At 37.5% G+C, this 46,774-nt stretch carries 38 protein-coding genes and 1 tRNA gene; 14 read left to right on the plus strand and 25 right to left on the minus strand.

Annotated features, from left to right (window positions below):
* Positions 1-238: 238 nt before the first annotated feature.
* From PN471_RS21865 to PN471_RS21895, 7 genes are all read right to left on the minus strand, one after another.
* Positions 239-2,050: a tetratricopeptide repeat protein gene (locus tag PN471_RS21865; RefSeq protein WP_271778625.1), complete on the minus strand. Its 1,812-nt coding sequence runs from the start codon at positions 2,048-2,050 to the stop codon at positions 239-241.
* Positions 2,022-3,107, minus strand: coding sequence for an AAA family ATPase (locus PN471_RS21870; protein ID WP_271778626.1), 1,086 nt, complete (start codon positions 3,105-3,107; stop codon positions 2,022-2,024). The genes PN471_RS21865 and PN471_RS21870 overlap by 29 nt, the downstream gene beginning before the upstream one ends.
* 231 nt (positions 3,108-3,338) lie before the next feature.
* Positions 3,339-5,021 (minus strand): NAD+ synthase, encoded by a 1,683-nt coding sequence (locus PN471_RS21875; RefSeq protein ID WP_271778627.1) that lies wholly within the window; start codon positions 5,019-5,021, stop codon positions 3,339-3,341.
* 121 nt (positions 5,022-5,142) lie between these two features.
* Positions 5,143-5,505, minus strand: a complete 363-nt coding sequence (locus PN471_RS21880) for a four helix bundle protein (RefSeq protein WP_271778628.1) — start codon at positions 5,503-5,505, stop codon at positions 5,143-5,145.
* Between the two features lie 114 nt (positions 5,506-5,619).
* Positions 5,620-6,366, minus strand: coding sequence for an NUDIX hydrolase (locus PN471_RS21885; protein ID WP_053539997.1), 747 nt, complete (start codon positions 6,364-6,366; stop codon positions 5,620-5,622).
* Entirely contained in the window at positions 6,336-6,926 is a 591-nt protein-coding gene (locus PN471_RS21890) for a nicotinate-nucleotide adenylyltransferase (RefSeq protein WP_271778629.1), read from the minus strand. Before PN471_RS21890 ends, PN471_RS21885 begins: the two co-directional genes overlap by 31 nt.
* An 83-nt stretch (positions 6,927-7,009) precedes the next feature.
* Positions 7,010-8,419, minus strand: a complete 1,410-nt coding sequence (locus PN471_RS21895; protein ID WP_271778630.1) for an aspartate ammonia-lyase — start codon at positions 8,417-8,419, stop codon at positions 7,010-7,012.
* Between the two features lie 251 nt (positions 8,420-8,670).
* On the opposite strand from PN471_RS21895, the gene PN471_RS21900 reads away from it, so the two are divergent.
* Together PN471_RS21900 and PN471_RS21905 are read left to right on the plus strand one after the other, a co-directional pair.
* Entirely contained in the window at positions 8,671-10,056 is a 1,386-nt protein-coding gene (locus PN471_RS21900; protein WP_271778631.1) for a GAF domain-containing sensor histidine kinase, read from the plus strand.
* A 69-nt stretch (positions 10,057-10,125) separates the two neighbouring features.
* Positions 10,126-10,197: transfer RNA gene (locus PN471_RS21905), tRNA-Lys, on the plus strand.
* 115 nt (positions 10,198-10,312) lie between these two features.
* On the opposite strand, the gene mfd is transcribed toward PN471_RS21905, so the two are convergent.
* Positions 10,313-13,801, minus strand: a complete 3,489-nt coding sequence (gene mfd / locus PN471_RS21910; protein ID WP_271778632.1) for a transcription-repair coupling factor — start codon at positions 13,799-13,801, stop codon at positions 10,313-10,315.
* Positions 13,802-14,092: 291 nt separating this feature from the next.
* Between mfd and PN471_RS21915 the strand changes: the two genes are divergently transcribed.
* On the plus strand, positions 14,093-14,338 hold the full coding sequence (locus PN471_RS21915; protein ID WP_271778633.1) for a helix-turn-helix domain-containing protein: 246 nt from the start codon (positions 14,093-14,095) through the stop codon (positions 14,336-14,338).
* A 3-nt stretch (positions 14,339-14,341) separates the two neighbouring features.
* On the plus strand, positions 14,342-15,127 hold the full coding sequence (locus tag PN471_RS21920; protein WP_271778634.1) for a TdeIII family type II restriction endonuclease: 786 nt from the start codon (positions 14,342-14,344) through the stop codon (positions 15,125-15,127).
* 1 nt (position 15,128) lies between these two features.
* On the opposite strand, the gene PN471_RS21925 is transcribed toward PN471_RS21920, so the two are convergent.
* Positions 15,129-16,496 (minus strand): DNA cytosine methyltransferase, encoded by a 1,368-nt coding sequence (locus PN471_RS21925; RefSeq protein ID WP_271778635.1) that lies wholly within the window; start codon positions 16,494-16,496, stop codon positions 15,129-15,131.
* Positions 16,497-17,026: 530 nt separating this feature from the next.
* On the opposite strand from PN471_RS21925, the gene PN471_RS21930 reads away from it, so the two are divergent.
* Positions 17,027-18,337, plus strand: coding sequence for a hemolysin family protein (locus PN471_RS21930; protein ID WP_271778636.1), 1,311 nt, complete (start codon positions 17,027-17,029; stop codon positions 18,335-18,337).
* 512 nt (positions 18,338-18,849) lie between these two features.
* Here the strand turns inward: PN471_RS21930 and cruF are convergent.
* A complete protein-coding gene (cruF, locus tag PN471_RS21935) occupies positions 18,850-19,758 on the minus strand; it encodes a gamma-carotene 1'-hydroxylase CruF (protein ID WP_193895041.1) in 909 nt (302 codons plus the stop codon).
* Between the two features lie 344 nt (positions 19,759-20,102).
* On the opposite strand from cruF, the gene PN471_RS21940 reads away from it, so the two are divergent.
* On the plus strand, positions 20,103-20,528 hold the full coding sequence (locus tag PN471_RS21940; RefSeq protein ID WP_271778637.1) for a hypothetical protein: 426 nt from the start codon (positions 20,103-20,105) through the stop codon (positions 20,526-20,528).
* A 145-nt stretch (positions 20,529-20,673) separates the two neighbouring features.
* Here PN471_RS21940 and rpmA read toward each other — a convergent pair whose 3' ends face one another.
* Positions 20,674-20,958 (minus strand): 50S ribosomal protein L27, encoded by a 285-nt coding sequence (gene rpmA / locus PN471_RS21945; RefSeq protein ID WP_193895045.1) that lies wholly within the window; start codon positions 20,956-20,958, stop codon positions 20,674-20,676.
* Positions 20,959-21,095: 137 nt separating this feature from the next.
* Entirely contained in the window at positions 21,096-21,503 is a 408-nt protein-coding gene (gene rplU, locus PN471_RS21950) for a 50S ribosomal protein L21 (RefSeq protein ID WP_271778638.1), read from the minus strand.
* A 598-nt stretch (positions 21,504-22,101) separates the two neighbouring features.
* Here rplU and PN471_RS21955 point away from each other — a divergent pair.
* Entirely contained in the window at positions 22,102-23,190 is a 1,089-nt protein-coding gene (locus PN471_RS21955; protein WP_271778639.1) for a nucleotidyltransferase domain-containing protein, read from the plus strand.
* A gap of 438 nt (positions 23,191-23,628) precedes the next feature.
* Here PN471_RS21955 and PN471_RS21960 read toward each other — a convergent pair whose 3' ends face one another.
* Both PN471_RS21960 and PN471_RS21965 read right to left on the minus strand, forming a co-directional pair.
* The gene (locus tag PN471_RS21960) at positions 23,629-24,090 is read right to left on the minus strand and encodes an anti-sigma factor family protein (RefSeq protein ID WP_271778640.1); all 462 of its coding nucleotides are present in this window, start codon (positions 24,088-24,090) and stop codon (positions 23,629-23,631) included.
* A 116-nt stretch (positions 24,091-24,206) separates the two neighbouring features.
* The gene (locus tag PN471_RS21965) at positions 24,207-24,863 is read right to left on the minus strand and encodes a sigma-70 family RNA polymerase sigma factor (RefSeq protein ID WP_271778641.1); all 657 of its coding nucleotides are present in this window, start codon (positions 24,861-24,863) and stop codon (positions 24,207-24,209) included.
* Between the two features lie 304 nt (positions 24,864-25,167).
* On the opposite strand from PN471_RS21965, the gene PN471_RS21970 reads away from it, so the two are divergent.
* Together PN471_RS21970 and polA are read left to right on the plus strand one after the other, a co-directional pair.
* A complete protein-coding gene (locus tag PN471_RS21970; protein WP_271778642.1) occupies positions 25,168-25,851 on the plus strand; it encodes a L,D-transpeptidase in 684 nt (227 codons plus the stop codon).
* Between the two features lie 200 nt (positions 25,852-26,051).
* Positions 26,052-28,955: a DNA polymerase I gene (polA, locus tag PN471_RS21975; RefSeq protein ID WP_271778643.1), complete on the plus strand. Its 2,904-nt coding sequence runs from the start codon at positions 26,052-26,054 to the stop codon at positions 28,953-28,955.
* Positions 28,956-29,102: 147 nt separating this feature from the next.
* Here the strand turns inward: polA and psaB are convergent, their stop codons facing one another.
* Together psaB and psaA are read right to left on the minus strand one after the other, a co-directional pair.
* Positions 29,103-31,334 carry a photosystem I core protein PsaB gene (gene psaB / locus PN471_RS21980; protein ID WP_271778644.1) on the minus strand — a complete coding sequence of 744 codons (2,232 nt, stop codon included), beginning with the start codon at positions 31,332-31,334 and terminating at the stop codon, positions 29,103-29,105.
* A gap of 120 nt (positions 31,335-31,454) precedes the next feature.
* Complete coding sequence (psaA, locus tag PN471_RS21985) at positions 31,455-33,713, minus strand: photosystem I core protein PsaA (protein WP_271778645.1); 2,259 nt, start codon at positions 33,711-33,713, stop codon at positions 31,455-31,457.
* A 677-nt stretch (positions 33,714-34,390) separates the two neighbouring features.
* Between psaA and PN471_RS21990 the strand changes: the two genes are divergently transcribed.
* Positions 34,391-35,494 (plus strand): hypothetical protein, encoded by a 1,104-nt coding sequence (locus PN471_RS21990; RefSeq protein WP_442867176.1) that lies wholly within the window; start codon positions 34,391-34,393, stop codon positions 35,492-35,494.
* Here PN471_RS21990 and PN471_RS21995 read toward each other — a convergent pair whose 3' ends face one another.
* Complete coding sequence (locus PN471_RS21995; protein ID WP_271778647.1) at positions 35,495-36,430, minus strand: glutaminase; 936 nt, start codon at positions 36,428-36,430, stop codon at positions 35,495-35,497. It lies immediately after the preceding gene.
* Positions 36,431-36,698: 268 nt separating this feature from the next.
* On the opposite strand from PN471_RS21995, the gene PN471_RS22000 reads away from it, so the two are divergent.
* Positions 36,699-37,064, plus strand: a complete 366-nt coding sequence (locus PN471_RS22000; RefSeq protein WP_271778648.1) for a hypothetical protein — start codon at positions 36,699-36,701, stop codon at positions 37,062-37,064.
* Positions 37,065-37,158: 94 nt separating this feature from the next.
* On the opposite strand, the gene aroB is transcribed toward PN471_RS22000, so the two are convergent.
* Positions 37,159-38,244 carry a 3-dehydroquinate synthase gene (gene aroB, locus PN471_RS22005; protein WP_271778649.1) on the minus strand — a complete coding sequence of 362 codons (1,086 nt, stop codon included), beginning with the start codon at positions 38,242-38,244 and terminating at the stop codon, positions 37,159-37,161.
* A 130-nt stretch (positions 38,245-38,374) separates the two neighbouring features.
* On the opposite strand from aroB, the gene petL reads away from it, so the two are divergent.
* Complete coding sequence (gene petL / locus PN471_RS22010; RefSeq protein ID WP_035081422.1) at positions 38,375-38,467, plus strand: cytochrome b6-f complex subunit PetL; 93 nt, start codon at positions 38,375-38,377, stop codon at positions 38,465-38,467.
* A gap of 162 nt (positions 38,468-38,629) precedes the next feature.
* On the opposite strand, the gene PN471_RS22015 is transcribed toward petL, so the two are convergent.
* The 7 genes from PN471_RS22015 to bioB form a co-directional block, all read right to left on the minus strand.
* Entirely contained in the window at positions 38,630-39,049 is a 420-nt protein-coding gene (locus PN471_RS22015) for a type II toxin-antitoxin system VapC family toxin (protein ID WP_271778650.1), read from the minus strand.
* Positions 39,046-39,315, minus strand: coding sequence for a DUF2281 domain-containing protein (locus tag PN471_RS22020; RefSeq protein ID WP_028084968.1), 270 nt, complete (start codon positions 39,313-39,315; stop codon positions 39,046-39,048). Before PN471_RS22020 ends, PN471_RS22015 begins: the two co-directional genes overlap by 4 nt.
* 16 nt (positions 39,316-39,331) lie before the next feature.
* Positions 39,332-41,680, minus strand: a complete 2,349-nt coding sequence (locus PN471_RS22025; protein WP_271778651.1) for a hypothetical protein — start codon at positions 41,678-41,680, stop codon at positions 39,332-39,334.
* Between the two features lie 50 nt (positions 41,681-41,730).
* Positions 41,731-42,978, minus strand: coding sequence for a restriction endonuclease (locus PN471_RS22030; protein WP_271778652.1), 1,248 nt, complete (start codon positions 42,976-42,978; stop codon positions 41,731-41,733).
* Between the two features lie 217 nt (positions 42,979-43,195).
* Positions 43,196-43,567 (minus strand): aspartyl protease, encoded by a 372-nt coding sequence (locus PN471_RS22035; protein WP_271778653.1) that lies wholly within the window; start codon positions 43,565-43,567, stop codon positions 43,196-43,198.
* Positions 43,564-43,881 carry a hypothetical protein gene (locus PN471_RS22040; RefSeq protein WP_271778654.1) on the minus strand — a complete coding sequence of 106 codons (318 nt, stop codon included), beginning with the start codon at positions 43,879-43,881 and terminating at the stop codon, positions 43,564-43,566. Before PN471_RS22040 ends, PN471_RS22035 begins: the two co-directional genes overlap by 4 nt.
* A gap of 81 nt (positions 43,882-43,962) precedes the next feature.
* Complete coding sequence (gene bioB, locus PN471_RS22045) at positions 43,963-44,964, minus strand: biotin synthase BioB (protein WP_271778655.1); 1,002 nt, start codon at positions 44,962-44,964, stop codon at positions 43,963-43,965.
* A gap of 180 nt (positions 44,965-45,144) precedes the next feature.
* On the opposite strand from bioB, the gene PN471_RS22050 reads away from it, so the two are divergent.
* Complete coding sequence (locus tag PN471_RS22050; RefSeq protein ID WP_271778656.1) at positions 45,145-45,717, plus strand: GNAT family N-acetyltransferase; 573 nt, start codon at positions 45,145-45,147, stop codon at positions 45,715-45,717.
* 61 nt (positions 45,718-45,778) lie between these two features.
* Positions 45,779-46,630 carry a DUF6671 family protein gene (locus PN471_RS22055; RefSeq protein ID WP_271778657.1) on the plus strand — a complete coding sequence of 284 codons (852 nt, stop codon included), beginning with the start codon at positions 45,779-45,781 and terminating at the stop codon, positions 46,628-46,630.
* The last annotated feature ends 144 nt before the right edge of the window (positions 46,631-46,774 follow it).

The following is a 46,774-nucleotide window of genomic DNA, read 5'->3' on the forward strand; positions in this document are numbered from 1 at the left end:
CACTTGATGAGGCAATTACTATGGCGGTTAATGCTATTACTGATGAAAATGCTCTCAATTGGTTTAATCATTGTGGATTGTTTTTTGACCCTATTTAGATAGCTATTTTTGTACTGGACTTGATCACAAACTGCTGTAATTCACTTTTTTACCCCGGAAACTCTTAATATATCTAGGTTTTCGGTTTATTCAGCAAGCCCTACTTAGTGATACTTTATTAAAGTTTAGTAAGCTGTTGTTAATGTCGGAACAAACGGCAGGAAAAGATAATAATACGTTTGATTAGTAGTCGTAGACGATGCAATAGTAAAGTTAACACAGCTAGTAGATTATTCAACAACCGTATATAAAAGGGACGAGGTATGAGTTGCTGTTGTAAAAGTTGCAAGTTGTTCCTAACGGTTATTGTAGTGGGGTGATTAGTTCCTAGCGCTCGTTCAGACATTTCTAAAGCATCAAGGTAGAGAGGTTCTGCTTCACTGTATCTTCCTTGGCTTTTGTAAAGATATGCTAAATTGTTCAAGCTACTAGCAACATCAGGATGGTCACCTGTAAATAGTCGCTTATACATCTTTAAAGCTTCAAGGTAGAGATGTTCTGCTTCACTATAACGCTCTTGGTGCTTGTAGAGCATAGCTAAATTGTTCAAGCCTTGTGCAACATCAGGATGGTCGCCTGTAAATAGTCGCTTATACATCTCCAAAGCTTGAACGTATAGAAGTTCAGCTTCACTATAACGCTCTTGGTGCTTGTAGAGCATAGCTAAATTGTTCAAGCCTTGTGCAACATCAGGATGGTCGCCTGTAAATAGCCGCTCACACATCTCCAAAGCTTGAACGTATAGAAGTTCAGCTTCACTGTACTGCCCTTGGCTATCGTAGAGTGCGGCTAAATTGTTCAAGCTAGTGGCGACATCAGGATGGTCGCCTGTAAATAGTCGTTTTCTCATCTCTAAAGCATCAAGGTAGAGAGGTTCTGCTTCACTCTCCCGCCATTGGTTATAGTAAAGTAATGCTAAATTGTTCAAGCTAGTAGCGATATCGGGATGATTGTCCGTAAATAGCCGCTTTCTCATTTCTAAAGCATGAAGGAAGAGAAATTCGGCTTCACTATACCGCCCTTGGTTGTTGTAGAGATATGCTAAATTATTCAAGCTAGTGGCGACATCAGGATGGTCGCCTGTAAGTATCCGTTTTCTTATCTCCAAAGCATCAAGGTAGAGAGGTTCTGCTTCACTGTATCTTCCTTGGCTACGGTAGAGTTCTGCCAAATTATTTAGGGTATCAGCAAGAGCTTTTTCTTGTTGAAATTGAGTTTGCAAAACTATTGCTTGATTCAGATATTCTTCAGCCAGAGCTAATTCCCGGTTTCTATCTGGCGATTTTCCTGATTTTACTCGTTCAGCATATAAATTACCTAACTGGCTATAGAGAGTTTCTAGTTTGCTACTATCTGCCCCCCATTGCTTAATCGCTTCAACTAAGGATGCTTCTAATTGTTCTGATGAAAAAACGGAACTTGGTTGATTATTTCCAATTACATAAAAATTTTGATTGATTAATAACTTATTTGTAACTAAAGACAGTTCAGGCTGAAAATGAAATACACCATTACGCCAACTCCAGAAATCAGGTGCTTGCTTGGCAATTTGAGCATAAATGCGTGATGGTATCCATAAAATAATCGGCATCTTTAGTTCTCGCAATGCTTCTCGCGTCCATTGCAAATAACCAAAAAACTTTTTCAAAGATTCATTTTGATTAAATGATCCTAACTTTTCTGCACCTAATACTATAGCTATGGCATTTTCTGTTAATGTAACTTGTTTTGTGATGGCTTGCTTTAAACTCGGTTCTTGACTATCAAGATAAACCCGATAAATATTGTAATTCGGTGCTAATTCCTGCTCATAATTAGCTATAATATTTTCCCGCTGTCTATCTGCATCACACACAGCAATAAAAATCTGTAGCATTCCAATTCCAGCTTCAAGAGAAACTAACAAACTCAGGTAAGTTTGTTCATTTGCGTTGATAATAGATTGATTCATCAATTTGCACATTATCAATTGATTCTCCTTTTCTTGCTTTTTGTCGTAACTGTACTAATACCAAACTACAACATTTTTGAGCAATGCGAACCAATTCTCGAATCACACCACCACTAGATAAAGTAATTTTCAGCAAAACATCATCTGCTAATAAAGTATCATCAATGCGTTTTTGCAAAATATTCTGTAATTTATCTATTGTTTCAGTAACAGGTTGAGCTTCATTTTTGTGACTTTCACCTTTAGGATAAACCTTTAAAACTGGCATTACAAAAATAGAATTATTCGTTTCAGTTTCGATATGTTTTTTCAACACACCATCACGAATCGTCGCAATAGGAAGGGTATAAACAACAAAGAAACTAGGTTGTAAAAGAACTTTGATATTATCTTGAAAAATACTTTTAATAGATGCTAAATCGAGTTTATCTAAATCATCAATAATAACCACAATCTCTTTTTTACAAGCTAAAGAAACTTCCAGAGCAATCAGATTGAGAGTATTAATTAAATCTCGAAAATCACGTTTAAATTTAGTTTCTATGACTTCGCGGATACTTGCTTCAGCCTTTAATTTACTTTTGAGGAGACTCCAAAAACCAAAACCTACTTCCAATTCAGCACCGATTTTACTTTCTTCAATCTGTGTTCTATCTTGAAACCAATTAAATAATTCTTGTTTTTTCTGGCTATCAATCTGAATATTTTCTTTCTCTGCTTTATCCATAATTTGCACAGCGATAGCAAAAAGAATATTAATGTGATTGATAGCAGTAGTTTCAATTAAATCAGAGATAGAAAAAAAGATAGTCAGATAATTATGATCAAATTCTCTGGCAAATTCTGCTAACAATGTAGATTTACCACAACCACGATGTCCAGCAAAAAATAATTGATTGGTATTATCATCACTATCTAAAATTAGATGCTCCAATTTATCAATTAAATCATGACCATAAGGAACTTGAAACCTTTCAATTTCTTCTTCTGTGATTAAAGGTTGTAATTGTAAATTACGAAATGCTTTTTGGAACGCCTCAATACGGTTGACTACCATTGTTAATACCCTCTATAAATCTACATTTCTATGTTATATCAATTTGATCTTTTAGCCATACCTAAACAAAAAAATTTCTTTTTTAGGCAAATAGTCGCTAAAATAAGGATTATCACCTCTCCTAAATCAAATGCAACCACCCTATAGATATATATTTATCCTCCTTTTTCTTCCTCTGTGAACTCTGTGCCTGGAGTGGTTTGTTAAAAAAACTCCAGTAAAAATAAAGTCCTATATATTCCGCAAAGCAGACCAACTACTAGCAATAGGCATTCTCCAACCAGTCCCAAAAGCGCGGTCGGTGATTTTTAATCCCGGTGCAGCTTGTCGGCGTTTAAACTCCGCACGGGATAATAATTGTAATACCCTATCCACAATTGCCGGGTCATGACCTGCGGTAATAATTGCTGCTGCTGATTGATGTTGATGAAGCAAACGGTCGAGAATATCATCTAAAATTTCATAAGGTGGAAGAGAATCTTGGTCAACTTGACCCGGTTTAAGTTCCGCGCTGGGTGCTTTGGTGAGAATATTTGCGAGAATAACTTCTTTTTGATGATGAGAATTTAACCATTGACAAAGGGAATAAACGCGAGTTTTAGGAACATCAGCAATCACCGATAAACCGCCATTCATATCACCGTAAAGAGTACAATAACCAACAGCAATTTCTGATTTATTGCCAGTAGATAAAAGCAGATAACCGAACTTATTAGAAATTGCCATTAATAAATTACCACGAATGCGAGATTGGAGATTTTCTTCCGCAATCCCAAATTCTGTTCCAGCAAATAACTCACCAAGAGATTTATCAAAACTTTCCATTAATTCCCCAATAGGTAAAATCTGGGTTTGAATATCTAAATTTTCTGCTAATGCTAAAGCATCACTAATAGAATGTTCTGAACTATAGGGAGAAGGCATTAACACACCAATCACATTTTCTTTTCCTAACGCCGCAGTCGCAATGGCAGCCACTAAAGCAGAATCAACTCCCCCACTTAAACCTAACAATACTTTAGAAAAGCGACATTTACCCACATAATCTTTAACTCCTAAAACTAAAGCATTCCAAATTTCTTCATCTTCAGATTCATCAATGGGGGAAATATGACCTAATTGTAAATCCTGTTTATCGGCATTAAATTCAACGGTCAAAAAATCAGATACAAAACCTTTAGCGCGACAAACAATTTCACCTTGTTTATTTAAAGCAAAACTGCGTCCATCAAAAATCAAATCATCATTTCCGCCAACTTGGTTTGTATAAATAATTGGTTGTTGAAAATTAACTGCACTATGTTCTAACATCGCTTCTCGCAGATGTTGTTTACCAACAGTGTAGGGTGAAGCAGATAAATTCACAATTAAATCAACTCCTAAATTTGCTAAATCAGCAATGGGATTAACTGCGTAACTCCGCTTACCCCAAAATTCTTCATCATTCCATAAATCTTCACAAATTGTCACACCAATATGAAGATTATCTAATTTAAAAGAATTGGCTTGTAGTCCTGGTTCAAAATAGCGTTTTTCATCAAAAACATCGTAAGTTGGTAATAGCCTTTTATGGAAAAATTGCTGGATTTTGCCATTTTCTAACAAAGCCATACTATTAAATAAACTTTTCCCTCCAGAAATGTGCGCTTGGGAATTTTTAACCACAGTTCCCACCAATACAGCTAAATTTGCGGGTAAATCTTCAGCTAATTTTTGCAATGTTTTATCTATTGATTCCACAAAACTAGGATTTAATAATAAATCTCTCGGTGGATACCCACAAATAGATAATTCAGGTGTTAATAATAAACGAATATTTTCTGATGCTGCTTGTTGTGACATTTTCAGGATTTTTTGGGCATTCCCAGATAAGTCACCAATAATAGGATTAATTTGAGCGATAGCGATTTTCATGATCATAAAAAAGGGAATAGGCAAGAGGCAAGAGGGAATAGCTAAGAGGCAAGAGGGAATAGGGAATAGGGAATAGGGAATAGGGAATAGGGAATAGCTAAGAGGTGGGTGGTACAATCGTTTATAACTCTAATTTTTTGATAAGAGCAATAATCATTCGAGTTTCTTCGTGAAGCAATTTAATAATCAAATCAATTTCATCCAAAGTACATAATCCGATTCTTTCTGATAAAATAAGATGCGTTTCCAACTCATTAATTGAACCTTGACTTATATTTAAAAATCTCGCGTAATCTCTAGACGATCTTCTTCCATAACCCTCTGCAATATTAGCAGGAATAGAAACAGATGATCTTCTAATTTGTTGAACCATGCCATAAATTTCTTCTTTAGGAAAGTTTTTAGTTAAAAAATAGCATTTTTCAGATATATCCATACCTTTCTGCCAAATAAGTAAATCTTTAAAATCATTTATTTCCGCCATTTTAACTTCCTCTTTCAACCTAATATAATATCTGAAATTCCTCTTGCCTCTTGCCTCTTGCCTATTGCCTATTGCCTCTTGCCTTCTCTTGCCTTCTCTTGCCTCTGGCCTTCTTCAAATAAACACCAAAGGTTTATCTTTAAATGGTGCAAAAGCCTCTTTATCAAACCTATACAAACTTGCAGGACGACCCGCACCTCGTGATACTTTAATGCCAGTATCTGATAAAAAGCCCAATTTGAGTAACCGCGCTCGAAAATTAGAATAATCGGCAAAACATTCTCCTAAAACTGTAGTGTATAGCTGATACAAATCGTTTAAAGTAAAAGTTTCTGGTAAGACTTCAAAAGCTATAGGACTATATTCTAATTTGTTTTTTAATCTTCTATGTCCATAGGTAATAATCTCATTATGGTCAAATGCTAATTGTGGTAATTGTTTGACGGGATACCAAGCAATACCCGCCACTTTATCGGCAATTAATTCTGCTTCTTCAAATCTGACTAAAGCAAAGTAACTAACTGATAAATAACGGACTCCATAGCTATCAATTTTTTCTCTGGGGTCACGGTTTGGACCACCAAAAGTATAAAGTTGTTCTAAATAGAGATTATTTACCTTTATTTTCTCAGCCATAATCCGATAAGCAGCATCTTCTAAAGATTCTCCTTGACGGACTAACGTACCAGGAAGACTCCAATCATTTAAAAATGGTTCTTGCTGTCGCATAACCAAGAGAACTAACAACCGATTTTGAGCAGTATCTACAGAAAAAATCACATTATCAACACCAACTTTAAAGTCAGCTAAAGGTTGTTGATTTATGGAGTTTAGAATCTTTTTTTGGTTACGTATTGGCATTCGTACAAATGCTGTTGATGAATATAGGCAATGACGGGAGGTGTGAGAGTATTAATATCTCCTTGTTCACGAAAAGCGGTAGAGGAAACATCTAAACCAATTAAATTTGCAATTTTAATTTTTCCTCCGATTTGTTTAACTTTTTCTAAACTAGAATCATCTATTATATATCCTGGTCTGGGAATTACCAGTAATTGTACTTGTTGTAATAGATCTTCAACATGATACCAGCGCGGCAATTGATTGACTAAATCAGCCCCAATTACTAAAGTATATTCAATATCTTCTCCCCATTTTAATTTTGCTTTACCTACAGTTTCTAGAGTTTTCCAACTACTCAAATCTTGTTCTAAGGCAATATTTTGGTTAGCAACATTGATATCTTTAATTAACAGTTCTAACATTGCTGCCCTGTGTAGTAAAGGCGTTTGTTGGGATTTTAGAGGATTATCCGCCGCCCATACAGCAACCCAATCATAACGTTCAGATAACCATTTGAGAATTATTAAATGTCCAGCAGTTGGAGGATCAGCACTTGTACCAAATAAAGCAATTTTCATGAAACTCTGACCTATTAGAGTAATTTTATTTTATCAGATCCCTGACTTCTTAAAGAAGTCGGGGATCTTGTATTTACTTGTATTTACGTTAGAGGTACGATCGCACTCATTTGGTCTAAGTCTAACACAGTTGCTAATTCTGATTCTGTCATTAAACCTTTTTCGAGAACTATTTGCCGTAAAGATTTACCTGTTTCTAAAGATTCCTTAGCTACAGCCGCAGCATTCAAATAACCAATATGGGTATTTAAAGCGGTGACTAATGCTAAACTGCCTTCAGCATAAGCTAAACATCTTTCTTTGTTGGCAGTAATTCCTTGAATACAGCTTGTAGTTAAAGCCGAAATTGTGTTACCTAAGATCTCAATGCTGTGAATTAAATTATAGGCAATGAGGGGCATCATCACATTTAATTCTAATTGTCCAGCTTGGGCAGCAAAAGCGATCGCATTATCATATCCCATTACCTGAAAACATACCATTGATGTCATCTCTGCCATCACAGGATTATATTTTCCGGGCATAATGGAAGAACCTGGTTGCACAGGTGGAAGTTGAATTTCCTTAAATCCGGTTTTGGGTCCAGAATCCATTAACCGCAAATCGTGGGATATTTTCACCAAATCCTGGGCTAAATTCCGCAACGCCCCAGAAACATTCACAAAAGCCCCCATACTTTGCATAGTAGCCATTAAATGGGGTGCTGGTTCTAGGGGAAATTCCAATAATTGCGACAGGATATCCACAACTCTTTGCCGATATTCTGGGTGAGTATTCATACCTGTTCCCGCCGCACTACCACCTAAGCCCAACACCATTAAATCCCCAGCAGCAATGTAAAGCCGATTTTGGTGTTCTGAGAGAATTTGCGCCCAAGCCCGGAAATTATCCCCTAATCGCACGGGTACAGCGTCTTGAAGGTGAGTTCTCCCCGATTTGACGATATCTTGAAATTCTGTAGCTTTGGCTTCTAAAGCCGAAATTGCCTGTTCTAAAGCTGGTTGTAAAGTGCGAGAAAGTGCCAATAAGCCACCAATGCGAATAGCTGTAGGGATGACATCATTGGTAGACTGTCCGTAGTTTACATGATCATTGGGGCTAACGAGTTTGTAATTACCTTTTTGATCACCCAGAATTTCTAAAGCTCGATTTGCGAGAACTTCGTTAATATTCATGTGGTGAGAAGTTCCCGCACCAGCTTGATAAACATCAACGACAAATTGATCTCGCAATGCACCTGCTAAAATTTCATCAGTAGCTTGAATAATAGCCTTGCTGATATCTGCGGGAATACAATCTAATTCTCCGTTGACAATAGCGGCGGCCTTTTTAATATATAAACCAGCATCTATATAAGTGGATAAAGGTTTAATACCGCTAATGGGGAAATTTTCAATCGCCCTTTGGGTTTGAATCCCATAATATACGTTATTGGCAATTTGGCGATCGCCCATCGAGTCTTTTTCAATCCGAAAATCTGAATTGTTAGTCATATAAGTGGAGAAGTTCATGGAGTAGAATAGGATCATGGAATTAGCTGTAACTTAACGTACCTGTTTACAAACCGTCACAAGGGTTGTTATCAGCAATACACAATATTTGGTATGCTCTCTCATACTCATGTCATTTATTCGTTGAGGAATAGGTAATAGGCAGATGGGAAAATCAGTCATGAGTAAGTATTCTTTCCACGTACCTCTTCCCCGATGATCAATTATCCATGATTTCTTTCCTAAACTATTGCATGAATCTAAATCAAGTTAAATCCATCCCCAAATGGACGCAATTACCATCTCCATCCATATTTTGTTCAGAAGTATCTATGCAATTGGGTGTAGATACATCCGTTGCCCAATTACAACAGCAGGTAGAATATTTACAAATTCAATTAGAGTTGGAAAGACAGGAAAATATTCAAAAAATACAGCAAATTCAGAAATTTCAAGGGTTGCTGCAACATATTACTGAACACATCCGCGATAGTCTAGATGAGCGCGAAATATTAACAACTATTACTCAAGAATTAGTTGATTTATTACAACTTAATCGCTGTCAAATTGAACTTTATAATCCCTGTTTGACTGCTGCTACAGTTACCTACGAATATAGTGTTAGTTTACCCCATTTTCAAGGTTTAACCACAAAAACTGCTGATTTTCCCCAAATTTATCAATCTCTATTGCAAAAACAAATTTGGCAATCTATAGAAATCGTTCCCGGACATGATTCTGGCTTACAGATGATGGGTCAATTGGCTTGTCCGATTTTTGATCATCGGGATGTTTTGGGCAATATTTGGCTAATTGGGCGGACAGAGGCAAAATTTGGAGAATTAGAAATATCTTTTTTACAGCAAATAGCTAATCAATGTGCGATCGCCATTCGTCAATCTCAACTCTACACCAAAACCACAGCCCAAGTTCAAGAAATTGAAAATCGAGAACATCATCACCACGAATTTATCAGACATCTTGCCCAAGAATTACGTACACCGATTACTAATATTAATCTGGCTGTGCAAACCCTAGAAAGTATCATAACACCAGCCGGGATTGTAGATGTAGAAATAGTATCCCAACTATTACAAATTCTCCATCATGAATGTGGACGCGAAGATAAATTACTTAACGATCTTCTTACCTTTGCATATCTGAAAACCCATCCCGAACCTCCTACTTTAATTACTATTGATTTTTCAACTTGGTTATTTCCTATTGTTGAATCTTTTCGAGATGTTACCAATTGTCAACAACAACAGTTACACCTAGATATCCCCCCAGAAATTCCCCCTTTATCCACAGATATTACCGATTTAGAAAAAATTATGACCCTACTACTCAAGCAAGCTTGTCAATGCGCCTCCGCAGGTGAATCAATTACAGTTACCGCCGATTTGAATGCAGACACGGTAGAATTAAAAATCAGTATTTCTGGTGTGGAGATTCCTCACCATGAACTGTCACAAGTTTTTCAGCCATTTTACCGCATTCCCAAACATTCCCCCTGGCAAGTACAGAACACTGGCTTAGAATTGGCATTAGTCAAAACAATGGTACAGCGTTTAAATGGGTTGATTCATGTTACAAGTATCAACAATCGCATCACTTTGATCATGCAATTTCCCCTGTAGCCAGTTTTTTAGCTGCAACACTAGCGCAAAAGTCAAAAGTCTGATATCATGACCTAATAAGCGATAAGCGGGTGAGTAGCTCAACGGTAGAGCAGTTGACTCTTAATCAATTGGTTGCGGGTTCGATTCCCTCCTCACCCATTGCAGTTACTTTTTCGATGATATTCTCCCAGATGTAGGTTGGGTTGAAGTCAGGAAACCCAACATGATTAATACTTTTGTTGAGTTGGGCTGTTGCTTCACCCAACCGACAAAATTAGACTCCAGCGGTCTCCGAAATTGCCCCTTGCATTTTCATAAAAGTATCAATTAAAGTTTGCAATTGTTGGTCTGCTTTAAAGACTCCTAAACCTCTTGCTGTTACCTTCCCAGGAGAATAAACAAACCTGGCTTTCATGGTGGGAGTGAGGTTTTCTGCTAAGAGATTCCAAGCGGGTTCTTCCATTGGGGTTTCTAAAACAATGTGCTGTTTATTCTCTGGTTTAATGCGACTAAATCCCAGATTCTTAGCTAATTGTTTTAATTCCATCACTCGCAATAATTGATTTGCTGGAACTGGTATAGTCCCATATCTATCTGTCCATTCCGCAGCAATTTGTTTGAGTTCATATTTTGATTTTACTGTGGCTACAGCGCGATAAGCACTCATTTTTTGATCAAGATCAGGAATGTAGGTGGCAGGGATAAATGCGGTGAGATTCAGGTCAATTTGGGTATCTTCAACTTTGGGTATTTCTTGACCTCTAATTTCTCGAATTGCTTCTTCTAACATTTCCATGTACAAATCAAAGCCAATAACATCCATTTGACCAGATTGTTCTGCACCTAGCAAGTTTCCCACACCGCGAATTTCCATATCTCGCATTGCTAATTGATATCCAGAACCGAGTTGAGTAAATTCTTGAATTGCTCTTAATCTTTGTCTAGCGGCATCGGATAATTCTCTTTGTTTAGGATAAAATAACCATGCGTGTGCCTGTATTCCTGCCCGTCCTACCCGACCCCGTAATTGATATAATTGAGACAAACCAAAACGGTGCGCGTCTTCTATTAAGATTGTATTAACTCGCGGAATATCTAAACCAGATTCAATAATTGTCGTACAAACAAGGATATCAGCATCATTATTGCCGAAAGTCAGCATAGTTGATTCTAACTCGCTTTCGTCCATTTGACCATGTGCGATCGCAAATCTGCCTCCGGGAATCATTTCTCGCAGTTTTGTCGTTGTTTCTTCAATTCCTTCTACTCTGGGAACTACATAAAAAACTTGTCCACCTCGATCTAATTCTTGACGAATTGCACTTCTGACAATATCAGGATTTAAAGGTGCGAGATGGGTTTGAATTGGTCTTCTGGTGGGAGGTGGTGTGGTAATTAAACTCATTTCCCGAATCCCAGATAATGACATATATAAGGTTCTAGGAATAGGAGTTGCAGAAAGAGTGAGAACGTCAACTTGAGTTTTTAAGCTTTTGATTTTTTCCTTTTGATTTACACCAAATCTTTGTTCTTCGTCAATTACCAAGAGTCCTAAATCTTTAAATTGCACACCTTTTCCTAATAATTGATGTGTCCCGACAACTATATCTAATTCTCCACTGGCCAGACGTTTTTGAATATTGCGTTTTTCTTCCGCACTGCGAAAACGGTTGAGTAAACCCACATTCACAGGATAGGGGGCAAAACGTTCTTTAATTGTGTGATAATGTTGTTGAGTTAAAATTGTCGTTGGGGCTAAAAGTGCCACTTGCTTTCCAGCGGTGACAGCTTTAAAAATCGCCCGAATTGCTACTTCTGTTTTCCCAAAACCCACATCTCCACATACTAACCTATCCATCGGTCTTTCACTTTCCATATCCCGTTTCACATCTTGTACCGCTTTGAGTTGATCTGTGGTAGGTTGATAGGGAAAAGAATCTTCCATTTCTTCTTGCCAAGGCATATCTGCGGGATAGGAAAAACCTTGTTGTTGAGAACGGGCGGCATATAATTTTAATAAATCTACCGCCAGTTTCTTGATAGTTTTACGGACTTTATTTTTAGTATTTTCCCAAGCTTTGCCGGTCATTTTATGTAATTCTGGGGCTTTATCTGCACTGGTGCGAAAACGAGATAAAGAACCAACTTGGTCAGCCGCAACTCTTAATAAACCATCTGCATATTGGACAACTAAATAATCACGGGTTTCATCATTAATTGTTAAACTTTCTAATTTGACAAATTTACCAATACCATGACTACGATGAACCACATAATCTCCCTGACGTAATTTATTAGGATCAACTTGTTTAGATGTGGCTTGACGACGTTTACGGACATAGCCAAAATTAGCTAAAGAATGTTGTCCATAAAATTCTCTATCGGTGACAATTACTAACCGAAAAGAAGGTAAAATAAACCCTTCTAATTCTGCTAAACCAGAATATTTCAAAGCGATGGGGATATGATTAATTTGTAGTTTATCAATGGCTTGATAATCACGGGGATTGGGGATAAACTGGGCAGGACAATCATGTTCTTGTAGCAGAGAAACCGAACGAGAAGGTTGAGCCGAAATTATCCAAACTGCAAAATTGCGTTCTCTCTCGTTTCTAATAGTTTCCCCTAACTTGGCAAATTGGTGAGGTGTAACTGGTAAAGGTCTACTAGCTAAATTTAAACCGCTATTTTCTTCTGATAATTCCGATAAATATAACTTTCTAAAATTACTAATTTCTGCTATACATTCATCAAAATTGCGATGAATTTTCGGTAATTCAACCGACAACTGACCACTAACAACCGACCACTGACTTTGAGCATTTTCTACCCAGCGATCGCTATGAGCATAACATTGTTCTGGTTCATCAATGGCAACAAGGGTATTTTCTGCTAAATAATCCAGCAATGAAGCGGGTTTTGCAAAAGCCAACCCCAAAAACCGCCGACTCCCTTCCAGTGAAGATGTTTCCTGAAACATCTCTACATTTGGTAAGTCTTTCAGCGCATCTAAAATAATCGGGGCAAAACTTGTCGGGGTGAGGGTAACTTTTTCCACCTTATCCAAGGCTGAACGCTGGGTGGCGGGGTCAAATTCCCGAATTTGTTCAATTTCGTCCCCAAACCATTCCAAGCGCACAGGTAACTCTGAGGACACCGGAAACACATCCACAATATCCCCCCGTCTACTCCATTGTCCTTCAGTTTCCACTAGGGGAACTCGTTCATATCCCAAAAGCGTGATTTTTTCCCCAAACCCATCTAAATCAAATTCCATCCCTTTTTCCAAAGTGACACAAAATGATTTAAACGCTTCCGGTGGTGGTAAATGCGGCTGCAACGCCCCCACAGTCGCAATTATCGCCGTTTTTTGCTTTTGCGCCCCCTGTACGGGCGGGGTCTCCCCGCCCCTTGTTTCATAACTCCTCGCCACCAAATCTGCTAAAACCTGCATTTGCCCCCAACTTAACTCATTTTCAGGGTCGAAGGGTTCATAGGGAGAAGCTTCGGAAGTGGGATAAAAATGCACAGTTTTCCAACCCATTGCTTCCATTTGGGCAAAAACCCGCCCAGCTTCCTCTAGAGTGGCACAGACCACACATAAATCCTGATCTTCATAACTTGCTAATGCTGAAGCTATCAGTCCCTTGGGGAGACGAGAAATCCCATTTAACCGCAATTCCTGCTGTTTGTTGAGTTTAGTAATGAGTTCTGCGGTAAGAGGCGATCGCGCCAAAGCACGCACAATAGAAGAAAAGGCCATAAATTATATGCTTAACAGAAGTTGGGAATCGGGCGTAAAACTCTCGTAATAGTAAGAGTTTCATCATCAATTGATGCACTAACTACCCTCTCCACTGCGTTATCTATACTATCTTAACAATTGTCAACTAACTACGGCAGATTTGGTATTCAGGATATCTAGCAGTAAATACAAGGGTGTTACAAGTTTACACTAGTTATGTTATGTAAATCTCATCTATGTTAACTATAAACTACAAAATGTCAGGTATAATCTGTAGACTTAATATCTTTGATTAACTGATTATACAACATGGAAGCGAATAATGAAGTAAATATACGGTGGATTTTTGGTCGTGCTATAAGAAAGCGAAGAAGAGAACTAGATTTATCTCAAGAAGAACTTGCAGAAAAAGCAGAACTTCATCGCACTTATATTTCAAGTATTGAATCAGGAAAATGTAATATTTCCCTAGACAATATAGAAAAATTAGCCAAATCCCTCAATATATCCATATCTGATTTGTTTGCAGCTTGTAATAACACAGGAGAAAATTGAGCTATGGATGAGCATATTAAAACAGAAATCAAGGAACATATTCGAGAATTAATTAGAGGATACTTAAAAAATAGAAAATTGGAGACTTATCATATATTAGATCATATTTTTCCAAAGGAAAGAAGAATAAGTTCCCTTATTGGTGGATTGCAAACAAGTTTAGGGACAGGTGTTTGGGAATGGACAGCAAAAAAAATAGCATTATCAAACGGGTTTAATATTATTACAGAAAAGATACTGAAGCCTGAACCATTTCCTCTTGAATTACGAACTGTATTAGAGGACTTAATTAGTAAACGTGAAAATAAAGACAAAATAAAAACAGAAGACTGTATAAACAAACTAAAAGATGCAGCTTCAAAAAATGATCCCGCTAATATTATTAGCTATGGAAAACCTCCTTCAGGAACAGGAGTAGATATTCATTTTCTTAAAGATGGGATTGAATACGTCTTTGATATCAAAACTACACAATCAAATCTAGGTGATTTTAAAAAATTCAACAGACAGCTTTTAGAATGGTATGCTTACAGATTTGCTAAAAATCCCAATGCTAATTTTAAAGCTCGTATTGCTATTCCTTTTAACCCTTTTCTAAAACCTTGGTACGAAGAACAAAAAAGTAAGTTATATCCTTTAGATATTACTCAAGATATATGGGTAGAAAATGAGTTTTGGGATTTTTGTTCTGGAACTGAAAATACATTTGAAGAATTAAAATCACTTTTTGTTGAACTAGGACAAGAAGATTTTGCAAAAGAATTTAATGACATTTTTGATCCCAAGTAGTTTAGATATCAATAATTTTAAGTAATTCTTTAGTGACATACTCAACCACAGGTACAGGAACAGCATTACCAAATTGTTTTTTAGCTACCTCATTTTTCGGGTGATATTCAAAATCTGTAGGAAAACCTTGCAATTTACAAGCGTGTTTTGCAGTGATTGGTATATATTTTTTAGGTTGATAAATTTTTTCTAGAAAAAGATTTTTATAATCTTCTGGATGATTTGCATGAATAGATACTGTTGCAATATAGTCTTTTGCACCAGTAGCTGTTAAAGTTGGAAAAATATCAGCAGTAGGTAAAATGATGCGATAAATATCATTAATACCGGTCATATTTTTAGAATTAACAAATTCATACTTGTTATCAGCAGTTAACCGGAATATTTGTTTTTTAACTAATTCATTTAATTCATTTATATCTATATCAGGTATTATCTCCTGAAAGTTTTCTAATGATAAAGGATTACCATCTTTCTCCCCATATTTTTTACTTCTTCTATATTTGAGAAGAGTTAAACAGATTATTTTTTCTCTATCACTCGTTTTTATAATATCCCAAGAGTGAATTGTTGTATGTCCATTTCGTAAATCTGAGAAAATAAAAAAATCATTTAATTCATCATCTTTTTGAAATCGGGTTCTTGATGGTGGAATCGCACCTTTAAATAAAATATCTGCATCCAATTTAACTTTTTCAACACATTTGATATTTTTAAGTTCATCTAAAATATCTAAAACTTTAGGATGAATATTTAAAGGATGAGGGAAATTATATTCTTGATATTTCTCTAAATCATTTCTAATTCCTACAATAAAAACTCTATCTCTATTTTGCGGTAAACCAAAATCATAAGCGTTTAAAACTTTCCATTTCACACAATACCCTATATGTGTCAATTCATTTAAAATTAGTTCTAAATTATCACGGTTTTTAGGATTTGCTAATCCACTTACATTTTCAAATATAAAAGCCTTCGGTTGACTTTGATTAACTAAACGAATTACATCAAACCATAATTTACCTCTAGGATCTTCAAAACCTCTTAAACAACCTGCAACTGACCAAGGTTGACAAGGTACACCACCAACTATTATGTCAATATTAATAGGTAGTTGATTGATTTTTGTAATATCTCCTAATTCAATCTCATTTTTATTTAAATAATTAATAAAATTTTGTTGATACACTTTACTAGCTTGTTTATCTATTTCAGAATAACCCAAACATTGACCACCTAATTTTTCTAAAGCAATTCTAAATCCACCGATACCTGCAAACAAGTCAATAAAAGTAAATTTATTTGGATAAATTACTAATTGCAAAGGTAATTCTATTTGTTTTGATATTGTAGAAAATAAAGATTTCATTTCTCTCATTGAATAGTAAATAATATTAACTAAATATTAAACCATATTTTTAGTAAATTGGGCAATTATCAATAGCCAGACTGAAAATACTACAGTACCTAACGCGACGAATTGGGACAGGTTTCATCCGGGTTTTTCAACTTACTTCCTTTAATTATTGTAACTAAGCGTTATTAAAAGTGCTTTATTAATTAAAACACTTGCTAGTGACAAATTGTGTTAAAGCACGCACAATAGAAGAAAAGGCCATAAGTTTTACGCTAAAAAAAGGAAGTCGCTGCTAACGTGAAAATCTCGAAGTATTTCCTATTAACCATTTTAAAAGTGTTAACCCCTCTCTTGACGATAAAGAGGAAAGAATCAAACCGAACTACTCATAGACAGAAGCAATATAGCTACTACTTTGTGTATAGTCAAAGTATTTAGAGAATTACCTAAAATACTGGATACTAAGATCAGTCTGATTGAATGAACACTGGGCAACTTTTGATCACCGTATACTTCTATTCTTTATACCAGCAATTTTAAAAATGTCTTCCTTCACGTTTGAAATTTTAACGATTTTAGTGCTAATTTTCGCCAATGGGTTATTTTCCATGTCGGAAATGGCCGTAGTTTCAGCCCGGAAAGTCAGACTACAGCAGTTAGCTAACCAAGGAGATGTCAACGCCAAAGCTGCATTAAGACTCGCCGAATCTCCCAATCATTTTCTTTCCATCGTCCAGGTAGGGATTACACTGATTAATATTCTCAATGGTGTCTTTGGTGGTGCGACCATTGCCAAAAGATTAGAAGATTATATCAAGCTAATTCCAATTTTAGCTAATTATAGCAATGCGATCGCCTTTGGCATCGTAGTCTTACTCATCACCTATTTTTCCCTGATTGTTGGTGAACTCGTCCCCAAACGTCTGGCTTTAAATAACCCCGAAAAAATCGCTGCTTCAGTAGCCATACCCATGCGGGCTTTAGCGAAAATTGCTTCACCCATAGTTTATCTTTTGAGCGCATCTACAGATTTAGTTTTGCGAATATTGGGAATTACCCCCTCTGCTGAACCACAAGTCACAGAAGAAGAAATCAAAATTCTTATTGAACAAGGGACAGAAGCGGGAACATTTGAAGAAGCAGAACAGGACATGGTAGAGAGAGTTTTCCGGTTAGGCGATCGCCCCGTCACCTCCTTTATGACACCCCGACCTGATATAGTTTGGTTAGACTTGGAAGATCCCCCCGAAGAAAACCGCCAAAAAATGGCAGAAAGCAGCTATTCTCGCTATCCCATTTGTCAAGAAGGACTAGATAACGTTCTGGGGATTATTCCCGTCACCGACCTATTAGCCAGAAGTTTACGCAACGAACCCTTAGACTTAACTCTAGGGTTACGTCAACCCGTATTTGTCCCCGAAAGCACACGCGGTTTAAAAGTTTTAGAATTATTCAAACAAACCGTCACACACATGGCTTTAGTCGTAGATGAATATGGCGTAATTCAAGGCTTAGTCACCCTCAATGACATCATGAGTGAAATCGTCGGTGATGTTCCCACAGAACCAGGACAAGAAGAACCTGAAGCCGTACAACGGGAAGATGGTTCTTGGTTAGTAGATGGAATGTTAGGCATAGAAGAATTTTTAGAACTATTTGATCTTGAAGAATTAGAACATGAAGAAAGAGGAAATTATCAAACATTAGGCGGTTTTGTCATCACCCATTTAGGCCGGATTCCCGCAGCCGCAGATCATTTTGAATGGGATGGTATGCGGTTTGAAGTTATGGATATGGACGGAAATCGGGTTGATAAAGTCCTAGTAGTACCCAAGGTTATGAGGAGTAATTGAAGTCAGGATGTAGGGGCGCAGGGTCTGCGCCCAGCCAGGAGAAAGAAGAAAGAAGCGTTACAGAAATCTGGTTTGGAGAAAATTCATGTAAAATTAACTCTTCCTTATTTAAAGCTTAACTTCTCTACTGTTCACTAGAGTTAAATTCACTTTTTGCTGCAACATGAAAATTCCCCCCATTACCTTCCAGTGAAAAGGTTTGGGGGATTATTTTAGGGCTGACGCATTGACAACCCACATTCTGCAAATGTAACTCAGATTATTGATATTTTTGAAATAGTTCTTCAGTACCTAATCTGCTAATTTATGAGCCCACATTCAGCAGGTAATATTAAACAACGCCGCACCTAAATTTTCTAACTAAACTCTGAAACCCTAGATAATAATTGTAGGCACTTTTTCATGTTGTAGATAATTCTTCCTTTCCTCCTTCGTTCTAACTTCTGACTCCTGACGCAATTTGGAAAGAGGAAATTACAAAAATTGCTTTTCTTATTCCCTCTTTCCTATTCTTATTTAAAAGCAACCTTCACATTAGCAACAGCAACTTCCTTAGTAGCTGCTTCAATATTTACCGTTGCAGGTGCGTTAGAACCCTTAAACCACAGTAGGACAGCAGGAGCTACACCTAACGCCACACCTAGCAATACCGGGATAGGAAACCCAGCCGCCAAACTCATCACTGTCGCAAAACCAAAATTACCCAAATAAACTAATAAAGGGACATTCAATTGGTACTTATCCAATTTAATCGGGCTTTTGCTCCATAACAAAGCCGCAACAGTCATAAATAACGACCCAGTACCCATCCAACCTGCAAAGTTTTGGTAAGGCATTCCAAAGAAAGCCCCAGGTTGTTGCCAATACCAGAAGGGAAGAGAAGTTTGACTCATAGCTGGGTCAAGCACAAAATCCCAAGAAGTGAGCAGTAAAGCCCCCAAAACAATTGCTCCCACGTGACGGAACAAACTGGGTTTTTTATCTACCTCTAAACCCGCCCGCGCCAATACATAAGAAACTAATCCCACGTAAAACCATGAAAGGGGAATTGTAAAAGGTACTAACCCGGAAATCTTATAACCCAAACCACTTAAATAGCTGTAGTGGCCAAAAGGAAAGCCAGTGCTAGTTCCTAATAATTCACTAGTCAACGAAATTAATACAGATGGTATTAAAAATCCTAAAGCGCGTCCCAAACCTAAAGTTCGGTAAGCATAGAGGAACACTCCTAGCGCTCCTAAAATCATATATACCACACCGCCGCCCGCCATGCTCCACTGCATGACACTTTGTCCAACTTCTGATAAGCTGACAATCATCTCAGCATTGGGAATAACAATCAGTATTCCCACCAGTCCAAATACCATAGAAACGATATGACCAATTAGGCATACGCGCTCGACGATAACAAGTTGTCTCATGATCAATCCTTTATGATATACCAGATGGCTACTCAACTGCTAACAGTTTACAAATATTTATGAACAATTTAACTAAATGTTGATATTTATTCTCCCGAAATGGGAATCAGGAGTGAAATTCAACCTTTAGAAACCTTATAGGTTCAGTAAATCTGTGAAATAATGAATGCAACTGATATTGAAAATACTAGTATATAACGATTCGTAACTGAGTGGGGTACAGAACTTTTCCAGTTATAGCAACCGCCAAGTTTATAAGAACTAGGGAAGAAATTTCCTTTTTCCGTCGTCCTGACTTCTGACTGAGCGCAGGCCCTGCGCCCCTACCTCCTGACTTTTGCTATATGTCAATTTTGAAAAAAATTCCTTGGTTTTCTCTAACACTTGTATTGCTGAGTTACAGTACATTAGGCTGGGTGATATTTGAAGAAAAAGCCCCTTGGTATGTACGGCTGATAACTGTGCTAACTGTCCTGCTATCTCTAATTTCCGTCACCAACCCTTGGCTAAAACTTGATGATTATTCTCATATTTTCTTCAAGTCAAACGCGAGGACTTTTTTGGTGGCTATCTTAGCAGCTTTCCTATTTTTTCTAATGATTGCCTGGTTTCGAGTATTTCTTGATACGTTACTTATTATCTGCGCCACTATTTTAGCTAAAATAGACTTTCAATCAGTCGGTTTAAAACCAGCACTAGCTTTTGGCTATATATCCTCTTGCTCACTGCTAGGTTTAGGATTGGGCGCACTTATCAATTACTACATTTAGAATTAGTCATTAGTCATTAGTCATTAACTAATGGCTAGTGACTAATAAATAACTAGTACACTGCGGCGTAAGTGAACCAACCATTCTCAATCGTTACAAAGCCTATACTGTCTTCGTTTTGACTTTTGACTTCCGCTCTGCGGTACTAGCCAGCTACCGCTTCTACAGCTTCTACCGCTACTGGATAAACGCTAACTTTCTTCTGGCTTTTACCTCTTCTTTCAAAGGTAACAACACCATCAACTAAAGCAAACAAAGTATCATCACTACCGATACCAACATTATTACCAGGGTGAACCTTAGTACCACGTTGACGGACGAGAATATTACCTGCGCGTACAGTTTGTCCACCGTAACGCTTTACACCTAGCCGTTGAGCGTTAGAGTCACGACCGTTTCGTGTACTACCCGTTCCCTTCTTATGAGCCATGATTTCCTCTTTTCTATTTACTTTATTTATCCCAGCTAGTCATCTAGTTTAGGCTAGGAAAAAGATGATTAATCATTGGTAATTAAATTACTCTTGCTCACCTCTTACCTATTCCTTAACTAGCAACTTAACCTTATTTATGATTCTTCTGCGGTTTCTGCCACGAAATCAGCATTAATAACCGGACTTTCAGCCATCCTTGGGGCTTCTTCGTAAGCTAAAACTTCGCCGTTAAGATTGATGGAATTAATCAAAAATCTGGTAATTTCTTGGCGATGTCCCCGTTTTTTGCGGGTTTTCTTTTTAGGTTTCATCTTATACACCAGGACTTTGCGACCTCTGAAATGTCGCATAATTGTCCCTTCCACTGTCGCACCTTCTACTAAAGGTCGTCCAATGGAAACTGCGCCTTCGTGATGTACAAGTAATACTGCGTTGATAGTAACTTTTTCATCTGGTTCAGCGGTTAGTAGTTCAATGTCGTAAAAGCGACCTGCTTCTACTTTCATTTGTCTACCGCCAGTTTCGATAATCGCGTAGGTCATTAAAATTGTCCTTGAGTTGCCGTACAGGTAGCTGGCTATTATCTCCTGTAGAGACGCTATATTTATAGCTTCTGCCAGCCTTTGAAGTATGTCTACCTGATCCGAGCAGGAATTAGACAGACAATCCAATATGTTACCCGATTGGTAGCTAATCAGTCAACCTTTTAGAAAAAATAATTTTATTCTCCACTAATTTCCGAAAAGATTATTCTTGAATTTGTAGTTGATTCTGACACAGATGGAAGATTTTTTAACTAATCTGAGCGACTTAATAGGGTTGCTCGGATTTTTTTACTACATATTCAGGTTCAGATTTTTCATCAATGACTTAAAATTCCCGGTCTTGAGAAAATTGTAGGTTGGGTAGACCGAAGTGAAACTCAAGAAAATCGGGAGAATATTGAAAAATTTGATAATTGCACTAATTACCAGTTACAATTTAGGTTCATGCTGACAATAAAAGTTTACTTTTTATTAAGTAGATGAACACAAGAAAACCAATCTGTGTAAAGAACAGTAAAATCGCCCAAACCCTCTTCACTCTTGCCTCTTACCTTGCCATAACGACGATTTTTAATGCTAACCTACTTAGATAAAGATGAAAAGAATTGAAGTTGAACAAAGAACTATTTTTGTGGGTTTAGCTGGTAGTCATGGTTATGGTTTAAATCGTCCTGAATCAGATTATGATTATCGTGGTGTATTTATTGCTCCTAAACGCTATTATTTAGGCTTTGATAGTATTGAACAAAAGGATTCGGGTTGGGATGAACCAGGGATATTTCCGTTTATAGATGGTAATGAAGATACGGTGATTTATGAATTAAGAAAGGTTATTCATTTATTGGCTGGGGCAAATCCCAATGTTTTAGAATTGCTGTGGTTAACGAATTATCCTTTTTTAACAAATGTCGGACAATATTTAATTAATCACCGTAATTTATTTTTCAGTAAAAAGGTAAAACATACTTATGCTGGTTATGCTTTTGCTCAAATCAAGAAGATGGAAACTCATCGTAAATGGTTATTAAATCCACCTACGAATAAACCTATTCCCGCTGATTTTGATATTATGGATGAAATTCCGTTAAGCAAGGATGAGTTAAATGCCTTTTTGGAATATCTTTATCTTTTAATTAGGGGAAAAATTGAATTTTTGGAAGAATCAGAACAGTTATATAAATTGCTAACTGCGGATATTGATTTTAAAGGTGTTTTGAAACAATACACTTTAGCTGATGAAACTTTGGCATATACCCAAAATTTAACTTATGGGCGTAAAGATTTTATTCGGCTTTTGCAAAAAAGTCAAAGCTATCAAATTGCGTTGCGAGAATGGAAGGCTTATATATCTTGGCAGGAAAATAGAAATCCGGCTAGAGCAGAAATGGAAAAGAAATCAGGTTATGATTTAAAACACGGAATGCACTGTATTCGATTACTACGCAGTGGTTTAGAAATTTTGCGGACAGGAGAATTAATTGTAGATAGAAATTTAGCTGGTGATATTGATGATTTAAAGGCTATTTTACGAGGTGATTATAGTTATGATGAGTTGATAAAAATGGCGGAAGATTTGGTTGCCCAAATGGATATTTTTTATGAGCAATCTAGTTTACCACATCGTCCTGATTTGGAGCAAATTAATGATTTGTGTATGGAATTAGTGGAAATGCAAGGTTGGTAAGAAAATTGGGAGATTGGAAACATGTCCCCGGTAGGTTTCGTGAACGTGGCTAAATAGACAAAATTCAACTGCGTGGGTTATTTCATGAGTCCACGCAGGTTCGTTAATATTGTACTAACATCTTTACGTAATTTTATGTAAAAAAATTAAAATATTTAGGTAAAAGTGGGAAGTTGAGTCATATAATACATTTAATTTAAAAAAACTTTTTTTATCCCAATCAGATGACTACACTTCTGAGTAGATACAAAATTATCAAGCAAATTGGTGAAGGTGCATTTGGCTTTTCAAGCATTTAGCGAATTAGCGAACAAATCAATCAACATCAAAAAACCCCTATAATCGCCAGTACATAGAGGTTTACAAGCTAAACCACTTATTTTCAGATTAGGCTTGGGTGTGTTTTATGATATTACAAAAAGTCTACCCGCCAGGTAATTAATTGAGGTTGTTAACTGGCTTCTCGCTAGGTGCTACTGCTGTTTTGGGAATTTCAATCACTGGGTTATTTACAGCCACCATTAAGGGCGAATCTGAGGCTGTTGGTGTTAATTCTGTGGGTTGTCTTGTGGCCATTTCTAGCATTCTGGAATTACTGGGTAATAAGCCAGATATTGCTGCCAAAATACAAGCTACTGCGGCGGCACTACCTAACATCCAGTTCAAACGGTAACGGCGATTAACATGGGCGAAAACTTGGTTAATCGTTGCTTCTGATGACTGAGAATTGGCGGGAACAGGGATGCTATGCAAGCCTTTTCTAAGATTTAATAGTCTTTTGTACAGGCATCTGATTGAAGCATCAGTTAATAACCACTCTTCAACTTGCCTACGTTCAGTAGCTGTAACTTCGCCGTCCAGGTAAGCACTTAATAACTCGAAACAATCGCGCTTCTCCATATTTATAGTACCCGTTGATTCATTTTGGCTTCTCAATGGCAGAAAATATATATTTTCGTTGACAGTCCTTAATATTTCTTAAAATCTGCCATAGAATTGAGGAAACATGGTGTAGATTATGTATCTAGATAGCTTTGTAACTGAGTTTGTAATCTTGATCTGGCTCTGGCTATTCTAGATTTCACCGTTCCCAGGGAAACTCCGGTAATTTCGGCAATTTCTTCATAGGCCATGCCTTCAATTTCTCTTAAAACAATTGTAGTCCGAAAAACTTCTGGTAAGTCGGCGATCGCTTCTCGCAACTGTTCATAAAATTCTCTAGTAGTTAGTTGCTCATCTGGACTTGGGACATCACCAGCAATTTCCCAATCCATTTCTCCATCATCTAAGGTGCGGGGAGCATCTAATGATAGGGGACTAGGGACCCGTTTGCGTTTACGTAATTCATCATAAAACAAATTTGTGGCAATGCGACTTAACCAACCTCGGAACTTGGCAGGTTCTTGTAGTCGGTTAATATTCCTATAGACACGAATCCAAACTTCCTGGGCTAAATCGGCTCTATCATACCAATCGGGGGCTAAATGATATAAAACTCGATCAACTTGAGTCTGGTAGCGACGTAACAGTTCTGAAAAGGCAGCGCGTTCTGGACGCAATCCGACTTGACAGCGCAAAATGAGATCGTGGTTCGAGAGTTTGTCAACTTGCACCGATGCTGTTGGATAGGTGGCATCAACTGTTGACCAAGATACACTAATGGATTGACTCATGGATCAGACTGGCGTTAAATCACTCCTGTCTATTAGACTGGATCATAGATCAAAAGTTCCTCGGTAAGGTGACGGATTTATAATCGAAACACGGAAATATATATAGAAAGGAGTTTTCAGCATTTTATTCTATCGTCAAGTAAGTACGAAAGAATCAGCTAAAGAAGACTATGAATTAACTTTTTGTTAGAGTTAGGAGTGGTGATCAGATTGAGAACTGTCCACTAAATGCTTGAGTGGTAATGGGTAAAATTCCCGCGCTCACTCACCTTTAGCCAAATATGTCAGGGATAAATAATAGGCGATGGCAATGGCAAGAAATGAATCTGTAGTGAGTATGGTCATGTTTCTGTGTTTTGGTACGGCAATTTTATCTCTGGCCGTCCATTGGCACACTATGAGAACAACAGGACAATTAAATCAGTTTGCATCCACAGATGTTTATCCACAGGGTTCATCAGTGGAAATTGGCAACAGTGCAATTGCGGCTTCTGTGCCTAACTCTCCCCAAAAAGCTGCTGTTTGGAAAACACAAAAGTCAAGCCAGGAGCAAGTTACAGATCTAGTCAATAATTCTCAGGGATCAATACCAGTATCAAATACAACTCAAGTTGTAGTAGATTTGAGCGATCGCCGTGTTTATGTTTCTCGATATGATGAAGTAATAGCTAGTTACCCAATCGCTATCGGTAAAAAGGGTTGGGAAACACCAACTGGCAATTTTAAAGTTATCCACAAAGAACACGATCCCATCTGGCGACACCCTATTACAGGGGCTGTTTTTGAGGGCGGTACTGATAGTCCTTTGGGAGATAGATGGATTGGTTTCTGGTCAGATGGCCGTAATGAAATTGGCTTTCATGGTACGCCGAATGTTGACCTGGTAGGGGCAGCCGTTTCTCACGGCTGTCTGAGAATGCGTAATTCTGATGTGCGAATGTTGTATAGCCAAGTGAGTATAGGTACATCAGTAACAGTTCAGAATTAACAGGTAAAAGGCAAAAATAAATATCTCCTCTAAATAGGTTAGCATCATTGGTCACAAATCAAGATAGAGGCAATTCTGTCAATAAGTATAAATACTAAAATCACCTGTCATTTTCGGGTTGATAGACTACTTACTATGTTGCATATTAAATCTGGAGAAAAAAAATTAGAATGTAATAAGTTTCTAATTTGGTTAAGCAGTTGACTTTTAATTCTTCCGTTATCAACAAACCCATATTCATCCTTGTAGATGGACATTCTCTAGCTTTTCGTTCCTACTTTGCTTTTGCTAAAGGTAGAGACGGAGGACTTCGCACAAAAGCTGGTATCCCCACTAGTGTTTGTTTCGGTTTTATTAAATGTTTGCTAGAGGTAATAGCCACACAACAGCCGCAAGCTATAGCTGTAGCTTTTGATTTGGCTTTACCTACTTTCCGTCATGAAGCTGATGATACTTACAAGGCTGGACGTGCGGAAACTCCAGAAGACTTTATTCTCGACTTAGAAAACCTCTATGAGTTATTACAAAGCTTGAATTTACCCATAGTCACTGCACCTGGTTATGAAGCAGATGACGTACTGGGAACATTAGCACAAAAAGCCGCAGCTTCTGGGTATCGAGTTAAAATACTTTCCGGGGATAGGGATTTATTTCAACTAATTGATGCTGATAAAGAAATTACAGTTTTAAACTTCTCTCCGGAAGCATTAAAACGTTCTACAAATAGTATTGCTGAATTTAGAGCCGAAGAAGTAAAAGAGAAATTAGGAGTATTACCTAAACAAATTGTTGATTTTAAGGCCTTATGTGGTGACAAATCAGATAATATTCCCGGAGTTAAAGGAATTGGGGAAAAAACAGCAGTTCAATTATTAAATACTTATAATTCTTTGGCAGAAATTTATGCAGCTATAGATGATATTAAAGGTGCGACTCAGAAAAAACTAATTACTGGTAAAGAAGACGCAGAAAAATCTCGTTATTTAGCTGAGATAGTTTGTGATGTTCCTCTAGAAGTTGATTTAGAAGATTGTCAGTTAACAGGTTTTGATAATAACTTACTGATTCCGATTTTAGAGAAATTAGAGTTTAAAAGATTTTTAGAGACAATTAATGAAATACAACAAAAATTTGGCGGAGAAGTTGTAGAGAATAAGGTAGGGGAAATCACAGCAGAAACAGATGATGATTTATGGTTTTTTAGTGCAGACGATACAGCACAAGAAATAAAACAAAATGCTTCACCAATTCAGCCACGCATTATTAATACAGAAGCTAAATTAACAGAATTGGTAAAACTTTTAAGCAAACTCACAAATCCAGAGAACCCCGTTGCTTGGGATACAGAAACTACTGCTTTAGAACCACGAGATGCGGATTTGGTGGGAATTGGTTGCTGTTGGGGAACAGAATCAGATGAACTTGCTTATATTCCCATTGGTCATAAAATCGGCGATAATTTAAGTCGAGATTTAGTATTAGAAGCACTGCGTCCGATTTTGGAAAGTGCTGATTATCCCAAAGCTTTACAAAATGCTAAATTTGATCGCCTAATTCTGCGGTGTCAAGGAATTAATTTAGCTGGAGTGGTATTTGATACGATGTTAGCTAGTTATTTGATTAATCCCGATAGTAGTCATAATTTAAGTGATTTATCTTTGCGATATTTGGGATTGAGTGTGAAAAGCTATGGAGATTTAGTTCCTAAAGGAAAGACTATCGCTGATATTAGTATTGCTGCGGTTGCTGATTATTGCGGAATGGATGTTTATTCTACATTTGCATTAGTCCCGAAATTACGGAAAAAGTTAGTAGAAACTCCAACTTTATATAAACTATTAAATGAAGTTGAACAACCCTTAGAAGCAGTCTTGGCGGAAGTTGAATATACGGGAGTTCGGATTAATTCAGATTATCTAAAAGAACTTTCACAGCAATTAGAAACAGAATTAGCTAAGTTAGAAATAATAGCTACCGAAATTGCTGGAGAAAAATTTAACTTAGGTTCTCCTAAACAGTTGAGTCATATTCTTTTTGAGAAATTAGGCTTAAGTACCAAATATTCCCGCAAAATTCAAACTGGTTATTCTACAGACGCAGCAACTTTAGAAAAACTTCAAGAAGTTGATCATACTGGTTTTGTAGAAGCAATTATTGAAAATCGGACTTTGTCAAAATTAAAATCTACCTATGTAGATGCTTTACCAGCTTTAGTACATCCCAAAAGTCAAAGATTACATACTGATTTTAACCAAACTGCAACTTCTACAGGTAGATTATCTTCCTCTCATCCCAATTTACAAAATATCCCGATTCGCACTGCTTTTAGCCGCCAAATTAGAAAAGCTTTTTTACCGGAATCAGGTTGGTTAATGGTAGCTGCTGATTACTCACAAATTGAGTTAAGGATTTTGGCGCATTTGAGTCAAGAACCTGTGTTAATTCAAGCTTACCAGCAAAATGAAGATATTCATACTGTGACGGCGAAATTAGTCTTTGAGAAAGAAGATATTTCTTCAGATGAACGGCGTTTTGCGAAGACGATTAATTTCGGAGTAATTTATGGGATGGGAGTGCAAAAATTCGCTAGAGAAACGGGAATAAATCCGACAGATGCGAAGGTATTTATTGAGCGATTTAATGAAAGATATGCCAATGTTTTTACATATTTGGAGAAAGTGAAAAAAGAAGCGATCGCCTATGGTTATGTCGAAACTATTTTGGGTAGACGACGTTATTTTGAGTTTACTAGTAATAGTTTACGGCAGTTAAAAGGTAGTAAGTTAGAAGATATTAATTTACAGAAATTAAAGAATTTAGGTCAATATGATGCTGGGTTACTCCGTTCTGCTGCTAATGCACCAATTCAAGGTTCTAGTGCAGATATTATCAAAATAGCAATGGTGCAATTGCATGAGGTTCTGAAGAAATATCAAGCGCGGTTGTTGTTGCAAGTTCATGATGAATTAGTGTTTGAAGTTCCTCCTCCAGAGTGGGAAGAATTGCAACCACAAGTTAAGTTAGTGATGGAAAATGCAGTTTCTTTATCTGTGCCTTTAGTTGTTGATATTCATGCAGGGGATAATTGGATGGAAACTAAGTAATATCTTTGTAGGGTTTGCTGATAGCCTAGGGTGGCGTAAGCCATAGGAGTAGTTATATGGATGTAAATAGTGGTTAATGGCATCAAAAAATCCCCCACCTCATGGCGGGGGATTTTTAATTACCTACAACCAGTAGTTAGTATCCTATCAACCGAACTTACCAGCAGTGGAAGCAATGAGGAACGCTGCGTAGGTGACGATGTAACCAACAGTGAAGTGAGCTAAACCAACCACACGAGCTTGAACAATGGAGAGAGCAACGGGCTTGTCCTTCCAACGAACCAAGTTAGCTAGAGGAGTGCGTTCATGCGCCCAAACCAAGGTTTCAATTAACTCTTGCCAGTAACCTCTCCAAGAGATGAGGAACATGAAACCAGTTGCCCAGATTAGGTGTCCAAAGAGGAACATCCAAGCCCAAACAGACAAGTTATTCATTCCGTAGGGGTTGTAACCGTTAATCAACTGAGCAGAGTTAGCCCAGAGGTAGTCACGGAACCAGCCCATCAGGTAGGTAGAGTTTTCGTTAAACTGAGCAACGTTACCTTGCCAAATACCGAGGTGTTTCCAGTGCCAGTAGAAGGTTACCCAACCAATGGTGTTCAACATCCAGAACATGGACAGGTAGAAAGAGTCCCATGCGGAGATATCGCAAGTACCGCCACGGCCTGGACCGTCGCAAGGAAACGCATAACCGAAGTCCTTTTTATCGGGCATCAGTTTAGAACCACGAGCATCCAAAGCACCCTTAACGAGTACCAAGGTGGTGGTGTGGATAGCTAAAGCGAAAGCGTGGTGAACCAAGAAATCCCCAGGTCCAATGGTCAAGAACAAGGAATTTGTGCCGGAGTTGATGGCATCTAACCAGCCAGACAACCAAACGTTACCAGCATTGGGGTAAGCGGTGTAAGCAATACTGTCGGGGTTAGATAACAGTACATTCAAGCCATACAGAGCTTTACCTTGGGCTGCTTGGATGAATTGAGCAAATACTGGCTCAATTAGGATTTGTTTTTCAGGAGTACCGAACGCAACAACTACGTCGTTGTGAACATATAAACCTAATGTGTGGAAACCTAAGAAGAGAGATACCCAGCTAAGATGGGAAATAATCGCTTCTTTGTGTTGTAACATCCGGTCAAGGACGTTACCTTTGTTTTGTTCGGGGTCGTAGTCACGAACCCAGAAGATTGCTGCGTGAGCAAAAGCACCAACCATCAAGAAACCAGCGATGTACTGGTGGTGGGTGTACAACGCTGCTTGTGTTGTGTAGTCCTTAGCGATGAAGGCATAAGGAGGCAGAGCGTACATATGCTGCGCTACCAAGGAACAAATAGTTCCCAAAGATGCCAAAGCTAATGACAACTGGAAGTGCAGGGAGTTGTTGATGGTGTCGTAAAGACCTTGGTGGGGCAGGTTGAACTGACCTTCGCTTTTGCTACCGGGAACTAAACCAGATTTGGAGTTCAGCATTTCTTTGATGCTGTGACCAATTCCGAAGTTAGTCCGGTACATATGACCAGCAATGATGAACAAAACTGCGATCGCCAAGTGGTGGTGAGCCATGTCAGTCAACCACAAGGATTCTGTTTGGGGGTGGAAACCGCCCAAGAAGGTGAGAATCGCAGTCCCCGCACCAGTGGAAGTACCAAACAAATGGCCGGCGGTGTCAGGGTTTTGAGCGTAAACGCCCCAGTTACCTGTGAAGAAAGGAGTTAAACCTTCTGGATGGGGAGCTACACTTAAGAAGTTATCCCAACCCACGTGAATACCACGGGATTCAGGAATAGCAACGTGAACCAAGTGACCAGTCCAAGCTAAGGAGCTAACACCGAACAAACCAGCCAGGTGGTGATTTAGACGGGGTTCAGCGCTCTTGAACCAAGAGAGGCTAGGACGGAACTTGGGTTGTAAATGTAACCAGCCAGCAAACAATAACAATGCTGACAACAGCAGCAAACCAACGGAACCAGTATATAGTTCGCTGTTTGTCCGCATCCCGATGGTGTACCACCAGTGATAAACACCAGAGTAAGCAATGTTTACAGGATTGCTTGCACCAGCTTGAGTGAAAGCGTCAATTGCAGCTTCACCGAAGTGAGGGTCCCAAATTGCATGGGCAATGGGACGGACATGCAGGGGATCTTTAATCCACTGTTCAAAGTTACCTTGCCAGGCTACGTGGAACAGGAGGCTGGATGCCCACAGGAAGATGATTGCCAAGTGACCGAAGTGCGTAGCGAAAATCTTTTGGTAAAGATTCTCTTCCGTCATGCCATCGTGGCTTTCAAAGTCGTTGCCTGTAGCGATCGCATACCAAATCCGACGAGTAGTCGGGTCCTGTGCGAGATCCTGGCTAAATTTTGGAAATTTTGTTGCCATAGGTGTGATCTGTCCTCTGACCTTTAGCCATTATTTGTCAGCAAAATTTTAGATTTCAGATTTTGGATTTTGGATTAAATCTCAAATCTTAGAATCCAAAACCCAAAATTCCACTGATTTTTATCCTACTGAAAGGATGTGTGCGTGGAAGAATGCCCAAGTGGTAGCAATTCCTCCTAATAGGTAGTGAGCCACACCTACAGCCCGACCTTGAGTGATGCTCAGTGCGCGAGGCTGAATTGTTGGGGCTACTTTCAGTTTATTGTGCGCCCATACAATGGACTCAATTAGTTCTTGCCAGTAGCCACGACCACTGAACAGGAACATTAAGCTGAACGCCCAAACGAAGTGAGCGCCTAAGAACATGAGTCCGTAAGCGGACAATTCAGTTCCGTAGGAGTTGATTACTTGTGTAGCTTGCGCCCACAAGAAGTCACGTAACCAACCGTTGATGGTGATAGCACTTTCAGCAAAGTTGCCGCCAGTAATATGATTTACTGTGCCATCTGCATCTACTGTTCCCCAGACATCAGACTGCATCTTCCAGCTAAAGTGGAAAATTACAATTGACAAGGAGTTATACATCCAGAAGAGTCCGAGAAAGATGTGATCCCAACCAGAAACTTGGCAAGTACCGCCACGACCTGGACCATCGCAAGGGAATCGGAAGCCTAAGTTAGCTTTGTCTGGAATCAGACGAGAACTGCGGGCGTACAATACACCTTTGAGCAAGATGAGGACGGTAACGTGAATGGTGAAAGCGTGGATGTGGTGAACCATGAAGTCCGCTGTACCCAATGTGATGGGCATCATCGCGATCTTATCGCCGATAGCAACAATTCCACCACCAAAAGCATGACTAACTACTTGAAGAGCGTTAGGTGCTGTGTTACCAGGAGCTAATGTGTGCAGGTTTTGCACCCACTGAGCAAATACTGGCTGTAATTGAATTGCGCTGTCGGAGAACATATCTTGGGGACGACCCAAAGCACGCATGGTGTCATTGTGGATGTACAAACCAAAGCTGTGGAAGCCTAAGAAAATACAAACCCAGTTGAGGTGAGAAATGATAGCGTCACGGTGACGAATCACGCGATCTAAAACGTTGTTTTGGTTAACAACAGGATCATAATCGCGCACCATGAAGATGGCTGCGTGAGCCGCACCACCCACAATCAAGAAACCACCGATCCAAATATGGTGAGTGAAGATACACAATTGTGTTGCGTAATCAGTTGCCAAGTAAGGATAGGGAGGCATCGCGTACATATGATGGGCGATGATGATTGTCAAGGAACCCAAGAAAGCTAGGTTAGTAGCTAATTGAGCGTGCCAAGAAGTGGTGAGGTTTTCGTAAAGACCTTTGTGACCTTCGCCAGTGAAAGGACCTTTATGAGCTTCTAGAATATCTTTAATGCTATGACCGATACCCCAGTTGGTACGGTACATATGACCAGCAATGATGAACAGTACAGCGATCGCTAGGTGGTGATGAGAAATATCAGTCATCCACAAGCCGCCTGTAACTGGGTTTAAACCACCCTTAAATGTGAGGATATCAGCGTAAGCTCCCCAATTTAAGGTAAAGAACGGTGTTAAACCACTAGCGAAACCAGGATAAAGTTCTGCCATTTTTGCTGTATCAAACAGCAATTCATGAGGCAAAGGGATGTCCTTAGCTGCCACACCTGCATCTAACAATTTGTTGATTGGTGCAGAAACGTGGATTAAGTGACCAGCCCATCCTAAAGAACCACAGCCTAGCAATACTGATAAGTGATGATTCAGCATTGACTCCACATTCTGAAACCATTCCAGTTTAGGAGCGCGTTTGTGGTAGTGGAACCAGCCAGCAAATAAGAACAAGCCTGCTAATACCAAGCCGCCAATTGCAGTTACATATAGCTGGAAGGAGCTAGTGATACCCCAGCCACGCCATACTTGGAACAAGCCAGAGGTGATTTGAATGCCGCGGAAACCGCCGCCCATATCACCGTTTAAAATGTCTTGCCCAACAATAGACCAAACTGTTTGGGCGCTGGGCTTAACTCCTAATGGGTCAGCCAGCCAAGCTTCGTAGTTAGAGAACTTAGCACCGTGGAACAACATTCCGCTCAACCAGATTGCTACTACAGCCAAATGGCCGAAGTGAGCGGCGAATATCTTGCGGGAAATGTCTTCTAAATCGCTTGTATGTGTATCAAAATCATGGGCGAGGGCATGGAGGTTCCAAATCCAGGTTGTGGTTTTTGGGCCTCTGGTTAAGGATCTGTCGAAATGCCCTGGCTTTGCCCATTTTTCAAATGAGGTAGGAACCGGGTCATTGTCAACAATCACTCTTGCTTTTTTTTCCTCTCGCTCCGGAGGACTAATCGTCATTCGACCTCCTCTCTATAAGGAATGGGGAATCATGAATACCACCTAGAATAACACAGTCGCCGTTTTCAGATTGTTCTGGACTAGCGATGCGGTTGCCGTGTGGAAAAGAAAAGTTGTTTCTGTTGAATTATAGAGTCTGAACTTGCACATTGTTATAGACCTGTTAACAATAATTAAAAATAGCCAAATTTATTGTCTCATCGGCTTTATAAGTTGCTATACATTGTCCAAAAGTCAATAGACTCTTCATTTAATTTACAAAGAACAACAATTTGAAAACCTTATGATTCATACGCAAAGCCCCTCAAACTCCCGCCATTTGGCTACTTTTACCTAAAATCATCGGCTTGAAACCAAATTTATTTTCTGAAAATAAGTCAAAAAAATCACTTATCCGACATTTTAAGCGGATAAAAGTAGGTAAATTTATAACTTTGGTAGTAGATTTATGCTCTTATCCATAGTCCATGAGTCATAATTTGCGCCACAATAATGGCGTTAATTGTTAAAAACTATTACGGAATAAAAACATGAACACTGGGTGCAAAAAATTTTTTGAGCAACTTTTCTCCAAGAGATTCGCAATTATTAAATGGTTTACTACATTAGTGCTAGTTTTAAACTTAAGTAGTTGTGTTGAAGCAGCAAACAGCCAGGAAGTATCTACCAATCCTTTCATGAAAACGCTCCCAGCCTCAGAAATTTCTGGGACTTTTTCAGAAACCGCACCACCTGATGTGATCCAAGCATTGCGTCCCAGTCTAGAAGGTTATCAACCTCAAGTCAGCATCCTTAGTCCCCAAGTAGATGAAATTCTTCCAGACAATATAGTTAAAGTCCGGTTGCAGGTTAAGGACTTACCGATATTTAAAGACCCTCAATGGCAACTTGGACCCCATTTGCACCTAATTTTGGACAATCAACCTTATATAGCTGTTTATGACTTAAATCAGCCGGTGGTATTGTCAGACTTATCTCCAGGTACGCATACTCTTCGCGTTTTTGCTTCTCGTCCGTGGCATGAAAGTTTTAAAAATGAAGGCGCTTATGCTCAAACCACATTTCACGTTTTGACGAAAACTGAGGAAAACAACCCAGATTCTAAATTACCTCTACTGACTTATAGTCGTCCTACTGGTGGTTATGGGGCAGAACCAATTATGCTGGATTTCTACTTGACTAACGCACCGTTGCACAGTGTTGCTGAGACTAATCCTGACGATACAATGAGCAATTGGCGTATTCGTAGTACGGTTAATGGTGAAAGCTTTATTCTTGATCGTTGGCAAACTATTTATCTTAAAGGCTTTAAACCTGGTAAAACCTGGGTGAAACTGGAATTCCTTGATAATGAAGGACAACCTGTGAAAAATGCCTTTAATACCACAATCAGACTAATTAATTACCAACCCAATGGTCAAGATACTCTTTCTAAAATTGTCAGAGGGGAATTGACAGCAGATGAAGTTCGGGGCATTGTAGACCCAACTTATACAGCTAGGATTCCAGTTACTGAACCCACCCCTGCACCAATACCAGAAACCAAAGTCGAAAAACAACCAATTCCTGAAGTTAAACTTCCTGAAGTTACACCAATACCAGAAACTAAAGTCGAAAAACAACCAATTCCTGAAGTTACACCAATACCAGAAACTAAAGTCGAAAAACAACCAATTCCTGAAGTTACACCAATTCCAGAAACCAAAGTCACAGAAATAAAAGAATTAAATCTGGATAAACCAGATACAGGTTCGTCTAAGCAATCTCAAATTCAGGAGTAATTAACCAAAAATACTCAGTTGTAAATTTTGAGATAAAGTTTCCATGAGTGCTAAACCAGCTACAGGATTACCTGTAATATCTAAAGCAGGACTGTAGCTGGCGATCGCCGCACTTGCCGAAGACATCGCTCCCTGATTTGGTATAATGGCAATAAGTCCACCACCAATACCCGATTTTATTGGTAAGCCAATTTTCACAGCGTATTCTGCGGAAGCTTCATATAAACCACAAGTTAACATCACCGTATTCACAATTTGACGGTGTTTATTATTTATAACTTCGCTTTTACAGGCTAATACTTTTCCCAGTTTGGCTAAATCATCTACCCGTCCAGAGATACAGCATATTTGTTCATAAACGTCTAGAGATAATTCAATATTATTTAAATTTCCCGACTCGTAGAGATAGTTAGCAATATCTACATTGACTTGGGAGCGACTAGCACGAACGGAAGCTAGAGTATTTATATCTATATATAATTGAGTACCTGCTAATTCATTTAACCATTGACAAAATAATTTTGTACATTCATGTCCATCTTTTCCTGGTAACTTATCAGCAAGAGTAATAGCACCACTATTAATCATAGGGTTGCGAGGATATCCCTTATCTTCTTTTAATTGCAATAAAGAATTAAAAGGCGCATCCGAGGGTTTAACACCAACCCATTGCAAAACCTGTTTTTCTCCATAATATTCCAGCAGGTATAGTAAAGAAAATGGTTTAATGACACTCATGAATGGAAATACACAATCGGTATCTCCTAAACTATAATTTTCTCCTGATTCACAACTTATATAAACAGCAAATGAGTTAGGATTAGCTGTAGCTAATTTGGGAATGCGTTCAATGACTTTACCTTGTGCTGCTTGGGTTTTGGCTTGTTCTACCCAAATAGATAAATTATCTAAATTGATGCTTGTTATTCCTAGCAAAAACTTAATCCTTAAATCAAAACATAATCTGGATTATATCTTAATGGGTATTTACTCTAATTTTATGTAACCGATTTTAAATACAAAATCAAAAATTCACGTAATATTAGTAATTACGGGTAATTGGTAAAAAGCAATAAAAAGATAAATATTTCCTTTCTCCTGTTCCCTGTTCCCTCTTCTTAGACTAAGATAGACTGATTAACAACCAAGTTGTCGGAAAAGATAAATTGGTTTATTTCCCTAATAACAAGGTTTTTAACAGTACATGAACAAAAGATTTATTTTAACTTTGATTTCTAGCCCCGTGTTGTTTACATCCATGTTATCTATGGTGATGATGGCTAGACCTGCTCATGCTAGTCAAACAGTTGACACTGCTGGTACTCATGAATCTTGTGTCATGTCTCCCCATTCAGCAACTCCGAAAAAGGTATGTATACAGGTGAGCAATACTCCTTTGAGCGTTGCTAAAGAACCTATGCAAGTGGCACAAGGGGATACAAATAATCCTAAAGAACTAGAATTTTCTGATGCTGAAAGCGATTTAGCTATCAAGCTATTTGGCTGTGATTGTCCAGTTTGCATCAATGCTGCTCGGCAATTGAATGGTTCAGCACCTTTGCCAGTTTAGCACGATGTGGTGTTAAAAAGTTAAAAAGGGCGGGGAGACCCCGGTTGAAAAGGGCGGGGAGACCCCGGTTGAAAAGGGCGGGGAGACCCCGCCCCTACTTTAATACTTCTCTGATGATTTCTGTTGGTACTTCGTCGGTGATTTTTACTCTACCAATTTGGGTTGGTAGGACAAAGCGGACTTTGCCAGATTTAACTTTTTTGTCTAATTGCAAAGCATCAATAAGAGCTTCAATATCTAAATCTGCGGGTATTTGGGTGGGTAAACCTGCTTTTTTGATTAAGGCGTTTTGACGTTCTGTGTCTGCTTGTGTCCAAAGTCCTAATTTTACAGCAATGTCTCCGGCTGCTACCATACCAATGCCAACAGCTTCACCGTGTTTGAATAAACGGTACTCTGTCAGGCTTTCTACTGCATGACCGATAGTATGACCATAATTTAAAATTGCTCTTAACCCAGATTCTTTTTCATCTTTGCTGACAACATCTGCCTTTGCTTGACAGGAATGAGTTAATATGCTGTTTATCAGGTCGGATTTCACATAGCGGAGTTGGTCAAGGTGTTTGCTTGCTGTTAGTTGAGTAAACAGTTCGGTGTCCCAAATGATCCCGTATTTGATCACCTCTGCCATTCCTGCTCGAAATTCCCTAGCTGGTAGGGTTTTTAAGACTTCTGGGTCAATTAAAACTAAACTGGGTTGATGGAATGCACCAATCAAGTTTTTGCCGTGGGGATGATTTACGCCAGTTTTTCCACCAATAGCTGAGTCTACCATTGCGAGGAGACTGGTGGGAACTTGGACTACGTTGATGCCTCTGAGCCATGTAGCGGCAGCAAAGCCTGTCATATCACCAATAACACCTCCTCCTAATGCCACCATTGTTGAGGAGCGTTCTAGGCGATTTTCCAGGGCGATGTCGTAGAGTTTTTGAATGGAGTTGAGAGTTTTGTAGCGTTCTCCGGGGGGTAGGTTGTAGCTGACGACTTGAAAACCGGCATTTTCTAAAGAGGCGATCGCTCTTTCGCCATAATATTTAAATATCATCGGGTTGGAAACTAGCAATACTTTCTTACCTAGTTTCAAACTCGCCATTTGTTCACCTAGTTGATCTAAACTCCCAGGTGCAATGGTAATATCATAAGATTTTTCTGGTATATCTACTTTAATTACAGAACTCATTCCCTAAACCTAATATAATCACTCGTCTGGGTATTTTACCCTAAGTTGACAACCTCTTTTCTATTCCCTGTTCCTTTTCAGAATTATTGATGATTGAATAGAAATAAGTAACTAATCTGGAGCAAAACAAATGGCTGTAGTTGAATATATTGTCTTTCTAGGCGTGTTTATGGGTGTAGCTGTAGGCTTGTTATTTGGTCTACGCGGAGCTAAGATCCTCTAATCCTACAATTAGACGCTAATTAAACCCACTTTATGTGGGTTTAGGTATTGGTTTCAATCAGATGATCAAATGTCTATTTACTACTTTGCTGTTTGATTGCAAGTTTTCACCACTTCGATCTCTAACTCAAGTATCCGAGCAATTTGTTCTACAGTTAGTCCCTCATTTAATAAACCAATTCTCAATTATCAGATCCTCAAAATCCTGAAAATCTGCCATATTGTTTGTTACTAAAATCAAGTCATTGCAGAACGCAATACTCGCAATTTGTCCATCAATAAAAGCAGGTGTTTTACCAATTTTTGATAATCTAGCTCTTTCCTGTGCGTGCCATTTTGCAGCTTTGAGATCATAATCAAACACAGGCAAATCTAACACAGAATCTTTAATGTATTTCCATAAAGAATCCTTGCGTTTAGATGCTGGTAAACGCCAACAGCCATAAAGGATTTCATGAACAACAAGACTTGCTACTGCTACTTCTGAACGATAGCGATTTAATTGATCTAAAACCTGAGTATTGGGAATTGGCCGACTCGGTTCTGAGATAATATTAGAGTCTAGTAAAAAGCGAACTGTCATAAATCAATCTCGCGTCCTGGACTACGATCTCTTAAATTAGCAAAATCTTCATCTGTAAATTCAATTCCTTCTCTTTCAATTGTTTCTCGAAACCTTAAAACCCCTTCCCAAAAGCTATCTCCTTTATTCTGTAATGGTTTTTCCTGTACTTGTTCTTTTATTTGTGACAGTTTATGTTTGAGAAATTGAATAAAATCTAAAACCTCTTGTTGTTTATCGGTTGGTAACTCTCGCAGGTTTTCTAAAACTGCTTGTTCAATGGTCATAGTTTGACCTCTACTACTAGGCTATAATTCTATTATAAATGACATTAGCATTAATTTTTAATTTCTCCTCCATTTTTGAGATCAATTTAGGAATGGTTTTTAACTTAGTTTCTTCTTCTTGATAAAATGGTTTTTTTTTTGGCATAATGGAATCTAATATTTCTGGAAGTGTAAAATAAATATAGTAAAGAATTGGAGTACCAACAATATCTATAGTTCCATATCTACGAGGTAAATCAGAGTTCGGTATTGTCAGATTAGGAACTTTAATAGGAGTAGAGTTAATATCAAAAGTAATACACCATTTGGTTTTCATTTTTAACTTTCCATTTTGATCTCTATCTTCTTCTTTTTCACCTAAATCATAAAATAAATTATCATAAAAATAATCTATTTTTACTGTCTTAAATTCTTCATAAATTGTGTTAAATTCTTGATGAATAATACTTTCTGAATAGGGAAAGTAAGATTCTACAAGATTAGGAATATTTACTTCTATTTCTTTTTTTATTTCTTCAAAGAATTTTTCAACTTGTTCAATAATATAACGTGTAGCACTTTTCCTTTGCTTCTCATTTTGAAAGGAAATTAAAGGAACATATTCACTTTTTAAAGTTTGATTTTCTAGCAAGATGATTTCTTTCTGTTTTCTTGAAGGGTTGCTATGACGAGTTTGCTGAGAATAATTTTCCGAACGCACTAAAACATCTGATGCTTCAATAATTCCTAAATATACCTTTTGTATTACCTCAAAATCTCCTTTAAATATTTTAATACCTCTAATATCAAAGCTAGGTTCTATATTTCCCAAAAAATTTTGATCATATTCCGTTTTATCAGTAAAATAAAAAGGAATAAAAAATTGATTTTCTATAGGACTTTCAGGAAAAATTTGTTGTAATGCTAATTCATACCCAAGTTGTTTTTCCAAAGGTCTTCTATAGCTTTCATCAGTTTCTTTTAAAGATGTATTTCTATAATTTTCATATTTTTTCAAAGGAATATTTTTGAAGTCAATGATTTTGAAGTATTTAAAACCATTCCTTTTTTCTTCTAAAATTAGATCAGGTGTTGGATAACGAAGTTTGAATTTATCTTTATCAAATTCACTATCATTATATTGCAAATTAGGGAAATTTCTAATGTTTAAATCCCATTCAATACAAAATACAAATCTCCACAATAGTCTTTTTTTAATTCTTGGATGTGGACGAGCAGATTGTCTTTTTTGATATAACCACTCATTACCATATTTATCTAATTCATTATCTTTACTTTTAAGATCCCACCAACCAACTCTATTTTCTTCTCCTGCGTTTATTCTCTTTTCTCGACGTGTTGTGTCGTTAATTCTATCATTTTTATAACCCTCTATTGGAATATCAGTATCCGCAAAACAGATATTATCAAAATCATTCTTATCTCGCTTAAAATTTTTCTTAAAGAAATAAGTTTGACACATATCCTCCCAAACTTTATCAAAACCTTGTTCTCCTTGTATTCCCCAAAAATCACCATCATCTAAATCTGGGTTTAATCCTCCATATAAAAAAATCTCAATAGCTTCATACAGTCCCCAGTAATCAGCATCTTTATAATGAGTATTTCTATCTATATTATCAAGAGCTTCTTTACAAAATGTAATAGTTTCCTCAAAAGTATCTTGATCAAAAAGAGAGTGATTAATAGTTAAATAATTATCTCTAAATCGTTGCGAAAGAAATTGAATATCTTGACTTCTACCATAAACATGATCCGGTACATCTTCCTGTAATTGTTGAATAATTTCATTCAGGATAAAACAATAAAGATTAACTATATCGGTACTTTCATAACTTATCATGGGACGTGGTAAGTCCATGACATCAATATAAATTGCTCCATTATCTAGATAAATAGCTCGATCTAAATATTTATATATTTTAGAATGGTCTATTTCTTCACTACGTCTAATCTTCTTTTCAATAGAATTAATTGCTAAATCATCATAAGCTTCTAATATGCGTTCAATCATAGAAAGTTTACTGTATAAGATACAATCACTTTCTTCTTCATATTCTAAACTAATACCACCTGTACTCAAAGTTGGTTGATCTTGATTTTTCTTATTTTTAGCATCTTTTCTGGTAACTCTGGAATTATTTTCATTATCACGATCAAATTTTCTGAGTGTGCGATACATTAAAAAGAAAAAATCACGCACTTTGTTAAATTTACTACTATCCTCAGAATTAGTTTCATTTTGATATTTAGCAATAAAATCATCAAAACCTTTTGGTAAATAAAAAGCATATCCTTCAGGTTCAGATTTAATACCTACAAAGTCTGAAGTTATTTTAAGATTGAGTTTTGAAAAATCCCACATAATAAATTAACCGTTGGATTGAAACAAGAGAAAATGTAGAAGATTTGAGATTATTTATTTGGATATTTTAAGAGATTGGTTACAAACTCTTGATGATATTTAATAAAATCTCCGAAAGTTACCAATTCCTTATCATTACCTAACAATTCTCTAAGTGGGTTTTTATCTCGATTAAAAACACTATCCCAAATAAAAAACATCAGTTTATTTTTGATCTGATTTTCTGTAACTGTACCTGTGTTTATAAAACGATAACCTATCTGCATATCTTCTATTCTTCCACTTCTGACAGAATTATGGTTTTTTTTGATAAAGTCGTTGAATTGTTTAACTAAATTTGTCCATTTTTTCGGGTTTCCTGAATCATCATTTCCATACCCTTCTAAAATGACATTATTTAATTTTTCATCATTATCTTGACTCCAATCTACATATTCCCATTCCCAACGTCTTTTAAAAGCGTTATCCATAAAGTAGATAGAATTATCAGAAGTATTCATTGTTCCAAATATGGAAAGATTGGGAGGAATACGAATTGAACTACCAACAGCCGTATTTGTATTTAATTCGACTTTAATTTTAATTTTTTCAAAAATGTTAGTAAAATATTTACTTCCTAATGTACCTTTTTCGTCAATTTCAGAATACTGATATTCTGTAAGCTTCTGGTTAGTGCCTCCGTATGTAAAACCTATTAGTTCTGCAAGTTTTGTAAATTCTAAATCAGAAATATTAATTCCATAAGCTGACCAACCTTTCTCAATACCATTTTTAGGTTGATCTAATCGATCTAAAAGTTGAAAAACTGTCCCAAAAATTGCCGAAGAATTACCTCGGTTAATTTCATCAATTACCAAGGCAACATTTTGAGCGTTTTCAACTTTCTCAGCTTTTATAATGTTTTTATATGCTTGTCCTAGTGCTTTTAAAAAATGACCCTCATAAAATTGATAATAAACACTTGTCTTGTTACCATCCTTCATCGTCATTGGCATTAATTTTCCCATAAAATCGCCATAGGTGTATTCAGGATGAAAAACCGTTTTAATCAGATTTTCAGGATGAACATCTTTATCAATTCCTAACGCTGTTTTAACAACTCCACCAAGATCATCATTAGAAATTTGGTAGCTTTTACCAGTACCAGGACAACCGAAAAATATTTTCTGAATTGGACTTGTCATGGTATCATCCTTAATTTTATCTTGTAATTTTTCCTCAATATCAGGTAGTAAAGATTCGAGAATAGAACCAGGTTGCTTTCCATTAGCAAGCTTGGGTCGAGAAGGTTGACTCATTTGATTGATCTATAAAAGTTTAGCCAAAGTTTGATTATACTAAGTATTCTAAAAAATTACTAGCTTCTTTACACATCTTTATACATCAAAAATAACCACGCTAAGACATTTAGCGGCTTAACACTGAGTATTAATTTTCTCTATAAAGTAGTGTATTTTAACTTACTGGTGTTTTTTTCGATCAAAGAAAGAAATATTATTAAATATTATTTAAAATTCATTTATTTAACTCTAAACTTACCCTATCTTCACCATAATTAGCGACTAAAATAAATAACTTCAACCATCGAGAACCCAGTAAAATTTCCTGTATTTCATCTCCAGCAAATACAGGAATTTCCCACTCTTGACCATCTAGAATTACCCTACCATGATAAACATCAAATTCAGTTTCTCCTTGAGCAGTTCTTAATTTATTCTGACGTAAAAAAGGCCAATCAAGACTTTGTACATCTTGTTTATTCATGGCTAAATATTCAGTAAATCCTGTGTCTAACATTGTTTCTACAGGAAAACTGAAATTATCCCCATCAATTAAATCAATTTCCAAATAAATTTGACCTTTATCTCCAAATCTTCCCTCAATCATATTCTGCCACTAACTCCCGTTTCATTAATGCCATAAATATGATGAATGACATGAGGATAATTTTCTCTGGCCATTTTACTGGCTACTTCTTGATCTTGATCAATAAAATAATCACCGCTATCAGGTTCAATAGCAATATACCAACCATAATATTTATCTAATATTTCTGGTTTTAACCGCTCAAAAATTACCCAACAACGATCAGAAAATGCCTGTCTTCTAGCTCTATCTTCAGCTTTTTGTTCATCAGTCCACTGAATTTCGGGAAATACTCGACCACGACGGACAACTCTCTGGGGTGTGGATTGTGTCATCTTCATCACCTGCTTAAAGTTCATCCTAAATTTTAGCATATTCGAGTCCTCTCCCAGTCAGGGAGAGGTAATTTGCAATTGTTATATCATCGCTGGAGTTGGTGTTTTTTCCTGCTTTTGAAATGGGGGACGCATTTCCAAACCTAGCAAGTTCAACATTTCTTTGTCTGCGTCATAATCGGGACAGGGTGTGGTTACAGTCAACATTTTGTTATCATCGCTGGAGAAGATGGAATTTGCACCAGCCATGAAGCATAAAGCCTGTTCTACTTGGGAAAGTCTCGCCCTACCTGCACTTAACCGCACGTCAGATTTAGGCATAATAATTCTAGCAGTCGCAATCATCCGCACTACATCCCAAATGGGGACATCGGGTTGATTTTCTAAAGGTGTACCGGGAACTTGGGACAGAATATTGATGGGTACAGATTCGGGATGAGGTTGTAAATTTGAGAGAGTATGTAACATCCCCACTCGATCGCTCACATTTTCCCCTAAACCGAGAATACCGCCCGAACATACGGTAACATTAGTTTGGCGAACATTGGCAATGGTATTCAGGCGATCGCCATAAGTTCGAGTTGTAATTACAGTGCTGTAATATTCCTCTGAGGTATCAAGATTATGGTTATAAGCATATAATCCCGCATCCTCTAACCGCTTGGCTTGGTTTTCTGTCAACATTCCCAAGGTACAGCATACCTCTAAACCCATGCCAGTTACATCCTTGACCATATCCAGGACTTCCTCAAATTGGGAATTATCCCGGACTTCTCGCCAAGCAGCACCCATACAAACCCGACTCACACCGCTTTCTTTGGCTGTTTTGGCAATATTTATGACTGTTTCTTTTTCTAACAGTGCTTCGGGTTTTACCTCGGTTTTGTAGCGGGAAGATTGAGCGCAATAACCACAATCTTCTGGACAAGCACCAGTTTTAATAGAGATAAGCTTACAAACTTGTATTTGTTCAGGTTTGTGATATTGACGATGCACAGTAGCAGCTTGATAAATTAGCTCTAGAAATGGTGTATTATATATGGTCAATATCTCTGTTGGTTGCCAATCGTAGCGTATTCCCACTGTGATGATCCTTTTTGTAGTTCAAATTAACTAGCCCCGGCGATTAGAAATCGCGGAACCACACAGACAAAACCCGAATTTTTTTAGTCCGCGTAGGCGGACTTTGGTTGTGTAGCCGCGAATTACATTCGCCCAAAACTTTTAAAATATCATCTTACTAAAATATTGAAATTTGAGTATATGACATCAGAGCCACCAATTTTGAGGAGCGATCGCCTAATATTAAGAATGGCAGTGATGGAGGATATTCCTCACATACTCAAATATTTTACGGAAAACAAAGAATATCTGACACCATTTTATCCTAAATGGGATGAAAACTTTTTCACCCATGAATATTGGGAGTATCAAGTAGAAACAAGTTTTTGGGAATTTGTTAACAAATATTCATTAAAACTATTTATTTATCGAAAACACCAACCGATAAAAGTTCTGGGAACTGCTAATTTTAGCAACTTTGTTTATAGTGCTGCTCAATTTTGTCATTTAGGATATAGTTTGGCAGAATCAGCCCAAGGTTATGGTTACATGACAGAAGCTTTGTCTATTTCCACTAAGTATGTTTTTCAAGAATTAAATCTGCACCGCATTATGGCTAATTATATGCCCCATAATCGCCGGAGTGGTAATGTTCTTAAAAGGGCTGGTTTTGTAGTCGAAGGATATGCTAGAGATTATTTAATGATTAATGGTAAATGGGAAGATCATATTTTCACAAGTTTAACAAATCCTCACTGGCGAACGAATTTATAGTATTTTAGATCCCCGACTTCTCCAAGAAGTCGGGGATCTGAAGATAACAAAGGAGAAAATCATGTCAATATATAATAATCGCGTGGCTATTTTGGCGACAATGCACAATAAAGAGAAAGTAATTTCTCCTCTATTTAAAGAACATTTAGGAATTAATGTCATAGTTTCTGAAGGCTTAAATACTGATGTTTTTGGAACTTTTACTAGAGAAATTCAACGTCCAGACACACAGGTTGTTACTGCTAGATTAAAAGCTCAAAAAGCCTTAGAAATATATGATAAAAAAATAGCCATAGCCAGTGAAGGAAGTTTTGCACCTCATCCCCTCATTCCCTATATTTATGCTAACCGAGAGATCATTATTTTTCTGGATCAAGAAAATGATTTAGAAATTATTGGTGAAGTATTTTCTATGGAAACTAACTTCGATCATCAGATTATATCTAGTTTAGAAGAAGCTGAAGAATTTGGAAAGAAAGTAGGTTTTCCTGAACATGGGTTAGTAACTTCATTTGATAATATATCCACAGGAAAAATGGAATTTATTAAAGGTATCACCAGCAAAGAAAACCTGATCAACTCAGTAGAAATTGCCAGAAAAAGCACAAACGGTAAATTTAATATAGAAACAGACATGAGAGCAATGTATAATCCTACCAGAATGAAAAATATTGCTATCGCTACTCAAGACTTAATTAATAAAATTAATAGTTTATGTCCCCAATGTCATACGCCCGGTTTTACTATCAATCAAAAAATACCTGGACTACCCTGTGAACTTTGTCATCAGCCAACTTCATTAATTAAAGCAGTAATTTTTCAATGTCAAAAATGCAACTTTAGCCAACAACAATTATTCCCTAACAATCAAGAATTTGCTGATCCTAGTTTATGTGAATATTGTAATCCTTAGAGGTTGTTTGAAAAGTTTCCGGCGATTAGAAATCGCTACTACACAAACAAAGTCCACCTGCGTGGACTAACGAAAAATCAAGGCTTTTGAACCCACGAAGGTGGGTTTCGTCTGTGTAGCTGCGACTTCTAGTCGCCCTTGCAA

It is taken from the genome of Aphanizomenon sp. CS-733/32 (assembly GCF_028330045.1).
Classification (GTDB): Bacteria; Cyanobacteriota; Cyanobacteriia; order Cyanobacteriales; family Nostocaceae; genus Dolichospermum; species Dolichospermum gracile.

What these genes read in the sequence shown, in the direction of transcription:
- PN471_RS21865 (WP_271778625.1), bottom strand. Translation starts at nt 2,050, where the DNA reads ATGAATCAATCTATTATCAACGCAAATGAACAAACTTACCTGAGTTTG.
- PN471_RS21870 (WP_271778626.1), bottom strand. Translation starts at nt 3,107, where the DNA reads ATGGTAGTCAACCGTATTGAGGCGTTCCAAAAAGCATTTCGTAATTTA.
- PN471_RS21875 (WP_271778627.1), bottom strand. Translation starts at nt 5,021, where the DNA reads ATGAAAATCGCTATCGCTCAAATTAATCCTATTATTGGTGACTTATCT.
- PN471_RS21880 (WP_271778628.1), bottom strand. Translation starts at nt 5,505, where the DNA reads ATGGCGGAAATAAATGATTTTAAAGATTTACTTATTTGGCAGAAAGGT.
- PN471_RS21885 (WP_053539997.1), bottom strand. Translation starts at nt 6,366, where the DNA reads ATGCCAATACGTAACCAAAAAAAGATTCTAAACTCCATAAATCAACAA.
- PN471_RS21890 (WP_271778629.1), bottom strand. Translation starts at nt 6,926, where the DNA reads ATGAAAATTGCTTTATTTGGTACAAGTGCTGATCCTCCAACTGCTGGA.
- PN471_RS21895 (WP_271778630.1), bottom strand. Translation starts at nt 8,419, where the DNA reads ATGACTAACAATTCAGATTTTCGGATTGAAAAAGACTCGATGGGCGAT.
- PN471_RS21900 (WP_271778631.1), top strand. Translation starts at nt 8,671, where the DNA reads ATGAATCTAAATCAAGTTAAATCCATCCCCAAATGGACGCAATTACCA.
- mfd (WP_271778632.1), bottom strand. Translation starts at nt 13,801, where the DNA reads ATGGCCTTTTCTTCTATTGTGCGTGCTTTGGCGCGATCGCCTCTTACC.
- PN471_RS21915 (WP_271778633.1), top strand. Translation starts at nt 14,093, where the DNA reads ATGGAAGCGAATAATGAAGTAAATATACGGTGGATTTTTGGTCGTGCT.
- PN471_RS21920 (WP_271778634.1), top strand. Translation starts at nt 14,342, where the DNA reads ATGGATGAGCATATTAAAACAGAAATCAAGGAACATATTCGAGAATTA.
- PN471_RS21925 (WP_271778635.1), bottom strand. Translation starts at nt 16,496, where the DNA reads ATGAAATCTTTATTTTCTACAATATCAAAACAAATAGAATTACCTTTG.
- PN471_RS21930 (WP_271778636.1), top strand. Translation starts at nt 17,027, where the DNA reads ATGTCTTCCTTCACGTTTGAAATTTTAACGATTTTAGTGCTAATTTTC.
- cruF (WP_193895041.1), bottom strand. Translation starts at nt 19,758, where the DNA reads ATGAGACAACTTGTTATCGTCGAGCGCGTATGCCTAATTGGTCATATC.
- PN471_RS21940 (WP_271778637.1), top strand. Translation starts at nt 20,103, where the DNA reads ATGTCAATTTTGAAAAAAATTCCTTGGTTTTCTCTAACACTTGTATTG.
- rpmA (WP_193895045.1), bottom strand. Translation starts at nt 20,958, where the DNA reads ATGGCTCATAAGAAGGGAACGGGTAGTACACGAAACGGTCGTGACTCT.
- rplU (WP_271778638.1), bottom strand. Translation starts at nt 21,503, where the DNA reads ATGACCTACGCGATTATCGAAACTGGCGGTAGACAAATGAAAGTAGAA.
- PN471_RS21955 (WP_271778639.1), top strand. Translation starts at nt 22,102, where the DNA reads ATGAAAAGAATTGAAGTTGAACAAAGAACTATTTTTGTGGGTTTAGCT.
- PN471_RS21960 (WP_271778640.1), bottom strand. Translation starts at nt 24,090, where the DNA reads ATGGAGAAGCGCGATTGTTTCGAGTTATTAAGTGCTTACCTGGACGGC.
- PN471_RS21965 (WP_271778641.1), bottom strand. Translation starts at nt 24,863, where the DNA reads ATGAGTCAATCCATTAGTGTATCTTGGTCAACAGTTGATGCCACCTAT.
- PN471_RS21970 (WP_271778642.1), top strand. Translation starts at nt 25,168, where the DNA reads ATGGCAATGGCAAGAAATGAATCTGTAGTGAGTATGGTCATGTTTCTG.
- psaB (WP_271778644.1), bottom strand. Translation starts at nt 31,334, where the DNA reads ATGGCAACAAAATTTCCAAAATTTAGCCAGGATCTCGCACAGGACCCG.
- psaA (WP_271778645.1), bottom strand. Translation starts at nt 33,713, where the DNA reads ATGACGATTAGTCCTCCGGAGCGAGAGGAAAAAAAAGCAAGAGTGATT.
- PN471_RS21990 (WP_442867176.1), top strand. Translation starts at nt 34,391, where the DNA reads ATGAAAACGCTCCCAGCCTCAGAAATTTCTGGGACTTTTTCAGAAACC.
- PN471_RS22000 (WP_271778648.1), top strand. Translation starts at nt 36,699, where the DNA reads ATGAACAAAAGATTTATTTTAACTTTGATTTCTAGCCCCGTGTTGTTT.
- aroB (WP_271778649.1), bottom strand. Translation starts at nt 38,244, where the DNA reads ATGAGTTCTGTAATTAAAGTAGATATACCAGAAAAATCTTATGATATT.
- petL (WP_035081422.1), top strand. Translation starts at nt 38,375, where the DNA reads ATGGCTGTAGTTGAATATATTGTCTTTCTAGGCGTGTTTATGGGTGTA.
- PN471_RS22015 (WP_271778650.1), bottom strand. Translation starts at nt 39,049, where the DNA reads ATGACAGTTCGCTTTTTACTAGACTCTAATATTATCTCAGAACCGAGT.
- PN471_RS22020 (WP_028084968.1), bottom strand. Translation starts at nt 39,315, where the DNA reads ATGACCATTGAACAAGCAGTTTTAGAAAACCTGCGAGAGTTACCAACC.
- PN471_RS22025 (WP_271778651.1), bottom strand. Translation starts at nt 41,680, where the DNA reads ATGTGGGATTTTTCAAAACTCAATCTTAAAATAACTTCAGACTTTGTA.
- PN471_RS22030 (WP_271778652.1), bottom strand. Translation starts at nt 42,978, where the DNA reads ATGAGTCAACCTTCTCGACCCAAGCTTGCTAATGGAAAGCAACCTGGT.
- PN471_RS22035 (WP_271778653.1), bottom strand. Translation starts at nt 43,567, where the DNA reads ATGATTGAGGGAAGATTTGGAGATAAAGGTCAAATTTATTTGGAAATT.
- PN471_RS22040 (WP_271778654.1), bottom strand. Translation starts at nt 43,881, where the DNA reads ATGACACAATCCACACCCCAGAGAGTTGTCCGTCGTGGTCGAGTATTT.
- PN471_RS22050 (WP_271778656.1), top strand. Translation starts at nt 45,145, where the DNA reads ATGACATCAGAGCCACCAATTTTGAGGAGCGATCGCCTAATATTAAGA.
- PN471_RS22055 (WP_271778657.1), top strand. Translation starts at nt 45,779, where the DNA reads ATGTCAATATATAATAATCGCGTGGCTATTTTGGCGACAATGCACAAT.